The organism is Acidovorax sp. SRI_002 (genome assembly GCF_057586455.1).
The window spans coordinates 622,907-680,577 of the sequence record NZ_JBYCZW010000002.1 but is presented as its reverse complement, the minus strand read 5'-3'; the positions used below and the strand labels follow the sequence as shown (position 1 = coordinate 680,577).

Genomic DNA, 57,671 nt, shown 5'->3' with positions numbered 1-57,671 from the left:
AGTGGCCCGTGGCGGCCATCTTCAGAACGAAAGCGTTGAGAAGCTCGCAGGGCCAATAGTGGGCGTGGGACACGGCTGCCGGGCGCAATGCGCCGTGGTCCGAGGCCAAGTCGCCTGTGGCACCTGCAGGGTCATGTAGAGAAAGCGCAGCACCCCGGGCCTTGGCGGGTGTGGTCATCGCAGCAAAGGTCAGCATGGTGGACTCCGTGGCCACCGGAGGGCCCGGCGGCATGACACCATGCTAAGAACCTTACCTGCGCTTGCATTTCAGCCAATGGGCACTGGCGCTGTAGGACGCAACCCCTGCGAACAAGTTCCAGCGCATGCCGAAGGTCCGGCGGACGGGAGGTCAGGCCTTGGGCAGCGTCACGCCGACCTGCCCCTGGTACTTGCCGCCCCGGTCACGGTAGCTGACCTCACACACATCGTCCTTGTCGCTCTCGAAGAACAGCACCTGCGCGCAGCCCTCGCCCGCGTAGATGCGTGCGGGCAGCGGCGTGGTGTTGGAGAACTCCAGCGTCACATAGCCTTCCCACTCGGGCTCGAACGGGGTCACGTTGACGATGATGCCGCAGCGTGCATAAGTGCTTTTGCCCAGGCAGATGGTGAGCACGTTGCGTGGAATGCGGAAGTACTCCATCGTGCGGGCCAGCGCAAAGCTGTTGGGCGGGATGATGCAGCTGTCGCCCTCGAAATCCACAAAGCTCTTCTCGTCGAAATTCTTCGGGTCCACCACCGTGCTGTGGATGTTGGTGAACACCTTGAATTCGGGTGCGCAGCGGATGTCGTAGCCGTAGCTGCTGGTGCCGTAGCTGATGATCTTGCGGCCGTCCACCTCGCGCACCTGGCCCGGCTCGAAGGGTTCGATCATTCCGTGCTCGGCCGCCATGCGGCGGATCCACTTGTCGCTCTTGATGCTCATGGCTGAATTTCCTGCGCTGTGGCCCTGGCCGTCGGCAAACAGCCGGGCGCTATTAAATATGTAGCTATTAGCGCTTGATGATCAAGCGCTGGGGCCGTATTTTGCTTGAGAAATCACCGTTTGCTCCACCACACGGTCATCGCCGAGCACGATCAGCGCAAACAAAAGCTCGTCCAGGCTGCGCGCCTGGCAGGTCTTGCGCTCCAGCAGAGGCGTAGCCCGAGGGTTGAGCACCACAAAGTCGGCCTCGCAGCCCGGCTGCAAATTGCCCACCACACCCGCCAGACCCAGCGCCTTGGCGGCCCCGGCCGTGTGTTGCCACCACAGCTGCTGCGGCGACAGGCTCAGCCCCTGCTTGGTCTGGCCCTCGCGGCCCACGTAATACGCCGCCAGCATGGTGTGGAACGGGCTGAAGCTGGTACCCCCGCCCACATCGCTGGCCAGGCCGTAGCCAAAGCCCACGCGGTCGGCGCTGGCGTAGTCAAAAAAGCCACTGCCCAGAAAGAGGTTGCTGGTGGGGCTGACCGCCGCCACCGCACCGGTGTCGCGCATCAGCGCGCGGTCGTCGTCGTCAAAGTGGATGCAGTGCGCGTACACCGCGCGTTCGCGCATCAGGCCAAAGTCGTCGTACACGCCCAAGTAGCTGCGTGCGGCGGGGAACAGCTCGCGCGCCCAGCGGATCTCGTCGCGGTTCTCGGCCACGTGGGACTGAATCCACACATCGGGGTAGCGCGCAGCCAGCTCGCCCGCGCCGCGCAATTGTTCATGGGTACTGGTGGGCGCAAAACGCGGGGTGATGGCATAGCCCAGGCGGTCCACGCCGTGCCAGCGCTGGATCAGCGCCTCGGTGTCAATGAGGCTTTGTTCGGTATCGTCGCGCACGCCATCGGGCGAGTGGCGGTCCTGCAGCACCTTGCCGGTGATCAGGCGCATGTGCTGGCGTTGCCCCTCGGTGAACAAGGCATCCACTGAGGCGGGGTGCGAGGTGGCAAAAGCCAGCGCCGTGGTCACGCCATGGCGCAGCAGCTCGGCCACAAAGAACTCTGCCACCTGCGCGCTGTAGTCGGATGCGACAAAGCGCGATTCATGGGGAAAAGTGTAGTTCTCCAGCCAAGGCAGCAGACCATCCGCGGGCGAGCCAATCACGTCGGTCTGCGGAAAGTGGATGTGCATGTCCACAAACCCAGGGGCCAGGATGCGACCCGGCAGGTGCGTGACGGGCTCGTGGGCATACTGGTGCGACAGCGCCTGCCAGGCGCCGGCTGCCAGCACCCGCTGGCGGCCATGGGCATCCGGGCCAATGGCCAGCAGGCCATCTTCGTCATAGAGGGCGCGGCCATCGTCGGCAAATCGCAAAAGGGCGGAACGGTATACAGGCATGGTGCGCTAGCTTAGCGGCACCGCCTGGCGCCAGCATACGGCGCGCCCCATAGTGGCTATGGAAGGCAGTTGGCAGGGTACGGGAACGCTCAACGCGCCACTTTGCCCATCACCCCTTCCACCAGCCAGTTCATCTGCAGGATCTGTGCATCAGTCAGCGCCTGGCCCGCAGCGATTCGCTCTTGCCCGTCGTTGTCGCGCACCGGCGCCTTGCCCGCGCGGAAGGGCTGGAGCTTGCCAGCACCGATGGCCTTTTGCGCATTCAGGACCTCCTGCTGCACGGCGGCAGGCACCTTGGGGCCAAAGTCGCCAACGCGGATCATGCCCTCGCGCACACCGCCCCACAGGTTGGCACTCTTCCAGGTACCGTTCTGCACGGCGCGCACGCGCTCGGTGTAGTAACTGCCCCACTGGTGCGTCACGGCCACGATCTGGGCGTCAGGCCCGGTCTTGCGCATGTCGGAGTGGTAGGCCACGGCCATCTTGCCGCGCTCTTGCGCGGCGGCCATCACGGCGGTGGAACCCGTGTGGAACGCAATCACGTCCACGTCCTGGTTGAACAGCGCCATGGCCGCATCACGCTCCTTGGGTGGGTCGAACCACACATTGAGCCACACCACCTTCACCGCGGCCTGCGGGTTGACCGAGCGCATGCCCAATGTGAAGGCGTTGATGCCCTGGAGCACCTCCGGGATGGGGAAGCCCGCCACAAAACCGGCCACGCCGGTCTTGCTCATGCGGCCCGCTGCAATACCGGCGAGGTAACGCCCCTCGTAGTAGCGCGCGTTGGCAGCGGCCACATTGGGCGTGGTCTTGTAGCCCGTGATGGACTCGAACTTCACGTTTGGATAGTCCTGCGCCACCTTGAGCGTGGGCTCCATGTAGCCAAAGCTGGGGGTGAAGATGATCTGGTGGCCCGTGGCCGCCAGATCACGGATCACGCGTTCGGCATCGGCGCCTTCGGCCACGTTCTCGACAAAGGTGGTCTTCACCTGGTTGCCCAGCGCGGCCTCGACGGCCTTGCGGCCTTCGTCATGCTGGCGCGTCCAGCCTGCCTCGGTGATGGGCGAGACATAGACAAAACCGGCTCTGACAGGCTCGGCCGTACTGCCCTTGGCGGGCGTGGTCTGGGAAAAAACGGGAGAGAAAAAACAGGCGGCCACGAGCGTGGCTGCGAGGTTTTTGTACATGGTGTTCCTCTACATGGCCCTGATGGAATGGAACGGAAGCACCGCAGGACGACGGTGCTGCCGAGGGGAATCAAACTGCGCTGAAACTACGTTGGAACTGTATGGATTGAAGCCGGAGGGTAGGCTCTGCTGCAGTGCGCAAAGCCCTCCATAGGAACTCAGTTAAGCCGCAGCGCCTGCGGGCCCGCGCCCAGGCGGAAGGCACCCACCACTTCGGCCAGACGAGACGCCTGGTCTTTCAGGCTTTCGGCGGCGGCGGTGGACTCTTCCACCAAGGCTGCATTCTGCTGGGTCATCTGGTCCAGCTGGGTCACTGCCACATTCACCTGGCCAATGCCCTGGCTCTGTTCCGAAGCGGCTGCGCTGATCTCGCCAATGATGTCGGTCACGCGGCGCACGGAGCTTACGATCTCGCCCATGGTGGTGCCTGCGTTCTGCACCAGGGCAGCACCCGACTCGACCTTCTCCACCGACACGCCGATCAGTGTCTTGATCTCCTTGGCCGCCTGGGCCGAGCGCTGGGCCAGTGAGCGCACTTCGCTGGCCACCACGGCAAAGCCACGGCCCTGCTCGCCCGCACGGGCGGCTTCCACGGCGGCGTTGAGGGCCAGGATATTGGTCTGGAACGCAATGCCGTCGATGGTGCCGATGATGTCGGCGATCTTCTTGCTGCTGGTGTTGATTTCGTCCATGGTGGTCACCACCTGCGCCACCACTTCACCGCCGCGCTGGGCCACTTGTGCGGCCGACACCGCCAGCTGGTTGGCCTGCACGGCCGAATCGGCGCTCTGGCGCACGGTGCTCGTCAGCTCTTCCATCGAGCTGGCGGTCTCCTGCAGGCTGCTGGCCGTTTGCTCGGTGCGTGCGCTCAGGTCCTGGTTGCCGATGGCGATCTGGGTGCTGGCGGTGGAGATGCTGTCCACCACACCCCGCACTTGCTGCAGCGAACGGTGCAGAGCGCTGCGCATGGCATCCAGGGCGCGCAGCAGGTGGCCGGTTTCGTCATTGGCGTAGCTCGCCTGGGGGGCACCCGTCAGGTCCATGTTGGCGATGGTCTCTGCAATGGCCTCGGCCTGGCGCAGCGGGCGCGTGATGCTGGTGGTCAGCAGCCAGGCCAGCAAGGCGCCCAGCAGCAGCGACACCCCGGTGCAGATCTGCAGCAGCAGCGTGGTCTGGGCACGCAGCTCTTCGCTGCGCTTGCCGGCAGCATCGAGCTCGGCGCGCTGGCCATCCACCATCTGCTGCACGCCCGCCAGATAGCTGCGGGAGGTGGGCTCGAACCGCTCGGTGAAAACCTTGTTGGCGTTCTCGGCATCGCCCGCCTGCTTGAACTTGCTCACTTCCTCGCGGGCCGCCAGGTAGTCCTTGCGCAGGTCACCCACCTTGGCAAAATGCTGCTTCTTCTCCGGCGTGTCCATCTTGGACTCGATGAATTTCTGCAGCTCGTTGGTATCGCGGATCGACGCGGCCGTGGCGGGCGCAAAGTAGGGGATCAGGCTGGCATCACTGCTCTTGGCAATGGCTGCCGCGCGCTGCACGCCCGATGTGGTGTGGCGCAGCCAGTCCGAGCCAGCGCGCTCGGTCTTGATGTTGTCGTTGACCATGGCGTCGATCTCTTTGCCCAACTGGCTGAGCTTGACCACGGCCACCACGCTGCTGGCAAAAAACAGCGCCAGGATGAGGCCGAGCACCAGGGTCAGGCGCTTGCCAATGGAGATTTGACTGAGAAACATGGAAGGCTCCAAAAAAGGGGGCAACACGGCACCCGTGCACTCCGCAAGGGAGCGCTGGGTAAGGGCCATGGTGGTGGATCACCCCGTGGGCCTGGGCCGGACGCAATTCGAACGAATACTTACTATTTTAAGGGTTTACCCACGCCGCCGCCCTGCCGCGCGGGTGACAGCGCACCAACCCGCCGATTCGCACTGGCAATCCGCGCTATGCCCGCCGCACACAGCTCAGTAGTCGTGCTCCACGCACCGCTCAAAGGTTTCCTTGAGCTTGTGCTCCCACACACGCTTGTCGGCATTGCTGGCAAAACTCGCCTCAAAGCTGTTGAACGCCAATTGGTAGGCGTGTTTCGCCGTGAGGCCCGTGGCGGCAAAAACCTGGGTGAAGTTCTCGTTCATGTAGCCGCCAAAGTAAGCGGGATCATCCGAGTTGACCGTGGCGGCCAGCCCGGCGTCGAGCAGCTTGCCCAGGTTGTGGTCCGCCAGGTTGGGAAACACGCACAGCTTCTGGTTGGACAGGGGGCACACCGTGAGCGCAATACGGTCCTGCGCCAGGCGCTGCATCAGTGCCGCGTCGTGCACCGCCTGCACCCCGTGGTCGATGCGCTCGACCTTGAGCACATCGAGCGCGCTCCAGATGTAGGCAGGAGGGCCCTCCTCGCCTGCATGGGCCACCAAGTGCAGACCCAGTTCGCGACAGCGGGCGAACACGCGGGCAAACTTTTCGGGCGGGTGGCCCAGTTCGCTGGAATCCAGCCCTACGCCAACGATCTTGTCGAGCAGGGGCATCGCCTGCTCCAGGGTCTCGAAGGCGGACTCCTCACTGAGGTGCCGCAGGAAACACAGGATGAGCGTGGCACTGATGCCCAGCTCCCTGCGTGCATCTTCACAGGCCCGGTACAGGCCGTTGATGACCGTCTCCATGGCAACGCCGCGTGCGGTGTGGGTCTGCGGATCGAAGAAGATTTCGGCGTGCAGCACGTTGTCGCGCGCTGCTCGCCCCAGGTAGGCGCGCGCCATGTCATAAAAGTCCTGCTCGTGCAGCAGCACGCTGGCACCCGCGTAGTAGATGTCCAGAAAACTTTGCAGGTTGGTGAACGCGTAGGCGCTGCGCAGTGCCTCCACACTGGCATAGGGCAAGGTCAATTCGTTGCGCTGCGCCAGTGCAAAGATCAGCTCAGGCTCCAGGGAGCCCTCGATATGGATATGCAGCTCGGCCTTGGGCATGGCGCGCAGCAGCGTGGGCAGGCGCTCGGCGGAAATGGGGGGCACTTTAAACATCAGCAGACTCCAAAGGTGATGCCGCTCTGGCGCAAAAAGCGGCGGTAGGCAGATGATGCCTTGTCGGCGGCGGTATGCAACTCCGCCCGCAGGTCCAGCGGCAGACACTGTGGCGTCTGCGACTCCAGCACGGGCTGGTCTTGCGTGAAGATGGTGTGCTGAAAGGCCTGCAGCTTCTCATCGGGCGAATCGAAATCTGCCACGGCCAGGCGAAACCACACGCGGCTGCGCACCGGGGTGATCGGGCAGATGAACAGCGCTATGGACTCCCGCCAGCCATCCACGGCCGTGGTGCCCGCCTCGGGCACCTTGGTCAGCACGGCCGCGTAGGGTGCCGTGACTTCGTAGGTGTACTCCACCTGGGCCGGGGCGGTGGAGTGCAGGTTGGACTGGGGTTGCCAGGCCTTGCAGCCGGTGGCCAGCAAGCCAGTGGGTGTGGCCTCAACGCGGTAGTCATCAATGGCAGGGACGTCGCGGCTGCCCAGCCAGCCTTCGTGCACAAAACCAAAGTGCGACATATCGAGAAAATTCTCGATGATGCGCGGAGCACTGGCCGCCACATCGTACGGCCCGCAGTTGAGCTTACGCAACCGCGCGTCGCCTTCGGCCACAAACTCGGGGAGCGCTGCACTGCCCTGCTCCATGCGCACCCAAATCAGGCCATAGGCCTCCCGCGCCTCAAAGGTCCGTGCGCAGTGCCCGGGCGGCGGAACAAACGCGGGTAGCGCTGGCACGTGGGTGCAGCGGCCGCCCGCCGCAAACTGCCAGCCGTGGTACGGGCACTCCAGTTGTCCTTGCGGAGTCACGCGGCCCAGCGAAAGCCGGGCTCCACGGTGCGGACACCGATCGGCCAAGGCCTGCACCCCACCCAGGCCATCACGCCACAGCACCAGCGGCTGGTCCAGCAACTGCACGGCCAGTGGGGTGTTCGCCACATCACCCGCCAGTGCCACGGGGTGCCACAACGTCGATTCGACCATCGTCCCTGCTCCAAAAAAAGCACTCAACAATGAAAAAGGGCCACCCAGGAAGGTAGCCCTTTTAAACTGGCAGCCCCAAGAGGCTGCCTGATGACGGGTCAGAAGTGCTTACTTCTTCTCGCCGCCGGGGATCTTGCCTTCCACGCCCTTGACGTAGAAGTTCACACCGCCCAGAAACTTGTCATCGGCCACCGTGTCTTTGGCCAGCACTTCCTTGCCGTCCTGACCCACGATCGGGCCCTTCCAGATCTGGAACGACCCGTCGGCCAGGCCCTTCTTCACGGCTTCGACCTTGGCTTTGGTGTCGGCAGGCACGTCTTCGGCGATGGAGACGATGTCGATGGCGCCTTCCTTCACGCCCCACCAGCTCTGGCCCGTGGCCCACTGGCCTTCCAGCGCGTCCTTGGTGGCCTTGATGTAGTACGGGCCCCAGTTGATGACGGCCGAAGCCAGGTGGGCCTTGGGACCGTAGGCAGTCATGTCGCTGTCCCAACCGAAGGCGCGCTTGCCCTTCTCTTGTGCGGTCTTGAGCACAGCAGGCGAATCGGTGTTCTGGAACAACACGTCCGCGCCACCGTTGATCAGGCTGGTGGCGGCTTCGGTTTCCTTGGGTGGGCTGAACCATTCGTTCACCCAGACCACCTTGGTCTTGATCTTGGGGTTGACCGACTGCGCACCCAGCGTGAAGCTGTTGATGTTGCGGATCACTTCAGGAATCGGCACCGAGCCCACCACGCCCAGAGTGTTGGACTTGGTCATGGCACCGGCAATGATGCCCGCCATGTACGCGCCTTCGTAGGTGCGGCTGTCATAGGTGCGCATGTTTTCGGCCGTCTTGTAGCCGGTGGCATGCTCGAACTTCACGCCCTTGTTGTCTTCCGCGACCTTGAGCATGGACTCCATGTAGCCGAAGGTGGTGCCGAAGATCAGCTTGTTGCCCTGGCCGGCCAGGTCGCGCAGCACGCGCTCTGCGTCAGCAGACTCGGGCACGCTTTCCACAAAGCTCGTCACGACCTTGTCGCCGAATTCCTTCTCGATGGCCTTGCGGCCGTTGTCGTGGGCGAACGACCAGCCACCATCGCCCACCGGGCCGACGTAGGCAAACGCGATCTTCAGAGGCTCGGGCTTGGGCGCCGGTGCTTCTGCCACGGGAGCCGGTGCGGGCGCGGGGGCCGGTGCCGGTTCTTCCTTCTTGCCACAGCCCACGAGGGCGGCAGCGGCCACGGCGGAGAGCGCTGCCACCTTGAGCATGGAGCGTTTCTGCAGATCAGTCATGTCGGTTTCCTTATTGAAGAAGTAAGACTTGCAAAGGTTGAGGGACGAAAACACTAATTATGGGGCGATCTACCACCGGGTAACCAGCAATTCTTGGGACCAGTGCTTGTTCACGAACCCGGATAAAACGGCTTGCCGAGCGATGCCGGCATGTTGATGCGGATCCACGCCGGATTGCGCGAGATCAGCGCCAGCACCACGATGGTGGCCACATAAGGCAGCATGCTCAGCAACTGGCTGGCCACCTGCACGCCTGTGGCCTGCAAATGGAACTGCAGCATGGTCACGCCACCAAACAGGTAAGCACCAAGCAACACCCGTGCCGGGCGCCACGTGGCAAAGGTGGTCAGCGCCAGCGCGATCCAGCCGCGCCCGGCCACCATACCCTCCACCCACAGAGGGGTGTAAACGGTAGAGATGTACGCGCCGGCCAGCCCGCACAGCGAGCCACCGGCCACCACGGCGGCCAAGCGAATACGGCGCACGGGGTAGCCCAGCGCATGGGCCGACTCGGGCGACTCGCCCACCGAGCGCAGCACCAGCCCGGCGCGCGTGCGGTACAGGAACCAGATCAGCCCCGCCACCAGCAGCATGGTGAGATACACCAGCGGGTGCTGCCGGAACAGCGCAGGGCCGAGCAGCGGCACATCGCCCAGCACCGGGATCACGTATTTGGGCAGCTCTGGCAGCTTGGCCTGGACGTAGCTGATGCCCGCAAAGGCCGAAAAACCCACGCCGAACAGGCTGAGCGCCAGCCCCGTGGCGTACTGGTTGGTGTTGAGCCAGATCACCAGCACACCAAAGATGGCCGCCAGCAGCGCGCCAGCGCCCATGCCCGCCGCAAACCCCAGCCAGGTGTTGCCCGTGTGCACCACGGTGGCAAACCCTGCAATGGCGGCGCAGAGCATCATGCCCTCGGCCCCCAGGTTGACGATGCCGGCCTTTTCATTGATGAGCAGGCCCAGGGCCGCGATGGCCAGAACGGTGCCCGCGCTCAGCGTGGCGCCAATCAGGAGTGCATAGGATTCCATTACTTGCCTCCCTTCGCGGCCACCCAGCGGATGCGGTAGGCGATCAAGGTGTCACAGGCCAGCAGCGTGAACAGCAGCAGGCCCTGGAACACGCCCGTGAGCGACTTGGGCAGGCCCATGCGCGACTGCGCAAGCTCGCCGCCGATGTAGAACATGCTCATGAGAATGGCCGACAAAATCATGCCCACCGGGTGCAGCCGCCCCACAAACGCCACGATGATGGCCGCAAAGCCGTAGCCTGCGGGCACATACGGCGTGAGCTGGCCAATGGGCCCGGCCACCTCCAGCGCGCCCGCCAGGCCCGCCGCACCGCCTGAGATCAGCAGCGCCGTCCACAGTGCCTTGCGCGACGAGAAGCCCGCATAGCGCGCCGCTGCAGGGGCTAGCCCGCCCACCTGCTGGGCAAAACCGGCCCGGGTGCGGAACAGAAACACCCACAACGCCGCGGCCCCCGCCAGCGCCAGCAGCAGCCCGATGGACACGCGCGAGCCCTGCATCAGGCGCGGGATCTGCGTGACTTTCTCGAACGTCTTGGTCTGCGGAAAGTTGTAGCCCATCGGGTCCTTCCACGGGCCATAGACCAGATAGCCCAGCACCAGCGTGGCCACATAGACCAGCATCAGGCTCACCAGGATTTCATTGGCGTTGAACTTGTCGCGCAGCAGGGCCGTGAGCCCTGCCCACACCATGCCACCCAGCACCCCGGCGAGCAGGATGGCGGGCACGATCCACGGCCCGGTGGTCTTGTCGGCCAGCAGCGCCACGCCGCCCGCCACCACGGCACCGATCACGAACTGGCCCTCGGCACCGATGTTCCACACGTTGGAGCGAAAACACACGGCCAGCCCCAGCGCAATCAATAACAGCGGCGTGGCCTTGACCATGAGCTCACCCACGGCATAAGGCGTCTTGATCGGCTCCCAGAAGAAGACCTGCAACCCGCGCACCGGGTCTTTGCCCAGCGCCACGAACAAGGCCACACCAATCAACACCGTGACGGCCAGCGCCAGCAGCGGCGAGCCATAGGTCCACCAGCCAGAAGCCTGGGAGCGCGGTTCCAGCTTAAGCATGCTGCACCTCCGCGGCCTTGGCCTGATGTGCGAGGTGCGCTTGGACATCGGCATGCCACAGCCCGCTCATCCATTCGCCAATGCGCTCTACCGTGGCCTCGGCGCGCGGCACAGAAGGCGACAAATGCCCCTTGGCCACCACGTGCAGCCGGTCACAGATCTCAAACAATTCGTCCAGCTCCTCACTCACCACCAGCACGGCGCAGCCCGCATCACGCAGCGCCAGGATGGAGCCGCGAATCTGCGCCGCAGCCCCCACGTCCACACCCCAGGTGGGTTGCGAGACGATGAGCAGCTTCGGGTTGGCATCGATCTCGCGCCCCACGATGAACTTCTGCAGGTTGCCGCCCGACAGCGACTTGGCCGCCGCGTTGGGGCCACCCGCCTTCACATTGAATCGCCGGATGATGTCCTCGGCATGCTTTTGCAGCGCGCCCACCTTGATCCAGCCACTGCCGCTGACCGCATTGGTGCGCGTGAGCAGCAGGTTGTGCGCCAGCCCCATGGTGGGCACGGCGCCCCGGCCCAAACGCTCTTCGGGCACAAAGTGCAGGCCCAGCGCACGGCGCTGGCCGGGGCCCATGCGGCCTGCGTTCTGGCCCGAGACCTGGATGCTCGCAGGCTCGGCCCGTTGGTCTTCACCCGACAGCGCATACAGCAGCTCTTTTTGCCCATTGCCCGACACGCCAGCAATGCCCACCACTTCGCCCGCCTTGACCTCGAACTGCAGGTCGATCAAGTCCACGCCGAACTGGTCGGCACGCGGCAGCGACAGGCCCTTGACGCGCAGCACCGTGGCGCCGGTCTGCACCGCGCGGTGCTCCAGCGCGGGCGGCTCGGCGCCAATCATCAGGCGCGACAGGGAGGCATTGGATTCCTCCGCCGGGTTGCACACGCCCGTCACCTTGCCGCCGCGCAGCACGGTGCAGGCGGTGCACAGCGCGCGAATTTCGTGCAGCTTGTGGCTGATGTAGAGGATGCTGCAGCCTTCCGAAGCCAGCTTGCGCAGCACCACAAAAAGCTTTTCGACCGCCTGGGGCGTGAGCACCGAGGTGGGCTCGTCCAGGATCAGCACCTTGGGGTTGGTGAGCAGCGCACGGATGATCTCCACCCGCTGCATCTCGCCCACGCTCAGGGTGTGCACGGGGCGCAGGGGGTCGATGTCAAGGCCGTATTCGGTGGCCTTGGCGGTGATGCGGCCGGTCACTTCGGCCAGCGTCAGGCTCTTGTCCAGGCCCAACCACACGTTCTCGGCCACCGTGAGGGTGTCGAACAGGCTGAAATGCTGGAACACCATGGCGATGCCCAGGGCCCGCGCTTCTTGCGGGTTGCGCACCTGCACGGCCTGGCCGTTGAAGAACACGCTGCCTTCATCGGGCTTGACCGAGCCGTAGATGATTTTCATCAGCGTGGACTTGCCCGCGCCGTTTTCGCCCAGCACGGCGTGGATTTCACCCGGCAGCACCGTGAGCGACACGCCGCTGTTGGCCACCACGGCCGGGTAGCGCTTGGTGATGCCCACCAGCTGCAGCCGTGGCGGCGCCGCACCAGGCGCTGAAGGATTGGGGGGAGAACTCATGCGGGGATTGTCTCTCAGTTTTACAACTTGTTATAAGAATGAAAATACCTCATGGCGCTTGTTCAGCATGCTCAAGCAGCTATTCTTTTCGTAGCGAAGCAGCCACGGTTTTCACGCAATCTCGCAGCCATGCGGCCGCCGCCGAGTGGTGCGTGCGGGCGTGCCACAGCTGGTAGTACATGAGCCGAGGAAACGGCACCGGGCACGGCAATATAGCCAGCGGAAGTTGCTCCACATACCGCTCGCAGTACTGGCGGCCGGTGGTCAGCACAAGCAAGCTCGATGCCACGATGCTGGGGATGAGGCTGAAATGTGCGCAGCGCGCCGTGATGTGGCGCTGCATGCCCAGGCTGTCCAGGTGGGTGTCGATCACGCCGCGCGCGCCGGGGTGGGTGGGCGTGGGCGCGATGTGTTCGGCGGCCAGCCAGTTTTCCACGTCCCAGCCGCGCCGCACGGCGGGGTGGTCTTTGCCGACCAGGCAGACCACTTCGTCACCAAACAGGCGGCCCATGTGCAGGTCGTCCGGCGGCTGGGGCCAGTTGCCGATCACCACGTCCACCTCGCCCTGCGCCAGGTGCGCGTGATAGTGCGTGTCGGCCGACAGGGGCAGGATCTCGATGGGGCACAAAGGGGCCTCGACCTTGATGCGGGCCACGAGCTGGGGTAGAAAAAGGGGGTCGAGGTAATCGCTGGCGGCCACGCGGAAGGTGCGGGTGGCTGTGCGCGGGTCAAACCCGCGTGCGTCTGAAAACAGCGCCTCGGCCGAGCGCAGGATCGCGCCCGCAGGCTCCACCATGCGCAGCGCAGCATCGGTGGGCATCATGCTGGCGCCCGAGCGCACGAGCAGCGGGTCGCCCGCCAGGTCGCGCAGCCTTTTCAACGCAGCCGACACCGCCGGCTGGTGCATGCCCAGGCGGACGGCGGCCCTCGATACGCTGCGTTCTGTGAGCACGGTGTGCAAGACCCTTATGAGATGGAGGTCTATCTTGTCGAAAAGGGCGTGGTCTCTCATAGCGGTGTGGGCATGGGTGCCATAAGCTTGCGCATATGCCGGTAACGGTACTGCGTTCTACCCTCTGCTGAACCTTTCCATCCAAGATCGAAGTGGCGTTTGTCATGACAACAAGACCCTTGCAATTCCTGCGCCGAGGCCAGCCCGTGGCGCTGGGCAATGTACCACCCGACCGAACCTTGCTGGAGGTGCTGCGCGAAGACCTGGGCTGCACCGGCACCAAGGAAGGCTGCGGCGAAGGCGACTGCGGCGCCTGCACCGTCGTGCTGGGCGAGGCGCGGGACGGCAAGCTGCACTACAGCGCGGTGAACAGCTGCATCCGCCTGGCGCATTCGGTGGATGGCATGGCGCTGTGGACGGTGGAGGACCTGGCGGAAGACCCACTGATCCAGCCAGTGGGCGATGCCGCAACGGCTCCTGGTCAAACCATCACGCTCCATCCAGCACAAGAAGCCATGGTGCAGTGCCACGGCTCGCAATGCGGCTTTTGTACCCCCGGCTTCGTGATGAGCCTCTTTGGCATGTACCAAAACCATGTGTGCCATGGCCAACCCATCACCCGCGAGCTGGCGCAGGAAGAACTCTCGGGCAACCTGTGCCGCTGCACCGGCTACCGCCCCATCCTGGACGCCGCACAGCAGATGGCCGCCCTGCCAGCGATGGCGGTGAACGAGCCGCTTTTGCTACAAAAATTAGAGCTGCTCGCGCTTGACCATCAAGCGCCAGATGCCAATTCTTCTTATATTTCACCCACCACGCTGCCCGACCTGCTGGCCTCACGCGCCGCGCACCCTGCGGCGCAGGTCGTGGCAGGCTGCACCGATGTGGGCCTGTGGGTGACCAAGCAGCACAAACAGTACGCGCAGATTCTGGATGTGACTCGCGCGGCAGAGCTGCGGCAGATCCAGCAGGACGCACACCACATCACCATCGGCGCCGCCGTCACGCTGACCGACGCCTTTGCGGCACTGACCGCGCAGTGGCCACAGCTGCACAGCTTTGCCACGCGCTTTGCGGGCCTGCCCGTGCGCAACTCGGGCACGCTGGGGGGCAACGTGGCCAACGGCTCGCCCATTGGCGACTCGATGCCGCTCTTGATTGCACTGCGCGCCCAGGTGGTGCTGGCCAGCGTGCGCGGCGAACGCGCCATGGCGCTGGAAGACCTGTACACCGGCTACCGGCAGAACGTGATGGCGCCCGACGAACTGCTGGCACGCATCGTGGTGCCCAGGCCGGGTGTCACGGAAGTGCTTCGGGCCTACAAGATTTCCAAGCGCTTCGACGACGATATTTCTGCCGTCTGCCTTGTCATCAACCTGGACATCGAAGCCGACGTGGTGCGCCGCGCCAGCATCGGCGCGGGCGGTGTGGCTGCCACACCAGCCCGCGCGCGCCAGACCGAAGCCGCGCTGACCGGCCAGCCCTGGAATGCCGACACCATCGCCCGCGCTGCGCAAGCGCTGCAAGGCGAGTTCAACCCCATCTCTGACATGCGCGCCAGCGGCACCTACCGCCGCACGGTGCTGGCCAGCCTGCTGCAGCGCTTCTGGCTGGAGAGCCAGGGCGAAGAGGCCGTGAGCGTGGAGAACTTCCGACTGGAGGCTGCGGTATGAACCAGCGCGAATCTCTCCCCACGGGCCTCCCGGTGAGCCGCGACGCCGTGGACGACCCGGTGGCTGCCACCGCCGACGCCCACGCCGCCGAGCCCCAAGCCCCGCAGCAGACCAGCGCACCCGCCAGTCCCCGCGCCATGGGCCAGTCGCACATCCATGAAAGCGCGCGCGCCCAGGTGGCCGGTGCCGCCCACTACATCGACGACCTGCCGGAGGTGAAGGGCACGTTGTACGCAGCGCCCATCCTCTCCACGGTGGCGCATGGCACCTTGAACGGCGTGGATGCCAGCGCCGCCCTGGCCCTGCCCGGCGTGCGCGGCGTGGTGCTGGCGCAAGACGTTCCCGGCGACAAGTTGCTGGCCGCCTTTGCGCACGACGAGCCCGTTTTTGCAGTCGACACCGTGCAGCACATCGGCCAGGTCATCGGCCTGGTGGTGGCCGACTCGGTCATGCAGGCGCGGCGTGCGGTGCGTGCCGTGAAGCTCGACATCGCCCCACTGCCCGCCGTGCTTTCCGTGCACGAGGCACTGAAAGCCGAAAGCTACGTGCTGCCCCCCGTGTTCGTGCGCCGGGGCGACGCTGCGACAGGCCTGGCCCAAGCCGCCCACCGCCTCAGCGGCGCCTTTGAAGTGGGCGGGCAAGAGCATTTTTATCTGGAAGGCCAAATCGCTTACGCGCTGCCGCTGGAGCAAAAGCAGTGGTGGATCTACTCCAGCACCCAGCACCCCGGCGAGGTGCAGCACTGGGTGGCACACGCGCTGGGCATCGACAACCACGCGGTCAAGGTGGAATGCCGCCGCATGGGCGGCGGCTTTGGCGGCAAGGAGACCCAGGCGGGTCACCTGGCCGTGTGGGCCGCCGTGGCTGCCAATAAGTTCGGCCGCGCCGTCAAGCTGCGGCTGGACCGCGACGAGGACTTCATGGTCACCGGCAAGCGCCACCCGTTTGCGTACGAGTACGACGTGGGTTTTGACGACACCGGCCGCATCACGGGCCTGAAGCTTCAGATGGCCGCCAACTGCGGTTTCAGCGCCGACCTGTCCGGCCCCGTGGCCGACCGGGCCGTGTTCCATGCCGACAACGCGTACTACCTGAGCGATGTGGAAATCGCCTCCTACCGCTGCAAGACGAATACGCAGAGCCACACGGCGTTTCGCGGCTTCGGCGGACCGCAGGGCGTGATCGTGATCGAGGCCATCCTGGGCGACATCGCCCGCGCGCTGGGTCGCGATGCGCAGGACGTGCGGATGGTCAATCTGTACGGCAAGGATGCAGCGGATGGCCGCAACGTCACGCACTACCAGATGACGGTGGAGGACAACATCCTCCACGCGCTGATGCCCCAGCTGGAGCGCGATGCCAACTACCGCCAGCGCCAGGCCGCCATCGCTGCGTGGAACGCCACAAGCCCGGTGCTCAAGCGCGGCCTGGCCATCACGCCCGTCAAGTTCGGCATCAGCTTCACCGCCACGCTGTTCAACCAGGCGGGCGCGCTGGTGCATGTGTACACCGACGGCAGCGTGCAGGTGAACCACGGCGGCACCGAAATGGGCCAGGGCCTGCACACCAAGGTGGCGCAGATCGTGGCCGACGAGCTGGGTGTGCCGCTGCACCGCGTGCTGGTCACGGCCAGCGACACCAGCAAGGTGCCCAACGCCAGCGCCACCGCCGCCAGCAGCGGCACCGACCTGAACGGCCGCGCGGCGCAGTTCGCAGCCCGCAATGTGCGGGACAACCTGGCCTCGTTCGTGTGCGGGCTCGATGGCTGCGGTGCGGGTGCCATCCGCTTCGAGGGCGGCCAGGTGATCTCGCCCAAGAAGGTGCGCGCGTTCGACGATGTGGTGAAGGAGGCGTACGCCAACCGCATCCAGCTGTGGAGCGATGGCTTTTACCGCACGCCAAAGATCCACTACGACAAGGCCACGCTCACGGGCCGGCCCTTCTACTACTTCAGCTACGGCGCTGCCTGTTCCGAGGTGGTCATCGACACGCTGACCGGCGAAAGCCGCGTGGCGCGCGTGGACATCCTGCACGACGTGGGCCACAGCATCAACCCGGCCATCGACATCGGGCAGATCGAAGGCGGTTTTGTACAGGGCATGGGCTGGCTGACCACGGAGCAGTTGGTGTGGAACGACAAAGGGTATCTGGCCACGCACGCGCCTAGCACCTACAAGATCCCGGCCACGGGGGACATCCCCGAGCACTTCAAGGTGGCGCTGTGGCCGGAGGCCAACCGGGAGGACAACGTGGGCGGCAGCAAGGCGGTGGGGGAGCCTCCGTTCATGCTGGCGATCAGTGTGTACGAGGCACTGCGCAATGCGGTGGCTGCAGGACGTGAGGGGCAGGACGCTACGGAGCCGGTGATGCTGATGGCACCGGCGACTGCGGAGAATGTGTTGCGCGCCTTGGGTAAATTGGGCGCGTGAAGGGCCTGCCTCCCGACCGTTTCACCGCACGATCCGTTCGGGCTGAGTTGGTCGAAGCCAGGGCAGGCACGCTCGCTAATCTGGCAGCATGCCTGGTTGAAGGGCGGAGGCCGGGGTGTGCGTCCGGCGGCGCAGTAACTTTCTCTTGCCTCGCCAAGAGAAAGTCACCAAAGAGAAGGCGACCCTACACGCTGCGTCCCTTCGCTTCGCTGCGGGCAACCTGCGGTGCTCGCGTCCAGCGGGGTCTCGCTCGAACTCGCTCCACTTCGTTGCGCTCAGACAATCGCGAGCCCTGATCCGCTGGCCGCTGCGCTCCTCGGCGCATCCTGAAGGGAACCCGGGGAGCGGGCTTCCACGCGGGCCATTGCTTCGCTGCGCAGCGCTCGGCCCCATCTCGCGGGCGCAAGCGCCTCGCGCTGCGCACACGCGGCCGAGCGAAGCAAAGGCCCGTGTGGATGTTTGGATGTTCGGCTGTCCCACCCCTGCTGGCTGCGCCTGCGACGGGGCGGTTGCGGGGTGAGCATGGGCGTCGAAGCGCCCATGCTTCGTGAACTGACTCGCCGTGGTTGTCCGAGCGGCGCGCGCCAGCGCAAAGCGAGTTCCACGGCGCACCCCGCAACCGCCCCGCCGCAGGTTGCCCCTTCGCACCGCGAAGGGGTCGCAGACTGGGGGTCGCCCTTTCTTTGGTGACTTTCTTTCGGCGACGCGAAAGAAAGTTACTCGCCCGCCGGGGCGACATCCCGGCCCCCGCCCTCAAAACAGGCACGCCGCCCAACCAGCGCAAAAGCCCAGGCTTCGACAAGCTCAGCCCCAACGGACTGGAGGGCACCACAAAACCACAAAAACAATAGCACCCAGCGCGCTCCAGAAAAGCGCCAGGGTCCAAAATCACCCCAAAACCCCAGACACCAGCCGCAAGACGCGATCACACCGCGCCGCCAGCGACTCATCGTGAGTCACCATCACAAACGCCGTGCCTTGGTCGCGCGCCAGCTGCAGCATCAGGTCAAACACGCCGTCGGCGGTGCTGCGATCCAGGTTACCCGTGGGCTCATCCGCCAGCACACACGCGGGCCGCGTCACCAAGGCACGCGCAATCGCCACACGCTGGCGCTCGCCGCCCGATAGCTCGGCGGGCCGGTGCATCAGACGCTCTTTCAAACCGACGGAGGTGAGCACCCGCTCAGCCTCGGCATGGCACTGCGCCAGCGGCAGGCGGCGGATGCGCAGCGGCATGGCCACGTTGTCCAGCGCGCTGAACTCGGGCAGCAGGTGGTGGAACTGGTAGATAAAACCCAGGTGCTGGTTGCGCAGCTGGCCCTGGCGCTCTGCTGACAGCGAAGACATCTCTTCACCCTTGAGGCGCACGGTGCCTGCCGTGGGCGCATCCAGCCCGCCCAGCAGGTGCAGCAGCGTGCTCTTGCCCGAGCCCGATGCGCCGACGATGGCCAGCGTTTCGCCCGCGCGGATCTGAAGATCCACGCCCTTGAGCACCGTCACATCAAGGCGGCCTTCGGTGAATCGCTTGGTGAGGCCCTTGGCCTCCAGCACCACCATTCCAACTTTCTGATCACTCATAGCGCAGCGCCTCGGCGGGGTTCACACGGCTGGCGCGCCAGCTGGGGTACAGGGTGGCCACAAAAGCCAACACCAGCGAGATGATGCCGATGGGCATGATGTCGCTGCTCTGGGGTTCACTCGGCATCTTGCTGATGAGGTAGATGTCCTTGGGCAAGAAGCTCGCGTTGAGCGCCTTCTCGATGGCGGGCACGATCACATCGATGTTGAACGCGATGCCCAGGCCCAGCAGCAGGCCCACGGCCGTGCCGATCACGCCGACCATGGCGCCCTGCACCACAAAGATGCCCATGATGCTCTTGGGGCTGGCGCCCAGGGTGCGCAGGATGGCGATGTCGGCGCGCTTGTCGGTCACCGTCATCACGAGGGTCGATACGAGGTTGAACGCCGCCACCGCCACGATGAGGGTGAGGATGATGAACATCATGCGTTTTTCGAGCTGCACGGCCGCAAACCAGGTGCGGTTCTGCTGCGTCCAGTCGCGGATGAGCAACTGGCCGCTCAGACTGCCCGCCAGTTGCTGGGCCACCTCGCGCGCCTGGTGCAGGTCCTTGAGCTTCAGGCGCACGCCCGTGGGGCCTTCCAGGCGAAAGATGCGCTGCGCATCCTCGTGGTGCAGCAGCACCAGGGCCGAGTCGTATTCGTAGTGGCCCGAATCAAACGTGCCCGCCACGGTCATCTGCTTGAGGCGCGGCACCACGCCCGCCGGCGTGACCTGCCCTGCGGGCGCGATCAGGGTGACCACATCACCAGCGCGCACGCCCAGCATGCGGGCCAGCTCGCCCCCCAGCACAACGCGGAATTCGCCGGGCACCAGCAGATTCAGTGTCTTTTCGTTGGTGGCGGCCAGGTCCGTCACGGCGCCTTCCAGCGCCGGGTCGATGCCGCGCACCAGCGCACCCTTCATGTCCTCGCCGCGCGCCAGCAGCGCCTGCGCGGCCACGAACGGTGCGGCGCCCACCACGTTGGGGTTTTGCTTCGCCTCGGCCAGCGTGCGCGCAGGGTCGGGCAACGCAGCGCCCTGGGGCGCAAAAATCTCGATGTGCGAGACCACGCTCAGCATGCGGTCGCGCACCTCTTTCTGAAAGCCGTTCATCACCGACAACACAATGATGAGCGCCGCCACCCCAAGCGCAATGCCCAGCATGGACACGCCCGAGATGAACGAGATGAAGCCATTGCGCCGCGTGGCGCGGCCCGCGCGCGTGTAGCGCCAGCCCAGGGCCAGTTCGTAGGGGATTTGCATGGATAAGGAAAGAAGGCACTGCAGAGTGCGGAATGCACGCCACAGGCCGGCCAGATTGTGGCATCCCGGACAATAGGCCCATGTCGGACACCAACCATTTGCTCGTTCCCTACGCCGCCAGCGCAGCCACCGGATGCCAGCAAGCCCTGCAGGGCCTGACCCTGCCCCACCTGGACCGGCTTCTGGCCCGGCTCAGCCCCCATCCCACCCACAGTGACAGCGGCGAGGAGACCAGCTTCTCCGCCCCCCACGAACGCGCCCTGGCGCGCGCGCTGGGACTGCCAGCGCAGGACGGGCGCATCCCCTGGGCCGCGTGGCACCGCCACCAGCAAGGCCAGTCACCCAACGGTGACGCCTGGGCGTTTGTCACGCCCTGCCAGTGGCAGGTCAGCACCGACCATGTCACGCTGCGCAACCCCGAGCACCTCGCGCTGGATGAAGCCGCGTCGCGCGCGCTGCTGGCCATCGTCTCGCCCTGGTTTGCCGAAGACGGCATCACGCTGCACTACGATCAGCCCACACGCTGGCTGGCCTCCAGCCCCCTGTTTGCCGACCTGGCCACCGCCTCGCTGGAGCGCGTGCTGCAGCGCGACGTGCGCGCCTGGATGCCGGACGCAAAGGCGGCCCGGACCCTGCACCGTTTGCACAGCGAGATGCAGATGCTGCTCTACACCCACGCCTTCAACGACGAGCGCTCGGAGCGCGGGCTGCCGGTGATCAACTCGTTCTGGGTGCATGGTACCGGCCCAATTCCCACCCCTGCCCCGTCTGCCCTCCCCACGCCGACGGTGCTCACCACCTTGCGCGATGCGGCACTGAACGAGGACTGGCGCGCCTGGGCCGCCGCGTGGACCGCATTGGACGCAGGCCCGGTGGCCGATCTGCTGCGCAAGTCCGAAGGCGGCGTGCCGGTGCAGCTGACCCTGTGCGGCGAGCGCAATACGCTGGCCTTCCACACCGCCCCCCGCACCCTGGCCCAGCGTTTTCAAAGCCTTTTCAGGCCCCAGCGCTTTACAGACATGTGCGATAAGCTATGAAAATAGTAGCAAGAGACATTCCCCCCCGTGCCGCCTGGGCGCTGGAACAGGCCGGTGTGCACCCGCTGCTGGCGCGCCTGTATGCCGCGCGCGGTGTGCGTGCCAAGGACGAGCTGGACGACGGCCTGGGCAGGTTGTTGCCCCCCGCGGGCCTCAAAGGCATTGACACCGCCGCGCGCCTGCTGGCCGACGCCATGGCGCAGAACAAGCGCCTCGTCATCGTGGCCGACTACGACTGCGACGGCGCCACCGCCTGCGCCGTGGGCGTGCGCGGGCTGCGGCTGCTGGGCGCTCAACAGGTGGATTACCTCGTGCCCGACCGCGTGACGGACGGTTATGGCCTCACCGCATCCATCGCCCGCCGCGTGGCCGAGCGCGGCGCCGACGTACTCATCACCGTGGACAACGGCATCGCCAGCGTGGACGGCGTGGCCGAGGCCAAGGCGCTGGGCCTCACGGTCGTCGTCACCGACCACCACCTGCCCGGCCCCGAGCTGCCCGCGGCCGATGCCATCGTCAACCCCAACCAGCCCGGCTGCACGTTCGAGAGCAAGTCCATGGCCGGTGTGGGCGTGATGTTCTACGTGCTGCTGGCCCTGCGCGCCGAGCTGCGGGCGCGCGGCATTTTTAACGCGGCCACCCAACCCAAGCTCGACCCGCTGCTCACCCTGGTGGCGCTGGGCACGGTGGCCGACGTGGTCAAGCTCGACGCCAACAACCGCCGCCTGGTCGCCCAGGGCCTGAAGCGCATCCGCGCAGGCCAGATGCCCGCCGGGGTAGCCGCGCTGTTCACCGCTGCCGGCCGCAAGGCGCCCGTGGCCACCACCTTCGACTTTGGCTTCGCCTTAGGACCGCGCATCAACGCCGCAGGGCGCCTGGCCGACATGACGCTGGGCATTGAATGCCTGCTCACCGACGACGCAGGCCGCGCCGCCGAGCTGGCGGGCACGCTCGACGGCATCAACCGCGAGCGCCGCGAGATCGAAGGCGGCATGCGCGACCAGGCCATGCTGATGGCCGAAAGCCTGTTCCAGGAAGACGAAGAACCGCCCCCGGCCATCAGCGTGTTCGACCCGGACTTTCACGAAGGCGTGGTGGGCATCGTGGCCAGCCGCATCAAGGACAAACTGCACCGCCCCACCTTTGTGTTCGCGGCCAGCAGCGCGCCGGGCAAAGAGCACGAGCTGAAGGGCTCCGGCCGCTCCATCCCCGGCTTTCACCTGCGCGACGCGCTCGACCTGGTGGCCAAACGCCACCCGGGCGTGTTGCTGAAATTTGGCGGCCACGCCATGGCGGCCGGCTGCACGGTGGACGCAGACTCGTTCGATACCTTCGAGCAGGCGCTGGCCCAGGTCGCCCAGGAATGGCTGGACGCCGCCACCCTCACCCGCCGCATCGAGACCGACGGACCTCTATCGCCCGAATACTGCCGCGCCGACATGGTGGACACCCTGCACCACGAGGTGTGGGGCCAGGGCTTTGCGCCCCCCACCTTCAGCGAGGAAGTGCAGATCGTGAGCCAGCGCCTGGTGGGCGAGGCCAAAAACCACCTGTCGATCAAGCTCATGCACCAGGGCAACCCGGTGGACGCCATCTGGTTCGGCCACACCGAGCAACTGCCCGCGCGCGTGCTGCTGGCCTTTCGCCTCGATGTGAACGAGTGGAAAGGCGAGCGGAAGGTGCAGTTTTTGGTCGAGGGGGCTCAGATCTAGGAGTCTGTCGGACTTGGAGCGTCGAAGCGAAAATTGGCCCCAGCGAGGACAGTTTTTGCCGGATTTGCAGCCCCATAGCCGAGCTATGGGGCAAAAAGACGGTGGAAAATGGACCGCTGAGGTCAATTTGCAGCCGACGATTTCCAAGTCCGACAGACTCCTAGGGATGACCTGCATAACCCTCGCGAGGCGGTGGTAGTGCGGATCGGGATGGGGCACAAGGCATCTTTTTGCAGTCAATAGCCGCGCTATTGGCAAGAAAAGCAACGCAGTGGACCACCCGAGACCGCGCTATCACAGACCGCAGGGAGTTGTGCAGGTCATCCCTAGGGCAAGGCCCCACCCCGCTCAGGCCTGCGCAGGGCCCTTGCTGCGCTGGCGGATCACCGTCACCGGCTCGCCGCCCTGGCCCCAGTTCTCAGGGTCCACCTCATCGATGATGACGGTGACACTGTCAGGGCGCTTGTCCAGCACCTGCTGCATGAGTTGGGTGACACCGGCGATCAGGGCTGCCTTTTGGGCTGCGGTGGTGGGCAGTTCGCGCCGCGCGAGGCGGATGTTGACCAGGGGCATGGGCAGATCCTTTCGTCCATCGCAAAAAACAAAGACAAAGGCAGCCGGGGCTGCCTCGGGGGTGCGGTGCAAAAACTTAAAGGCCTTTTTGGCCGCCAGCGCTTGATAGAAAAGCGCAGATAGCTATCATTTGAATAGCAAAAACCACCACACCCAGCGGCCTTTAGAAGCTTTCCCAGTCGTCATCCCCGCCTTGGGCTGCAGCCCGGGGCGCAGGTGCAGCGGGCGCGGCCGATGGGCCAGGGGTGGCAGCGGGGCGTGCAGCGGCGGGGGCCGGTGGTGCCAAGCGAGCGGCAGCGGGTGCCTTGGTCGGCTTGGTTGCCTTGGGTACTGCGGGTTGGTTGCCGAGGGCGGTTCTGGCCGCTGGCGCCGGCCGAGGCGCCGCAGACGGAGCCGGGCGGGGCGCTGCCGGTGCGCGAACCGCCATCGCGCCCACATTGAACACCGCCACCACCTCGGCCAGGCGCTGGGCCTGGTCGCGCATCGAGGCTGCGGCGGCGGTGGACTCCTCCACCAGCGCCGCGTTCTGTTGCGTCATCTGGTCGAGGTGCGTCACGGCCTGGTTGACCTGGGCAATCCCGTCGCGCTGCTCGGAGGAAGATGCCGTGATTTCTCCGATCAGGTCGCTCACGCGCTGCACGCTGGCCACGATCTCGCCCATGGTCTGGCCCGCCTGGGCCACCTGGGCAGAGCCCGACTCGACGTTTTCCACCGAGGCACTGATCAGGTTCTTGATCTCCTTGGCGGCCTCGGCGCTGCGCCCAGCCAGGCTGCGCACTTCGCTGGCCACCACCGCAAAGCCCCGGCCCTGCTCGCCCGCGCGGGCGGCTTCCACAGCAGCGTTGAGCGCCAGGATGTTGGTCTGGAAGGCAATACCGTCGATCACGCCGATGATGTCGCTGATCTTGCGGCTGCTGTCGGTGATCTGCTGCATGCTGGTGACCACCTGGCCCACCACTTCGCCGCCGCGCGCCGCCGCCTGGGCCGCCGTGCCCGCGAGCTGGTTGGCCTGGCGCGCGGTGTCGGCCGACTGGCTCACCGTGGCCGTAAGTTCTTCCATGCTGGCGGCGGTTTCTTCCAGGTTCGAGGCAGTCTGCTCGGTGCGGGCCGACAGGTCGTGGTTGCCGTTGGCGATCTGGATCGAGGCCGACGAGACGGAATCCACACCCACCCGCACCTCGCTCACCACCCCCCGCAAGCGGGTGGACATGGCCGACAGGGACCTCAGCATGTGGCCGAACTCGTCCTTGCGGGTGGATTGCAGCTCGCGCGTGAGGTCGCCAGCGGCGATGGCGTCAATGGTTTCCACCGCCTCGTCCAATGGCACGGTGATGGAGCGCACCAGCTTCCAGGCCAGCAGCAGCACCACCACAACCAGCACGGCCGACACCACCAGGCCCTGGATGGCGTAGGCAACCCGCCGTTGCGTGGTCTCGGCCCGGATCTCCTCGCGGCGCTTTTGCAGGACAGCAACAAAATCATCCTGCGCCTTGAGGTAGCGCGCCACCATGGGGGTGAGTTCATTGTCGGCAAACTGCTGGGTGGCCACGCCATCGCCCGCGCCCTTGAGCTCCCAGGTCTTGGCGGTGGCGGCCAGCACCAGCTTGCGTTCGGCCAGCACCTTGTCGAGCGCCGCTTTTTCCTCGGGCGCCGTGGCACCGGCAACGATCCCCTCTTGAATCTTGTTGATGCCGCCAATGATTTCCTTGACCTTGGCGTCGTACTGCTGGGCCAGCACCGCGTCGGTGGTGACGGCTCCTCCCATCACCATATTGACGGCGGTTTCTGTGGCACCCCGCCAGCGTATGGCCGCAGAGATGCGCTCTTCGATCTCGACCACCTGGTCCATCGCAGCCGACATGGAGCTGTTGGCCCGGTACTGCTGGAAGCCGGAGATCAACAGCATGGCCAGCATCAGCAGGATGAATGCTCCCCACAGCTTGCGCGAAACGCGGATATTGTCGATTTGCATGGTTCTTTTTCCTCGTGGACCTGGAAATGTAAGTGTGCGGCCAACGCGCGGCACGCAACATCCGATTGCGTCAACAGCAGGCCACAAGCCTACGCCAGCCCAGGCACTGCCCTGCCCTCTTTTTCCCGGGAAAAACCCGCACCCAGGGTGCTGAAGGTGACAGGACGGCCCACCCGGGGGTCAGCGGCACCTGGCAGGACTCCGGAGAACCCGTCCACGACGGCACAGGGGTTGCGCGGTGGCGCGCGATATCGGTACAAGCCCTAAAATGGCACGGTGACATCCATACTGAACGCCGACCTGCATTGCCATTCCGTGGTATCCGACGGAACCCTGACCCCGGAGGATCTGGCCGCCCGCGCGAAAGCCAACGGTGTCGAGCTGTGGGCGCTCACCGACCATGACGAAATCGGCGGCCAGCACCGCGCCGCGGCCGCTGCCCATGCACAGGGCATGGCCTACCTCACGGGCGTCGAAATCTCGGTCACCTTTGCCGACACCACCGTCCACATCGTCGGCCTGGGTTTCGACCCCCACGACACCCGACTGGCCGAGGGCCTGGCCGCTACACGCGGTGGGCGCGGCGAACGCGCCAAGGACATGGCCGAACAACTGGCCCAGGCGGGTATTCCGGGCGCTTACGAGGGCGCGCTGCAGTTCGTAGGCAACCCGGCATTGATTTCACGCACCCATTTCGCCCGCTTTCTGGTGGAGACCGGGGTCTGCAAGGACACCTCCGAGGTATTTCGCAAATACCTCATCGAAGGCAAGCCTGGTTATGTGCCGCACCGTTGGGCGTCGCTGGGCAACGCCGTGCGCTGGATCACCGAGGCAGGCGGCATGGCCATCATTGCCCACCCGGCGCGCTACAAGTTCAGTGCCAACGAAGAATTTGCGCTGTTTTCCGAGTTCAAGGCCCACGGCGGGCGCGGGGTGGAAGTCGTCACCGGAAGCCACAGCGCAGCTGAATATGTCACCTACGCCGCGATGGCGAAGGAGTTTGGGCTGGCCGCCTCGCGCGGCAGCGACTTCCACAGCCCGGACGAGTCCCACACCGACCTGGGGACCTTGCCGCTGCTGCCCGGCCAGCTCACCCCGGTCTGGGAACTGCTGGCTGAACGCATCCGGCACCCCGCTACCGTTTGAGACGAGACGCACCATTTCATGGCCCAGTATTTCGAAGTCCACCCCGACAACCCCCAGCCGCGCCTGCTCAAGCAGGGCGCCATGCTGCTGCAAAAGGGCGGCATTCTGGCCGTACCCACCGATTCCAGCTATGCGCTGGTCTGCCACCTGGACGACAAGGATGCCGTCGATCGCATGCGCCGCATCCGCCAGGTGGACGATAAGCACCACCTCACCCTGTTGTGCCGTGACCTGTCGGAACTGGCCAACTATGCCCGCGTGGACAACCGCCAGTACCGCCTGCTCAAGCTGGGCACGCCCGGGTCCTACACCTTTATCCTCGAAGCGACCAAGGAAGTGCCGCGCCGCGTGAGCCACCCTTCGCGCAAGACCATCGGTCTGCGCGTACCCGACCGCAAGGGCCTGCAGCTGCTGCTGGAGCTGCACGGCGCCCCGCTGCTGGCCACCACGCTGATCCCGGCCGGCGAGACCGAGCCCCTGAACGACCCGCAGGAAATCCGCGAACGCTACGAAAAGCTGGTGGACGCCATCGTGGACGCAGGCGCCTGCCCGCTGGAGCCCACCACCGTGGTGGACCTGACGCCCATGGGCAATGGTGGCGAGCCCGAAGTGGTGCGCGAAGGCCGGGGCAGCCTGCAGGCGCTGGGGTTGTAGCCGCAGCTCCTCACCTCGACTGCCATAGCGCTTGCCCGGGGCCTCCACAACTGGCGCGGCCCCATCCCAGCGCCACCGTGGAACTGGCTTTGCCAGGCCACCGGTGGCGTCCCCCTGAGGGGGAAGCGGCGCAGCCGCTCAGGGGGCTATAACTTGAACGCACCCACAGCCTGCTCCAGATCGCGCGCCTGCGCCGTGAGCGAGGTGGCGGTGGAAACCGCGTTCTGAACCAGCGCAGCCGTTTCCTGGGTGGTGCCGTCCATGTGCGAAACGGCGCCGTTCACATGGCTGATGGCATCGCTCTGCTCGCGCAGGGCGTGGGAGATTTCGCCAAGCAGTGCGCTGACCTGCCCGACGGCCGCCACGATCTCCTGCATGGTCTTGCCCGCCTTGCCCACCTGGCCAGCACCGTTTTCCACCTGCTCGACCGACGCGCTGATCAGCGCCTTGATCTCGCGGGCGGCCACCGCGCTGCGCTGGGCCAGATTGCGCACCTCGCTGGCCACCACGGCAAAGCCCCGGCCCTGCTCGCCCGCGCGGGCGGCTTCCACCGCCGCGTTGAGCGCCAGGATGTTGGTCTGGAAGGCAATGCCTTCGATGACCTGGATGATGTCCACAATCTTGCGTGAGCTGCCACTGATGGCCTGCATGGTCAACACCACATCGCCCACCACCGCGCCCCCTTGCTCTGCAATGCCCGAGGCCTTCACCGCGAGGTCGCTGGCGGAATGGGCGCGCTCGGCGTTCTGGCGCACGGTGGCGGTCAGCTGCTCCATGCTGGCAGCAGTTTCGGTGAGTGAAGAGACCTGGTCTTCCGCATGGCGGGAAAGGTCGGCGTTGCCATGGTCGATGTCTGCGGCAGAGGCGCTGATGGCATCGGCGTCCTGCTTGATGCGCGACACCAGGTCGGTCAGCGTGTCCTCCATGGTGCCCAGGGCGTTCAGGAGCCGGCCAAAGTCGCCCTGCAAATCGGAGCTGAATTCCTGGCTCAGGTCGCCCGAAGCCACGGTTTCTGCAATCAGGATGGCCTGGTTGAGCGGCGCCACGATGCTCATGCGCAGGCTGAACACAGCCAGCAGCGCCAGCACAAACGCCACACAGCTGCAGCCGATGATCCATGCCCGGGCGCTTTGCAGGTGCGCCTGTGCTGCCTGGGCCTGGGGCGCCGTCACAGGCGCGCCCTGCAGTGCCTGCTCGGCCCCGCCGATGCCAGCCAGCGCCATGACCATTAACAGCAGCACCAGCAGTGCCATACCGCCAAACGCCAGGGCCAGGCGCGTTCCAATTTTCAGGTTGTTCCACATGATGTTGTGCCTCTCCAGGGCTGTTGTTTTGGTTTTTTGGGTCGCCCCGGGGGCAACTGTCAGATGCTAGCAATGATCACGGCGCTGCGGGCGCCCTCGGCATACGTACATCCCACATAGAACTTGCGCGAATCGGGATGCAACAACCGCCTTGCCTGGGGGTGAGCCACTTGCCCGAGTCCTGTTGTGCGCCAGTCATCCCACCACCGGCATACCGTGTACTCCGCGCGGGTCGCCCCGGCAACGGCTGGGGTGGCGGGCGTCTGAGACAATCACCGGGTGGACATCTCCAATCTCATCCAAACCGTTCTGATCTACGCCCTGCCGGTGCTGTTTGCCATCACCGTGCACGAGGCAGCCCACGGCTACGCCGCGCGCCACTTTGGCGACAACACCGCGTACATGATGGGCCGGATCACCCTCAACCCGATCAAACACATCGACCCGGTGGGCACCATCCTGATGCCGCTGCTGCTGTACTTTGCGACCTCGGGAGCCTTCCTGTTTGGCTATGCCAAGCCGGTGCCGGTCAATTTCGGCAACCTGCGCAATCCCAAGAAACACATGGTCTGGGTGGCGCTGGCGGGCCCGGCGTCCAACTTCATCCAGGCCATTGGCTGGGCCGTGCTGCTGGTGGCACTGGTGGGCTCTGGCGTGGAGGAGCGCTTTTTCATCGAGATGGCCCGCGCTGGCGTGCTGGTCAACCTCGTGATGTGGGCGTTCAACCTGTTTCCGCTGCCGCCGCTGGATGGCGGGCGCATCCTGGTGGGCCTGCTGCCCTGGAAACAGGCGCACATGGTCTCTCGCATCGAACCCTGGGGCTTTTTCATTGTGATGGGCCTGGTGATCGCTGGGGTGGTGGGGACGCTGTGGCTACGCCCGCTGATGTCGCTGGGCTACGGCGTCATCCAGTTTCTGCTCACCCCGCTCACAGCACTGTTGCGTTAATTCTTCTCCCCCCGTTTCTTGCTGACATCCTTCCCATGAGCATCACGCGTTTTCTCACCGGCATTACCACCACGGGCACACCCCACCTGGGCAACTTCGTGGGCTCCATCCGCCCCTCGGTGGCCGCCAGCCTCACGCCCGGCGTGCAGAGCTTTTACTTTCTGGCCGACTACCACGCGCTCATCAAGTGCGAAGACCCGGTGCGCATCCAGCGCTCCACGCTGGAGATCGCCGCCAGCTGGCTGGCCGCAGGGCTGAACCCCGAGAAGGTCACGTTCTACCGCCAGTCCGACATCCCCGAGATCCCCGAACTGACCTGGCTGCTGACCTGCGTGACGGGCAAGGGCGTGCTCAACCGCGCCCACGCCTACAAGGCCAGCGTGGACAAGAACACTGCCGCCGACCGCGATGCCGACGACGGTGTGACGGCCGGCCTGTTCATGTACCCCGTGCTGATGGGCGCCGACATCCTGATGTTCAAGGCGCACAAGGTGCCCGTGGGCCGCGACCAGATCCAGCACATCGAAATGGCGCGTGACATGGCTGCGAGCTTCAACCACCTGTATGGCGAACACTTTGTGCTGCCCGAGGCCGCCATTGACGACCATGTGGCCACGCTTCCCGGCCTTGACGGGCGCAAGATGAGCAAGAGCTACGACAACACCATCCCGCTGTTCAGCTCGCGCGAGCAGCTCAAGAAGCTGATCGGTGGAATCCTGACCGATTCGCGCGCACCCGGCGAGCCCAAGGACACCGAGGGATCGGCGCTGTTCCAGATCTACCAGGCGTTTGCCACGCCCGACGAAACCGCCGCCCTGCGCCAGGCCTACGCCGATGGCATCGCCTGGGGTGATGCCAAGAACACCCTGTTCGAACGTGTGGACCAGGTGATCGCACCCATGCGTGCGCAGTACGAAGAACTCATCCACAACCCCGCCCGCATCGAGCAGACCCTGCTGGCCGGTGCCGAACGCGCCCGTGCGCTGGCCACGCCGTTCATGCGCGAGCTGCGCGCCGCGGTGGGACTGCGCAGTCTGGCCCAGGCCACTGCGGCGCCCAAGCCCGTCAAGGCCGCGAAGACAGCGCTGCCTTCGTTCAAGCAATACCGCGAAGCCGACGGCAAGTTCTACTTCAAGCTGGTGGATGCCGATGGCCGCCTGCTGCTGCAAAGCACCGGTTTTGACGCGCCCAAGGAAGCAGGCCAGGCCATTGCCCAGTTGCAAAAAGACCCGGACGCACTGCAGACACTGGCACCGCGCCTGGCACCGGTGGAGGGCGTGAGCGCCGACGATGTGGCCGCCGCGCTGCAGGCGTTGGCAGAGGCTGCAGCCGCCGCGTAAACCGCTCTGTCCCTGTCCAACGCGGGATCCGAGGTCGGAATGCGCTGGGGGAAGCGGTCACTTTTTGATAGCTGCTCGCACTTTACCAATAAGCGCTAGCGGCCAAAATTATTCAAATATTCATCTCCAGGGTGAATCCGCAGGATACCCGCCTGGCTGCGACAGAAGATGGTGGTGTGTGCGCAATGCGCCTACGCTGTCGGCGTGGGCCTTGTGCGTAAACTGTCCGTTCTGTTCTTGGAGACTCCCATGAAACTGCCAGTTGCCACCCTCTCCGTGCTCGCCGTGCTGGCGGGCTGCAACGCTACCAGCCCCCACCACCCCTCGGGGCCCATGGCATCGGGCCGTGACCGCACCTTCAGCGTGCCCGTGTACGGCACCGACACGTCGCCCGCCTATGCAGCGGCCACGCGCGAATGCCAGCGGCTGGCGCTGTTCCCCAAGCTGCTGCGCAACGATGGCTCGCGCCTGATTTTTGAATGCGTGAGCGAAGCCCCCGACCGCCAACCCTGATCCCCGGCATGGCCTGGTTTCTGCGGCGCCCCCTCAGGGCGCATGGGGTGGCCCTGACAGCCGTGCTGGTCTGCGCCTGCGCCCATGCGGGGCCTGCGCAAAACACCGCCCCCGCCACCTGGACCAACAGCCTGGGCATGGTCTTCCAGCAGGTCCCGGCGGGCCGCTTCACGATGGGGGGCGTGGAGCCGCCCGATACCCTGGCACGCGCGTACCCGGCGCTGGAGGCCAGGCGCTTTACCGAGTTGACCGATGAAGGCCCCGCGCACACGGTGCACATCCGGCGGGCGTTCTACCTGGGTCGGCACGAGGTCACCGTGGGGCAGTTCCAGCGCTTTCTGGAGGCCTCGGGCTACCAGCCCGAATCGGAAGCCGATGGCACGGGCGGCTACGGCTACAACGCGCAGTACGACCCCTCCACCACCCAGCGCGGCGATGCCTTTGAGGGCCGGGACCCTCGCTATTCGTGGCGCAACCCGGGTTTTGCGCAGGGGCAAGACCATCCCGTCGTGAACGTCACCTGGAACGACGCCCAGGCCTTGGCCCAATGGCTGAGCCGCACCGAAGGCCACCACTACCGCCTGCCCACCGAAGCCGAATGGGAATACGCCTGCCGCGCTGGCACCCGCACCCGCTATCCGCATGGCGACGACCCGCAGGGCCTGCTGCACACCGCCAACACCTTTGACCAGGAGGTCGCCCCCCTGTGGCCCCGCTGGCAGCAGCACGCCTTGGCGGGCAGCGACGGCCATGTTTTCACCGCCCCGGTGGGCAGCTATGCGCCCAATGCCTTTGGCCTGCACGACATGCTGGGCAATGCCTGGGAGTGGGTGTCGGACTGGCACGGGGACACCTACTATGCGCACTCCCCGCGCAACGATCCACAAGGCCCCGCAGACGGCACAGTGCGCGTGCGCCGGGGGGGCTCGTGGCACACTTGGTCGTTTTATGCCCGCTGCGGCTACCGCAACTGGAACAGCCCGCAAACCCGGTACACCCTGGTCGGCATGCGGCTGGTGCGCGAAATCTCTCCCCAGCCCCTTCCCCGGTCGCGGCGAACGACAGAGCGTTAACAAATGTCAACTGCCGGGCGGTAGGCCGGTGCGCAGCAGCGCAGACAGCGGTTATCGCGAATAATCCGCAATTGCATTTTCGACAGGGGAGAAAACCATGCGCATAGCCGCGTTGGACGACGATGCGCTCCAGCTGGATCTGATCAAACAGGCCACGGAGGCAATGGGCCATGTCTGCCACACCCACCTCAACGGTGCCGACTTCCTGCGCGAGATGCGCCGCGAGACCTTTGACCTGTTGATCGTGGACTGGCACCTGCCAGACACGACGGGGCCTGAAGTGGTGCGCTGGGTGCGCAAAAATGTGGGCACCCAGTTGCCCATCCTGTTCGTCACGCACCGCCAGGAAGAGCGCGACATCGTCGAAGGCCTGGGTAGTGGCGCCGACGACTTCATGGTCAAGCCGGTGCGCATTGGCGAGCTCAATGCCCGCGTGTCGGCCCTGCTGCGGCGGGCCTACCCAGCCAATGTGGGGGGCGTGGTGGAGTTCGGGCGCTACCGCTTCCTGTCCGAAACCCGGTCCATCGAAATTGACGGCGTGCCCGTGGAGCTCAAGAACCGCGAGTACGATCTCGCCCTGTTTCTGTTTCAGAACATGGGCCGACTGTTGTCGCGTGACCACCTCAAGGACATCGTCTGGGGCCAGGTGGCGGATGTCATGTCGCGCTCGCTGGACACCCACATCTCGCGCCTGCGCACCCTGCTGGACCTGCGGCCCGCCAACGGCTTCATCGTCTCGGCGGTCTACGGTGTGGGTTACCGTTTTGAAGCTGTTGAGGCCCAGCGAAGGGCCTGACCCCCAACTATCAACGGCGGCATCCTCACAGGATGCCATCGCCAGCCCGCCTGCACCGAGCGGCACGAAGGAGATTTCACGTGGCAACGAACACCGGCCGCCCCCGCTGGGCCCTGCGCGCCAGCGCGGCATTGACCCTGGGTTTCCTCGGCAGCCTGGTGGGCACCAGTGCCCAGGCGGCTCCCCCTGCCGCCACCACGCCGCAGGGCGATGAAATTGCCCACACCGTGCAGGAGGGTGACACGCTCGAAGGCCTGGCCAAGGCCTATCTGGCCGCGCCCCGGCAGTGGCCGCTGCTGCAGGCCCGCAACAAGGTGGCCAACCCCCGGCGCCTGGTGCCGGGTTCGGTTGTGTGGATTCCGGTGCGCCTGCAACCCGCCGAGTCGGCCACGGTGGAGTTCGTGCACGGCACGGTCACCGCCCAAGCCCGCGCGGGCGACGCCCCGGCGCCCGTCACCCAGGGCGGCAAGCTTGAAGAGGGCACCGCGCTGCAGGTGGGGCCGGATGCTTTTGTCTCCGTCAAGCTGGCCGACGGCACCGTTGTGCGGGTCCAGGCGCAGTCCGAGCTGTTGCTGCGGCAGCTGCGCCGCCGGGGGCGTGCGGGCAGCCTGCAGTCGGTGCTGGAGATGCGCAGCGGTGCGGTGGAATCCAGCGTGCCACCCAATGCCGAGGCTTTTCGCCGCTTTGAGCTGCGCACGCCCCTGGCCGTGACCAGTGTGCGCGGCACCCACTTTGGCGTTGCGATGGGCGAATCGGGCCAGACCACCGCATCGGTGCTTAGCGGCTCGGTGGCCGTACAGTCCCGCCAACAAGAAACCACTGGCCCATCCAATTCGTCTGCGGCAGCGGCCTCGATGCTGGCTCCGGGGCAAGGGCTGGCAGTGGCGGCCGATGGCAGCGTGGGCGCACCCCGCCCGCTGCTGGTGGCGCCCGACACATCGGGCGTCCCTGCCATGCTCAGCGATGCGAGCATTCTGGCCATCAACGTGCCACCACTGCCGGGCGCCGCGCGCTACCAGGCCCAGGTGGCGCAGGACGCCGACTTCACCCAGGTGCTGCGCCACGGCAGTTTTGCCGACGGCCAGCTGCGCTGGAAAGCCGTGGAAGACGGGCGCTACTACCTGTCGGTGCGCGCCCTGGACGACGCGGGCATCCCCGGTGTGCCTGCCGTGCAGCCTTTTGTGGTCAAGACGCGCCCCGTGGCCCCGCTGTACCAGCAACCTGCGCCCGGCGCGGTGCTGGCCAGCGGCACGGGCGAGCTGCGGTGCACGCAGGTGCCCGGTGTGGCCTGGTACCGCCTGCAGGTGGCCCGCGATGCACAGTTCACCCAGCCCGTGCTGGACGAGCAACGCCTCACCGAATGCCGCCTGCCGCTGAACACGCTGCCGGTAGGCAACTATTTCTGGCGTGCGGCCAGCCTGCTGCAGCTGCCAAACAGTCCGAGCAGTCAGGCCGACCAAGGTCCGTTTGCCCCGCCCCAGCCCTTCTCGGTGGCAGACCGCCCCGCCACGCTGTCGCCCCAGTCATTGCAAGCGCAGGATGGCGACACCACGGTGCGGGTGCACTGGCCCGCGCAGCCTGGCCAGCGGTTCCGCCTGCAACTGGCCCCAGCCAACGACCTGGCGTTTGACAAGGTCGTGCTCGACACCCAGCTCGACACCCCTGCATGGACCGCCAGCAACCTGCCTGCAGGCGACTACCTCGTGCGCATCCAGGTGCTGGATCCCACGGGGCTGCAGAGCGACTTTTCGCCGCCGCGCCAGATCCGGGTCGGCTCGGGCATCAGCACGGGTTCGGGTCTGCCGGTCTCCACCTCGAACGGCCAGCCCGTGGCACGCCCTTGAGCCGCGCACGCCGTTTGCCCTGGGCCCGAGGGTTCTGAGCCCATGATGACCGCCGGACGCACCCGGGGCCAGCAGCGGCGCCTGGAATGGAGCCTTCTGGCCGCCGCCTTGCTAGGGCTGGTGGCCTGGCTCAGCACCGCCGACAGCCTGAGCCGGATGAGCCACCTGGTGCAGGACGCTGGCCTGCGCCTGCTCTCGCGCCCCGCGCACCCCGACATCGTCATCGTTGCCATCGACGACCCTAGCATCGCGGCCATTGGCCGCTGGCCCTGGCGCCGGGCGCTACACGCAGAGTTGATCGCGCGCGTATCGGCACAGCAGCCCCGCGCCATCGGCATGGACGTGCTGTTCAACGAAGAAGACTTGGACTACCCCGAGGACGATGTGCTGCTGGCCGACGCCATGCGGCGCAGTGGGCGGGTGGTGCTTCCGGTGCTGCGGCGCGGTCATGGCCCGGCAGCCAACATGGCCGACCTGCCCTGGCCCGCATTTGCAGACGCCGCAGCCGGCCTGGGCCATGTGCATGTGGCGCCCGACAACGACGGCGTGGTGCGCAGCCTGTACCTGCAGGAAGGGCCCGCCGCCGCGCCCTGGCAGCACTTCAGTATGGCGCTGCAGTGCGTGGCCGCTTCCACATCCGCATCACACAAATCGCCCCAGTGCAATGCAGCGCGCGCCGCACCGGGGGCCGGCGGCGCTGCAGCCACAGAGCCTCCAGGCAGTGGCCCCTGGCAACGCGCTGACCGCACGCTGATTGCCTATGCCGGCGGCCCGGGCCACTTCACCACGTACTCCTACATCGACGTGCTGCGCGGCCAGGTGCCGGCAGATGCGTTTCGCGGCAAGTACGTGATCGTGGGCGCTGCGGCCTCGGGCCTGGGCGACATGTTTGCCACACCCGTGAGCGAGCAATCGCGGCTGATGCCCGGCGTGGAGGTGGTGGCCCAGGTGCTGGACGGCCGCCTGTCGGGCGTGCGGATCGAGCCTGCCGCCACCGCCCTCAACACCCTGTTCAACCTGGCGCCCGTGGTGTGCGCGCTGCTGGCTCTGCTGTTGCTGGGCCCCTTCGTGGCCTTGCTCACCAGCGCAGCGCTGGGCGTGGTCACCCTGCTGCTCAGCGTGGCCCTGCCTTCGTGGATAGGCCTGCAGTTCGCACCCGCTGCGGCTCTGACCGGGCTGGTGCTGGCCTATCCGCTGTGGAGCTGGCGGCGCCTGAGCGCAGCCGCACACTTCCTGCGACTGGAGATGGAGCGCCTGCAACGCGACGGCCTGTCGATGCGACTGCTGCACCGCCCCGGGGATTCCGGTGACTTTCTGGAAAAACGCATCAATGCTGTGGAACGCGCATCGCGCCAGTTGCGCGACCTGCACCACTTCGTAAGCGAAAGCCTGCAGCAGCTGCCCTCCCCCACCATCGTCTGCGACCCGCAGGGGCGCATCCTGCTCACCAACATGGCGGCACGCCGGCACGTGGGCGGAGACCCCCAGGTGCCGCTGCAGGGCCAGTCCGTGGTCGAACTGCTGCACGACCTGGTGCACACCGGCACCGGCCAGCCCCTGGTCACGCAGGACAAACTGCACAACCACCACATGCCCGAACAGAGCGAAGGCCGCGATGCCCAAGGCCGCAACCTGCTGGTGCTGTGCAAGCCCTTCACCGACTTGGCCAAGGCCGGCTGGCTGCTGACCCTGGTGGACCTGACGGACATGCGCCGCGCCCAGCTGCAGCGCGACCAGGCAATGAACTTCATCTCGCACGACATCCGTGCACCCAATGCATCCATCCTCACGCTGCTGGAGATGCAGCGAGCCTACCCTGGCCGCATGCCGGATGACGAGCTGATGCTGCGCATCGAGCGCTATGCACGCGCGTCGCTGGGCATGGCCGAAAACTTCGTCAAGCTCGCCAGCGCCGAGTCGCAGGAATACCGCATGGCGCCCCTGGACCTGGTGGCCGTGCTGGCCGAAACCGTGGACGACATCTGGGCCTTGGCCCGCGACCGGGGCGTGGAGGTAACCATCGCCACCGCGCCGGAAACCGCCCCCACCGTGGGCGACCGCGCCCTGCTGTCCCGCGCGCTGGCCAACGTGCTGAACAACGCCGTCAAGTTCAGCCCCGAAGAAGGCACGGTGCAGTGCTCCATCGTGCAACGGGGGGCCCACTGGATCGTGTCAGTGCGCGACGAAGGCCCCGGCATCGCACCGGAACTGCAGGGCCAGCTGTTCGCACCGTTCCAGCGACTGCACGACCGCAGCCACCCCGCCATCGGCGGTGTCGGCCTGGGGCTGGCCCTGGTGCACACCGTGATCCACCGGCACGGCGGAACGCTGGAAGTGGACAGCGATGTGGGACGGGGAGCGGAGTTCAGGCTGGTATTGCCCCTGGGCGCCTGACTCCAGGAGGCAAAACTCGCAAACCCCAGAATTGCTACGATTTTTATAGCAATTAATTCATGACCATAAAGCGCTAGAGCCAATTTTTATCCGAGATCAATCGGTAAATCGACCACTCCCGTGCATGAATTCGCACAGAAAATCACCCCACCTACAGGCCGCACCGATCCAGACCAAGACGGCGCTGCGCTCGCAATGACGGGCACGGGCCACTTTCATTGGCAGCGACCGTGCGAAGCCCCCCCCCCTTGCGGTGGGTTCGGCCTTGCCATCTCCCTACCAGGGGCCGAGCGTGATCGCGACGGTCGAGCCCGGCGCCACATTGCCCTGTGTCTTGCAGGGCACATTGGGACCGCTGTACGACCCGTTGGGATTTTCATCGGCGCTGAATCCATACGCCGCCCCGCCGAGGAAGATGGGGGGACCATTGCCTGCGATGCGTGCATCCTCGCCCTGCGCATTCGCGCAATGAAGGAATTTGGCATAGTAGTTGCAGGTTGAACCTGCCCCGTACCACTGTGCCGAATCATTCCAGGCGGTGGTGGAGAAGCCGCTAGGGGGACTCTGGGTCGCAACTCCCGCCACCGCAACGCCCCTGCACAACGCTTCCCAGATGTTCATCTGCAGCAGCCCGGCATCGCCGCCGGATCCTCCCTCCTGGTACTGGCTGAACGCCTGCTGGAAAACATAGAGCGCACTCTGAAGGCCCTGCGGCGGTTGGTAGAACGTGTAGGTGTTCGTGCCATTCGAGAGCGTATAGGCCGCTGTGCTGACGGTGTTGAGGCTCTGCATCGTGCACTGCCCGGTATAGACATTCGTGCCGTCGCCACTGAGATCAATGCTGAGGTAACTGTTCACCGCAAAGAAAGCGTTCAGCGTTGCGTCCCAGTAACTTGCGAGGGAATCGGAGTCGAGCACCCCTGCCGCCTGTTTCGCGATCAGCATGTCGCTGGGATCAGAGATAGCGAAGAACTCGCCCTTCACCGTGGGCGGCGTGTAGCTGGAGCCAAGCGCACCGACCGTCAGCAGTTCGCCATAGGCTGCTGCGCTCGCGCCCTCTTTGGCAATGAAGTCCGTGTACGCACTTGCCATGGTCGCGCGGCTGATGCGGGGGTCCACGCCGAAACTCTCGCCTGCGGAGCTGAATGACAGGTTGAGGCCAAAGCCATTCACGGCGCTGACATCGGCTGCTGCGTTGTAACCGAACTCGAAGAAATCGAACGGTCCGGGAGGTGAAGGCTGTGGCTGATTGCCGTAGGGCGGCGGCGGATACTGCATCACGGCAAATGCCGGGACCGCTTGCGTGGGGGCAACGGGCGGTGGAGTCGCTATCGGTGGAGTCGCTATCGGTGGTGAGGCTGCGTAAATTGGCAAAGGTGCCGGCTGAGTCGGAGCGACAGCGAAGACCAGCCGTTCGTTGCCATTGGTTGCCGTCGTAAGCGCAATGCTCGGAACCGAGGACATCTCAAGGAAAGCAAGCCCCTGGTTGAAGACCGCAACACTCACGCTGCCGCTGTTGTCTTTCAAGCCAGGACCATATGCACCCGTCAAATCATCGTTGATGCAGAGTTGGAGCTCGCCACTGGGAAAGGTCGATGGCATCAAATACGGCCCCCTGCCAATGAAAAACGGTGAACCTGTACTGCCAATCCTGCCGATGAGTCCGCCCATCGGCACACCGACAATGGGGTACTGCGTCTGATCGGTCGGAACATTGAGATCAGGACAACCGGCCGCATCGTAGAGCTGTCCGCTATTCGTGTCGGGGTCCGCACTCCAACCACCGCCCACATACGCAATCGTCACCGGAGTAGCGGATGGATTGACGTCGATACCGGTACTCTGCCAGGCCTGTATCGCGAGCACGGCAATCGGCAGCACCGAGGGCGCCGCGACGAATGCTCCACCGCTCCCGAGAAATTGAAACTGAAACGCCCCGCTCGGCGCTGCGTTGATCCAGCCTGCCACATAGGCTGTTCCATCGGTCGCCTGAAGACCCGTGTTATCGGACAACATGATCGTGATTGATTCGGTGTTCATGGCTACTCCTTCTGTTGGAAAAATTGGGCCGTTGCCCTTCTTGGCAAACAAACGACATCAGCCCAGCGTGGCAAGCTGCGCCTCCGAGCCTGCAAACCAGTTCTGGTCCACGGCACCCATCACACCCGCCACCGGGCTGCCGCCATTGGAGGAGCCATCGCTGTACTGCCAGAACGTCCAGGACGACCAGGGCGGTGGCACGTGCGGGTAGGCCGAATACGCGGCCAGCCACAGCGGGCGGGAGGCCAGCACCTGGCAACCGGCCAGCGCCTGAAGCGCCTGCCAGAAGCCCGTGTCGGTGTAGACCATGGTCTGGCGCCCGAACAGCGCATCGGCCTCGGACAGGAATGCCAGGGCCCACTGCAGGACTTCGGCGGGGCTTTGCCCATCCAGGGTTTCCAGATCCAGCACCGGCGGCAAGTCCCCGGGCCCGAGCGTTCCATCGGCGCTGACCGTGTTGTAGAAAAACTGTGCCTGGGCGACGGCATCGCTGCCAGCATGGCCGAAGTGGTAGGCGCCTCTGCGCAATCCTGCGGCGGCGCTGCCGGACCAATTGGCACGGAAAAGCGGGTCCACATAGGCGATGCCTTCGGTGGCCTTGATGAAGGAAAAGGCCACGTTGCTGCCAGCCACGCTGGGCCAGTTGACGTTGCCTTGGTAGTGACTGACGTCGATGCCACGGGTTTGGACTGTCATGGCGTCACACCACGCGGTTGAGCATGTCGACCTGGGTCTGCAACAGACCATCAATGCGGATCGTCGTGGTCAGCGGCTGGCCTTCATCCCACATCACGCCGCAGTTGTATTGCAGGGTGTTGGGGTTCAGGACGCTGCCGTTGACCTTTTGCTGGTAGGTAGTGTCCCCACCGCCTGCCCCCTGAATGCCAATTCCCCAATGGCACCAGCCGTACCAGCTCGGCGACTTCATGACCATGGTGTAGACCGCTGAGCCGTTGTCGGGCAACACCGTATGCCCATTGAGTTCTGCCGTGAGCTTCATCAGGGCAAAACGGCAGGCGTCCTGCGCTGCCACATTGCCACCCAGTGCGTTGGCGAAATTGGCGGCCAGTGTGGTGTGGTAAGGCACCGTCTGCGGAAAGATCACATCGGTGACCGCAAAAAACGCCGCATTCAGACCGGTGGGAACACGCTCGGCATTGAACACGAAGGCGCCGTTGTCCGAGGTATAGATGGTGGTGGCTGCGTAGGGGTCATCAGCATTCACGTATTCGCCATTCAACGCCCAACCCCAGCAGGCGGCGTTCACAAAGGGCGCCTGCTGCGAGGTTGGCACCGTGGCACCGTTGCGAGGATGTGGCTGGCCCGCAGGAGCCAGCAAATTGCGTTGAGTGTCAGACAGGTAAGGCATGGTTTTCTCCGTCAATGGATCGGTGCGGATGGCAAGCGCATCTCGCTCGATACATTGTGGAGACCCTTTTCTCGCTTGGCGATTACAGCCCATTACACGCCATCACAGGTACTGACCCACCGCTCTGCACACCAGTCCGCAGCCGGCCTGGGAGCGGATTCTTTGCACCGTCGTGCCGCTGCAGTCAAACCCCAAACTGCCCGGCCCTGCAAACAGCGGGGTCAAAAATCTGGCTGGGCTGCGCGATGCCTTGCAACGGGGCGTCACGCCGTTGATATCTCGCGCAATTGCAAGCAGAACGTTAACTACCAGATTTGGTAGTTGCGTGGGGAGGACAGCGCCAACACACTCATTGGGCTGCATCGGGAATTCTTGGCGAACGCCCGGACAGGAAACCCGCGTCCGCTGCACAGCGGCATGCCACGGGCTGCGAGGCATCACATTCAGCCATGCGCGGGGCCAAAGGAAACCGCGCCGCAAGGTGTGACGAAGAAAAAATGAGGGACTGACTGATGGCAATCCTGAAAAACCGCGCAACACAGCGCAAGATCCATTTGCGAACACTTCACGTGTTTGGGCGAGGCCGTTCCTCGGACACCTTGCTGGAAAACCCGGATGCTTCGCAACTGCATGCATCGATCCGCTGGACAGGCAGCACCTGGGAACTGCACGACCACAGCCGCAACGGAACCCTGCTCGATGGCGAGCTGCTGTCCCATAGCGGAGCCTTTGCACTCCGCGTGGGAAGCACCATCGGCTTCGGGCGTGACGACGGCTCTGGCTGGGTTGTGGAAGACCTTGCAGCCCCCGCCAATCTGCTCTGGCCGCTGGGACACGACAGCGCTCCCGTGCCGCTGGAGCGGTCCAACCTGCTGCCCCAGGGCCAGCATGCCGAAGTGTCCATCCACTGCGCCGAGCAAGGCCGGTGGATATGTACCACGCCCCAGGGCAGCTGGGTGCTGGAAGACGGCGACGAGGTCCGATTTTCCAACCAGGCGTGGTGCTTCCTTGCGGCGCAGGAGGTCACATCGACCATGGAGGCCATGGTTGGCGCAGCGCCGTGTATTCGTCCACGCACGAGCCTGCATTTCAACGTCAGCCTGGATGAGGAACATGTGCGCCTGCAAGTGCAGGAGGGAGACCGGCAGTTCGACCTGGGCGAGCGCACCCACCACTACGCACTGCTGACGCTGGCACGTTTGCGATGGGCCGATGCGCAGCGCCACCGGGACAGCCAGGCCCATGGCTGGGTCGAGTTGGAGCGCTTGGCGAAGATGCTGGGTGTGGAGCCCGGGCACCTCAACATCCAGATCTTCCGCATGCGCAAGCAACTTGCACTGGCCATGCCCGGCGACTCCCATGTCCCCGAGCTGATCGAAAGGCGCCGTGGCTCCTTGCGCTTTGGTTGCCTGCGTTTCAGCATCACACGGGGTACCCAGCGGGAAGCCGATTTCGACCCCTTGGCCCTGATCAGCCCCATCCACGCTGAAGAGTCGCTTGCGGCCTGAGCCTGCCCCCCATCGCAATGACACGAGTGCCCACGCACGGTTTTCCCGTGGGTGTGCCGGGCTATCAATCGTTGGGTTTGCTGGGCCAGGGCGCATCGGGCCAGGTTTTCAAGGCCCGGCAGCGCAGCACCGGCCAGTTCGTGGCCATCAAGATTCCAAGCACCCCAGCCGCGCGCGATCCCGCCAACCGGCGGCGTGTGCAGCAGCGGCTGCACCAGGAAACCCGGGTGCTGTCTTTGTTGCACCACATCCATGTGGTCCGGCTCATCGATAAAGGCCTGGCCCAGGAGGGCGTGCCGTTTGCAGTGCTGGAGTACGTGACTGGCGAAACGCTGCGCGAATTCCTGCAGCGCCAGGGCCGGCTCTCATTGCCGGACACGGTGGGGCTGATGGCGCAGCTGCTCGATGCCCTGGCTTTCCTGCATGCCCACCATATCGTGCACCGCGACCTGAAGCCAGAGAACGTGATGGTGATCTCCAGCGGCACCACCTTGCACGCCAAGGTGCTGGACTTTGGGCTTGCCAGCCACCACGGAGAACCCCAGTTCACCGCGGGAGCCGAGGGCACGCCCGCCTACTGCGCACCCGAACAGCTGCGCGGCGAGGTGTGCGGGCCCGCCACCGACATCTATGCCTGGGCCTTGATGTTCGTGGAGTGCCTGAGCGCACGACCAAGCATCCAGGGCTCCAGCCTGACCGAGGTGCTGCAGCGCCAGCTGAGCACAGATATCGTCGCCTTGCCAGAGGAACTAGAGGGCAGTCCGCTGGCCGCGCTGCTCCAGCGGGCCTTGCAAAAAGACGTGCGCCGGCGTACCGCCGATGCCGCGCAACTGTACGGTGACCTTGCCCAGTGCGCAGCGCAGGTGCGCCAACTTCGCCCACCCAGCCACGCGGCAGGGCCGAGCCCTGCAGGTCCGTCCACATCCGGCCAGGCGCAGCACGCCACCATGGATTCGCTGGAACGTGCCAGGTCGCAGAACCTCGGGGCTGCTTCGCGCGCCATCCTGTGCCTGACCCTGCGCCTGTACCCCGCCCGCGATGCGTCACTTGCCCTGTCCGACCTGCAGGAGATTCGCGAACAGCAGTTGCGCTGGTGCGCCAACGCCGTGCAGTCGGGCCAGGGCCATGGCGCGGGGACGCTGGGAGACTGCATGCTGTTCCACTTCGAGCAGGGCCCCAGCAGCGCACAGAACCTGCAGCAGGCAGCAGCCTTGGCACAGGACCTGTGCATCCGGGTGCAACGAAGAAGCCGCATGCTGGAGGTGCAGCATGGCGTGCGCCTGGAAATATCAGGGAGCATGCACACGGCCACCCTGCAAGCCCACGGTGAGCCGTTGGACAGCCACCACGCGGCCAACGTGACGCTGCACCTGAACAGCCTAGCAGGCCCCGGAACCGTTCTGCTGAGCCACCGCGCGCACCATGAGCTGGCTGGCAGCGTGAAAATGGAGGCCTACGCCAGCACCAGCAAGACCCACCCGCCGGAACCCGAGCCGGTGTACCGGCTGGCACCCGTCACCCTCCAGTAGGCCTGAACAGAGTCAGCGAATGAGCCTCTCGACATGCTCCACCGGGTAACTGTGCCAGCGCCGGTTCCATGTGTCTTTGGGGCTGGTGTTGCGGTCGTGGACGCGGGCCACATACAGGTGCTGGTCCGGGTTGGTGGCAATGCGCTTGTCCCGCACCGACCAGACAAAAGCGTTGTCCTCCCCCACATCGATATCGGCGAACGGCGCACTGCGCCAGAACTCGCGCAGGTAACACAGCGTGCCCCCACACACCCAGGGTGTGCGCCCGTCATACACATACTGCCAGGCCCGGCGCGCGTCTGGCGCATAGAAGAACACCTTGTCCAGGCCGCAGATGTCGGCCCCCTGGCCGCGCAAGGCCTTGACCTGCGAACTGAGCCAGGTGGGCGCCATCCAGTCGTCGTCGTCCCAGTGTGCAATCACCTCGCCGCGCGCCAACTCGCAGGCCATGTTGCGCTTGGCACCAAGGGTGGATTTGCGGTCCAGGCGCAGGTATCGGATGCTGCCGTGCGATGGGATCAGATCGGCGACGCTGTCGCGCCCGTCGTCCAGCACGATCAGTTCGCGGGGCTCATAGTCCTGCGCCAGAAAGTTCCGAATGGCCTGGGGCACAAACTCACGCCGGTCTGCGGTGGGCATGATGCACGACACCAGCGGCATCGCGGGCGTCGGCGAGCCCTCTGTGCCAACTGCGCCAACAGCGCCAACAGCGCCAACAGCGCCAACAGTGTCGCCTGTGCCACCGGGGGCGGCAGGAAAGTAGAAATCGCGATCATCGTCCGACAGGCATTCCGGGGCAGGCACCAGGGTCCAGGCGGCCTGCTGCAGGTAATGGCCTTCCTTGAACTTCCAGGTGTTCCCATCGTGGCGCACATAGATGCACAGCGAACGCCCCGAGATGCGGCACAGCCGCGCACCGCCCCGCAGGGTCTTCAGCAGGAAATCCGCATCCTCCCGCAGCGAGGTATCGGGATACCGCCCATGATGCTCCCACAGGCTGCGCCTGAAAACCAAAGTGCCGCCGCTCACGTTTTCTACAAACAACCGGCGAAACAGTGCCCGGCTGCTGGCCCAGAACTCCGCCAGCGGCCGGGCCATGAACAGCATGTCGTTGAGCCCGGCGACATCCGCCAGGTTGTGCAAAATGGGCGCGGCCTGGCGGCTCAGGCGCTGCGCGCCATACCAGTCGTCATCGTCCCAATGCGCGATCAGTTCGCCCCACGCCACGCGGACCGCTTCATTGCGCTTGGCGCCGATGCTGGTGCGGGCCGGCATTCGGATGCAGCGGATGCGCGGGTCATCAATGCCAGCAGGGAGGTCGGACTGCTCCTCGTAGACGATGATGAGTTCCAGCGCGGGATAGTCTTGCCGCTGGAAGTAGCGGATCGACTGCGCAACAAAGGCCGCTCGCCCCCGCGTGGGCATGACACAGCTCAGCAAGGGTGATGCGGTGGCCGCAGGCACCAGTGGTGCGGGATCCACATTGCCAGGCAGTGGCACGAAGATACGCATCTGCTCGGGCACGGCAAAGTAGCGGCAATCGTCTCCCACGCAGTGGTCGTGGTAGGGAGGCGCCTGCGGGTGGCTCTCGCGGCGCCAGGCACAGAACCGATCCTGGTACAGCCGTTTGTTCGCCTCCAGCAGTCCATCGTGGACAGGTGCCAGCACCGCGCAGCGGGGCGCACGGTGCACAAAGGCGCCCTGCACCCAGACACCCAGGAAGCCGGCGCGGGCGGCGCGCACGTTGTAGTCCATCTCCCAGCAAGGACCCTGCGTGTACGCCGTGTCCGCTGCGCCAATGGCGGCCACCACCTCGTTCTTCACCACGTAGCAGAAGTCCGCCAGGCTGTGCAGAGGTGACAGGGGTACCCAGGCATTGCCATAGCGCGCCAGCAAGGCATCCGCTTGGTCCCACAGCGCTTCCTGGGTGCTGCCACAGTTTGGTGCCACGGCCTGTTCATTCCACCCCCGGTTGGTGGAGGGGCCCGCCAGGCCATGGCTGGCGTCGCTGTCCAGCGCGGCCAAGAGCAGCTCCAGCCAGCCGGGGCAGACCCGCACGCCGTTTTCCAGAAACACATAGATGTCGGCAGGCTCGCTCACCAGCTGGTTGAAGCAGGCAGCGGCCCCCGGCTGCGCCGGGCCGGGCCGCTGCACCATAGACACAGGGGCAAGCCGCAACTGCAGCAAACCCGGGGCCCGGGATGCGGCGGCACTGTCCGGCAATATCCGCAGCCCGAAGGGCAGCGGCGTGTTCTCGAAAACACTGGACAGCGTGGCGGCCAGGCCTTCGCCCGCCCCTGTCACATGCACCCCAATCAGGATCTGGCGATCTGGTGCAGCAGTCATTCACCACTCCTCACTGGTCGCCACCACGCCCGCTCCCAGCAGCGCTTCCAGCTTGCGCCAGGGGCTGCCAGGGGCTTCGTCGGCCCAGTCATGCACCGCGTCCGCCAGTTCTTCGAGCGCAACGGCCTTGGTGTCGGCAGCCGCATAAAAGCGCGGGTAACACAGCAGCAGCTCTTCGATGCAGGCCCGCACCAAGGACTCGCGCCGGGCGATTTCCGGAGCATGGAAAGACACACAAAGGGTGGGCGGGCCCCAACGCCACAGGCGGCGCCAGAGGCCGGGAATCACAGCGTATTCACCACCCTCTATGTCCATCTTGATGAAGTTGCAGTTCTTCCCGGCATACATGTCCAGAAAGCGCTCCATGTCCACACTACGCGCCTCGTGGCAAGGCTGGCCAGGCACATCCGGCGCGGCCAACATGCCCGACATACTGTCCCCGAACTCGCTGTGCCCTGCGTAGTAAAGGCCACCGGCATAGAGTTGCAGCGGACCAGACTCGGCGCCAATGCCGAAGGAGTACAGATGGATTTTTTTGCACAGCCCAGGGTTGGCTTGCACGTTGCGGTCCAGCTCTGCAAAGGCGACCGGGTCAGGCTCCAGGGCATGCACGCTGCGCGACAGCGTCGCGCCATAGAGCACCGTAGGGCCGATCCAGGCACCCAGGTCAATGTAGGAGCGGTCTGGTTGCAGAAAACGCCGGAAGACCTCGAAGGTTTGCGGCTCCCACGCGCCGGCCTGCACCCGGTGCCAGAACGCGCACCGGGCCGCATTGGCGCGCACCAGGAAGGCCTGCGGGCCCACCGACACGCTCAGTGCTTGCAGTGCGCTCTCGGCGCCAGGGTCACAGGTTGTCATCGCCCGCGCCATCCGTAGACTGCCAGATGGTGAACGGCGCGGGGCCGCCATACGTGGCGCTGAACTCAAAGGCATTGCCTTCAAAGATGAATCCGGGCACGTTGATCTTGCACCACACGGCACCAGCGTAGGGGCTGCTGCCCGCCGCCAATGTCATCTGGATGCGCACGTCCTGTTTCCAGGAGTCCTGCGTCTGCAGCGAAAGCGGCAGGAAATAGTTGTTCCCGTAGAAGTTGGCCTTCTTGCTGCGTATCTCGCACACCAGCGTCACGAAGCTGCCACTGCTGTTGTAGACCAGCTGGAAGATGAAACGGTAGTCGGGGCTGGCGGGCCAGTCGAGGCATACGGTGTTGCCCACCACCACCTGCTGTGCAGGCAAGGCCTGTGCCGGATAGATATTGACCACGCCCGGTCCCCTGGCGTACAGGGCACTGAGAGCAACATCCTCCACCGGCGAGGTGCTTTGCAGCGCGACATCGGCATCGCTGACCGGCGCACTGCAAAGCATGGGCACATTGGCTAGCGGTGGCACCTGCTGCACCAGGGTGGAGTGGCTTGCCGCGCCCGAGCCATCGCAATTGAAGACATAGCCGCCCGCCTGCGTGATCACGCTCGGCGTCTGGATGCCCATGCCACACGATGGCACCACCTGCAGCTGAATCAGCTTCTGGCCCGGCAATTGCGGCGACCTCTGTAGTCGGCGCACCGTGCCGCTGTGGTCCAGGCAGACCTCCAGCCCCCAGGTGATGCCTGCCAACTCGAACACGCCGGCACCGTCATAGTTGACCTCTTGCTGCTCACGTCCCAGCCCACCGCCGGTCGATGCAGGCCAGTATTCCACGTCGCCCAGCAACAGGCCGCCCGGATTCACGGCAGTGGCGATGAAATCAACCCCCGACATCAACTCCTTCATCACCATCCGCGCCCCCGCATCGCCCTGCGCCGCCACGCCCCCTTGCTGCACCAGCGCAAAGCTGTAGATCTCGGTGCTCGCGAGTGGGTCGATGTCGTAGGGCGGCGTCTGCTGGGTGGCCGACGACGCGCCCAAAATGGTGCCGAACACAAACACCCAGTCCACCCACTGGTCATCGGCCGCCATGCGCTGCAGCGCGGTGATGGCGAGCTGGACATCATCCATCTGGTAAGCCCCCGAGGCACCTCGAAAAAAGAACTCGGGGGCCATGAAGACCTTCAGGGTTTCCCCCTCGGGTGTCGGTGGAGACGCCTGCGGCAGCACATCCCGGGCCGTCTGCATGGCGCGCAACATCACATCGCAGCGCGCTTCAATGTCGAGCTTGGGATCGTTCAACCCCAGATAGGTCTTGGATCCATCGGGGTTCACCTGGGGCGCCGTGTCGAGCACGTAGCCGATGAATTGGACGTTGGTGTATGCCATGCAATTTTCTCCTTGGAAAGGGTTCTGGGGACACGTGCGCGGTCATCTCAAAAGCGGGAGCAGTCCGTAGGTGAACTTGATGAGGTAGTTGACGTACACATTGAGGGGGCGCGTCTCGTTCGGACTCACCTGCACCGCCTGCGCCTGGCCCGTGCCCGCAACCGGACCACCCGTGGTCAGCGTGCTGGCGACGCTGGGCGCGCCTGCTGCAGTTCCACTGGGGGACGTGGCCGAAGGGGCTGGTGCGCTGCTGTAGGTGTGCTCATGCGTCTGTACGGCAAACGGCTGGATGGAACCCACACCATCGCTCGCACCCTGGCCCCCAGGCGGCTGGCTGCGTTGGCCGATGTCGGGGTCGTTGCGGGTGCCCGTGCCAATACCGCGAAGGAAGTAACCACGGTAGTCGGGGATGTTGAAGCTGTCGTCGGCACCGCCATACACGTAACCCAGCACGGCAAACAGTTCGGGGTAGTCCACACAGGGCAACGATCGGCCATCGCAAACCATCCATCCCCACGCCTCCAGGGGGTTGGTGGTGTAAGCGGCTGGGCTCACCGCAGCAGCAGGGCTCGCGCTGTCGGGCGGCCCCAACGTGCCAGCAAACGCCGTCACCGAACCCACGGGGAGGTCGCCAAAAGCTGGCCGACAGAAGAAGGGGCTGGCTGCCCCCGGTACCACGATCATGGTGCAGCCCCCCCAAGGGCGGGCAGGTCCGCCCCCCCTTCGTCGCCCGGCGCATCCAGCACCTGCATGGAGGTAGGCACCACCACCTGCCAGCACGGCCCCAGGCGGTGCGCAGGACTCTGTTGCCGGGGCCCTGCATGCTTGAGGTCGTTGACCAGTGCGATGTCGTCCGCATTGACGGGGGCAAGCCGATCCGGGGCGCTCCAGAGCATGCCCGCCGAATAAAAATACAGAAAGGCTAGGACATGCGCAGGCTGCACGGGCAGCAGCACGCGCGCCTGACCAGCCTGCAAGAAACTGGCGAACAAGGCATCGTCGTCGGCCGCAAGGCTCCCCAGCTCCAGCACCCCGCCCGCAGCGCCCAGGCCAGGGCTGGCATAGAAGCTATAGGCCATTTCATTCCACTCCAGCACTTCGTCGAAGAACTGCAGATAGCGGGGCTCATTGACCATGAATTGCGATGGCGGAGACCCCCACGTGGCACCTGCGGACATGCCAGTCAGGGTCAGCAGGCGTTCCAGCAACAGGCGCAGACAGGCATTCTTCAACTCACGCTGCTCGATCTGCCGACGGGCCAGCGGCGAACAGGCCGGTGCGGGAGACGATGGCGCGCCGCCTTGGGCGCGGCCATGGTATGCCGCCATCCGCTCCTGATAGCCACGCACGATGCTGGCATAGGTACGGATGCGCCACTGGTCCATGCATCGACTGGAAGGCGCGCAGCCGATCTCCACATTGACCTGCAACGGTTGGTCGCCGGGTGGCGAGAAACCGGGTGGATAGTCCATCACGGACACCGGTACGGTCTCGTCCTCCCCATGAAGCGCCACGGGGCTGGCCGCAGCGCCAGGGGTCACGGTTTGCCGCCCCACCAGCACGACAGGCGCCTGTTGGCCAGGGGACGCTCCTACCCAGCTGACAAAGGCCTGGGTAGCGCCGTACCCTGCCGGAACGGCAATCTGCTTTTCTTCACCGTTGCGCAAGGTGGCCGAGGCGCAGCGCTCTGCCAGCGGGGGCGGATCCAGATCCAGCACGCCGTAGTAGGCCCCGAGCTGTGCGTAGTTGCGCGGGCCGCCCACCTTGATGTCCTCGAAGGTGGCCACTCCCATTTGCAGCGGTGACAGCGGCTTGGCGAAGTCCTGCCCCGCCAGCGCCTGCTCCTGCGCAATGAAGCCCGCTGCGGGCTGGCACACCATGAACTCCATCATCAACCGCTGGCCGTAGTTCACAACGCACGCCTCGTACACCTTGTTCACCCAGCGGAACACGGCGCGCATGTTCCGGATGCCCGAGGTGTTGTCGATCAGGCTGACCACCGCATCTTCGGTCTGGCTCATCGTGCTGCTGGAGCGCGTGTGGCTGACACTGCGGCTGATGCGGTTGACCGTCTTGTTCAGAATGTCGCGTGCAAAGCGGGTGGTGTCGTCCAGCCCCGGGGTGGCGCCTTGCTGCACGGCCTTGGTCCAGGAACCATCCAGGGTGGCCTGCGTGGGAGGGCCGTAGCTGCTGGTGAACTTGTTGTACTGGTGGGTCTCGGTCGCCTCGGCCACGGTCTTGCGCGACTCTTCCTGCAGATTGCTGCGTTCGTCCGCCGCATCGTTCTGCAGGACATGCATCTCGGCCAGCGTCTGCTTTTGCTCATCCTTTTGCCGGTGGGTGCGTTTGTGCGTGACCTCCCGGCGCTCACCGCGCATCACGTTTTCTATGCGTGCGATCTCTCCGCTTTGGTAGCGCAGAAGGCGCTGGCGCACCATCTGCAAGTCGCCAATGGCATAGGGCTCGATCCAACCGTCGGGGGCCACGGGCGGAGATCTGTCTGCCGAGCGGGCCGGTGGCAAAGGAAAAACCTGGGCCGGCAGCACCACAGTGGCCTCGCGCAGCAATGCAATTTGGGCGGCACTGATGGGGGCCGGCTGCAAGGGCGCTGGCGTCTCTGATGCGGCGCCGACTGCAGCTATGTCCTGGGCTTTGGGCTGCAATGCCACCGCGATCAGATGGGCCATCTGCAAGGTGCGGGTCAACCCGTCCAGCAAGGCAGCGTCATACCCCAGGGTGATGACCAGGGCGAAGTAACTCTGCCAGACCCTATCCATGGTCTGCAGGTAGTTTCCAGACTCCAAACAGCTCCAGGTCAGGGCGTACCGCTGCAGCAACTGCACGACTTCTGCACGGGCGGTCGCCAGCCACTCAAGCGGCTTGTCATGGGGCGAGGGCAGTTGCTCCAGCAAGGACGCAAACTGGCCCACGGGCCCGGGAAGGCGGTCCAGGTCTCCGATGAAGAGCCCCTGGTAAGGGGCATCTCCGTCAATGAACCGAAGCGCCAGTGACTGCACGGCTTCGCGGCCTGGGGCGCGTGCCGCTACCAGGTCCTCAAAGAAACTGCAGCAAGGAGGGCTGGCACTGGCGTACTGGACAAAGCCATGCAAAAGATCCGAGGCCGAGATCTTGGGCCAGCGGCGCACGTACACGTAAGGAAACAGCTCCTCCGGATGGCTGTTGAGGACAGGCAGCGGCTCGACGGGATCGACCGGTGGGGCTGGCGGCACCGGCGTGGGAACAGGCGGCAATGGACTGGGAGGCTGAGGGGGCGGAAGGGGCCCACGCATGGGGCACGCTGCCATGAGGCCTTCAAAGTGGTGGTCATCCGCCTGCCCCCGCATTCCATAGTGGATGTCGGCAAAGATGGCCGTATTGGGGACGCCGTCGATGTGCACCGGCGTTTTTTGCTGCAGGTAGCCCGACACATAGCAGCCCGAGGAGAATCTGAATTCAAACGGCTGTGCGGGCCAGTGTCTGGTCACGGTGACCCGCTGGCGCTCCGACTCCCCCGAACTGCAGGACACGCTGACACAGGAAGGGGCATCGTCGTGGGGTGCACGGTTGATGGTGATGTCGAAGATCAGGCAGCCATCCATGGCGCTCCATCTTCTTTGGACCATTTCGTTCACGGCATGCTTCCTGGGTGGACGGCGAGGGCTGCGAAGCATCGGCGCAGGGGCGCTCAACAGCCCCCCGCACCGACGCACCGCTTCAGCACATCACAATGTTTTCGAGGTTGAACGCGAACGGCGTCGAGTTGGCGCCAGGGCCGCCACCCGTCATCACAATGTCCGCGCTAGCAATGCCCAGGAGGGACAGCTCGGTGTTGATGTTGGAGATGATGGCCGAATTCATGACCTGGCCCTGCACGACCTGGGAGGCCACACCAATCCAGATGGTGGGTTTGAACTCAAACACCGCTTTTTGCTGGGGCGCGATCGAGGTCTTGATGGCCAGGAGCTTCCCGTCCTTGTAGCAACTGGCGTTGATGGCCCCCTTGGGCAGCGCGTTGAGCACCTGCACTTCCTTCGAACTGGTGCCGCTGCCTGCGCGCACGAGCCGGTCGCCAGACGTGGTCAAGGACATCTGGAACAGTTCGCCGTTCTGGGCATCCAGCTGGGGCGTGTAGTTGCCGTAGCTGTCACTGGCCCCCACCTGCATGCCCATGGGAAACGTGAACGGATGGTTGTCGCCCTGGCCACAGTACTTGATGACCTGCCAGGCCACCGACAGCTCGTCGAAATTGGTGGCGACATTCTTCTGGAATATCACGACCTCCGAGTTGTTCGTGTCGTTGGAGTTATTGATGAAATTGAGTTGAACGCCCATGAGTTTCTCCTGTTGGTGAAAGTGGTGGCAACACGCCATGCGTTGCCCGTTTGCCCCCCGGCCTTGAAGCCCGAAAAGCGAACTCTGTGGATGCGGACCTGCCCGGATGGTCAGATCTGCACGATGTTTTCAAGATTGAATTCGTAGGGGGTGGAGCCCTCGCCTGGCCCACCGCCCGACATCACGATGTCTGCGCTGGCGATGCCCAACAGCGACAGTTCCGTGTTCGCATTGCTCATGACGGCAGAGCTGATCGCCACGCCCTGCGCCACCTGGGATGCAACGCCAATCCACAGCACCGGCTGGTACTGGAACACGGCCTTCTGGCCAGGTGTGACGGCAGTCTTCATGCCCACCATCCGGCCATCCCTGAAGACGCAGATATTGACCGCGCCCTGGCCCAAGTCGTTGAGCACATCGAGCTCATTGGAGGCACTGGCCAGCCCCGCACGCCGCAGGCGCCGCCCCCCCGATGCGGTGGACTCCAGCCTGAGCATCTGGCCGTTTTCTGCGGCCATGCGGGGTGAAAAATTGCCGTACTCATCGGCAACGCCCACTTCGAAACCCGCTGGGAAAACAAAGGGGTGGTAACAGTCACGTCCGCAGAACCGGATCACCTTCCAGGCCATTGCCAGCGAGGCCATGCCGGTGAGCTGGTTCTTCTGATACATCACCACCTCCGACTTATTGCCGTCGCGGGACTGGTTCACAAATCGCAGCTTGATATCCATGGGGACTCCTACCTGATGTCCTGTCGCTGGGTTGCTTGGCACTGCGTTTTTGAAGCAGTGATGCGACTGTAGGCAGGCCCGCAAAGCAAAGCGATTACAGGCAATTACAGGCAGGAGCTCCACCAGACGGCGCGCGCTGGCCCCACGGCAGGCGACCGCATTTGGCGTGGAAGATAGAGAGAGGCGCTGGTGTCCCTGAAAATCTGGCTATAATCGCAGGCTTCGACACACAGGAGAGGTGGCAGAGTGGTCGAATGTACCTGACTCGAAATCAGGCGTAGTGGCAACACTACCGTGGGTTCGAATCCCACCCTCTCCGCCACTGACAAAGCCCTGATGCTATTTAATCGATAGCGCAGGGCTTTTTCTTTGGCGCATCGTGAACGGACAAGGGCGACACCACCGCCGTCCCTTGCAATCCATCCCTCAGCTTCTCTGGCGCGCGATGTGCTGGGGTCCCAGTTCGCTGCAACCCGTGGCGCCGAGCATGGCGAGGTTGCGATCGACCTCGTCGCGCAGCAGGGTGATTGCGTGGAGCACCCCCGCTTCACCGGCAACGGCGGCGGCATAGTTGAAGGGTCGGCCCACCAGAACTAGGCGCGCACCCAGCGCGATGGCCTTGAGCACGTCGGAGCCGCGCCGAAAGCCCCCATCCACCAGCACCGGGTAGCTCGGGCCCACGGCCGCGACCACGTCTTCCAGCACGTGCATGGGCGATATGGCCCCGTCGAGCTGGCGCCCCCCGTGGTTGGACAGCACCACGCCATCGGCCCCGGCATGCTGCGCCTGCAACGCGTCCTCCACGCTGAGCAGGCCCTTCACGACCAAGGGCCCCTTCCAGCGGCGGCGAATGGCCTCAATGTGGCGCCAGCTCAAATGGTCGCGCGCCGAGAAGTCGCGCAGGACCGTGGAAGAAACAATGGGCGCACCGCGCGTGGCGAACGAATTTTCAAAGTGCGGCATGCCGTGGCGCAGCAGCGTGCGCAAAAAGGTTCCCGCCACCCAACGCGGCCGAACGAGGCCATCCCATGCCAGACGGAGGCTGGGGCGCAAGGGTGTGGAGAAACCCGTGCGGATGTTGTTCTCACGGTTGGCGGAGATGGGGATATCCACCGTGACGACGAGGGTGCGAAAACCCGCACGCTCCACGCGGTCGATGAGCGCATCAATGCGTGCCTGATCGCCAGGTAGGTAGGCCTGGAACCAGGTGCCCGGGCTGTCGCGGGCCACGTCTTCCATCGGAATCAGCGACGTACCGCTCATCACAGACGCAATGCCCATGCGCCGTGCAGCACGCGCCAGCACAAGATCGCCCCGGTAGGTGGACAGCGCATTGATGCCCATGGGCGCTATCCCGAAAGGGCTGCTGTAGCGTTCGCCAAACAGCTCGACGGATTGCGACCGTTGCGATACGTCTCGCAGGACCCGCGTCACGAAGGCAAAGTCTCCAAACGCCGCGCGGTTGTCGCGTAGCGAGGCGTTGTCCTCCGCCGCACCGGCGATGTACCCGAAGATGGGCCGGGGCAGACGCCTGCGCGCGGCGTCCTCAAAGTCGTGCAGCGACAGCATGCGGCGCAATACAGCAGGCGAGCGCGGCGCGGTGGTAGACGGCGTAGCAGTGGAGACGGGCATGGCAGATGGTCATTGCGTTGAGGGATCAGCGCCACTGTAGATTTCCGTATCAGTGAATAAAAGCGGAATATTTAGAATGACTTTGTTCGCTTTTTGCCAATATCTCTGCACATGCCCCATCCCTCGGTCAAACAACTTGAAGCCTTCTGGTGGGCGGCCACCTGCGCCAATTTCGCCACGGCAGCGGAGCGGGTGCACCTGTCGGTCTCGTCGCTGTCCAAACGCATCAGCGAACTGGAGTCCACGCTGGGCCAGTCGCTGTTCGACCGCAGCGGGCACCGTGCCGTGCTCACCGAGGCGGGGGAGCGTCTGCTGCCGGCCGCACTGGAAGTACTCAACGCCATGGCGGCGCTGGGCCATACGCTGGGCTCCCGCGAGGAGCTTGCGGGCCGCTGCCGTTTTGGCGTGGGCGACCTCTCTGCGCTCACGTGGCTGCCCACCTTGGTGGCGGCAGTGCGGCGAACGCACCCACGCCTGGCTCTGGAACCTTGCGTGGATGTGGGCGGGGCGCTGGAGCGCCGCCTGGACGACGGCGAACTGGACTTCGCCGTGATCGCAGGACGCTCGTCGCGCAGCACACTGCTATCTCAGCCCGTGGGCGCCGCGCGCTTCGCCTGGGCCCTGTCACCCAGGCTGGCGGGCGCCAGCCGCCTGGGCATCAAAGCGTTGCTGCAGCAGTATCCCCTCGTCACGCTGCCGCCAGGCGCTGGCACCACGCGGCTGCTGGACGACTGGTTGCTGGCGCAAGGTGTCACCGTCCGCGAGCACATCCTGTGCAACAGCCTGGGGGCCGTGGCGGGCATGCTGCGCGCAGGAGTGGGTGTGGGGTTTCTGCCCTCGGGGTGGGTGGGCCCGCTGGGTTTACGCGCCCCGGGCGCACGCACGCCACTAGCGCCGCTGCAATACAGCTTCCAGTGGCGCCGAGGTGATGCGCGGGCACTGATCCCCGCCATGCAACGCCTGGCGCAGGCAGAGGTGGACTTTTCGGTGTCGCCTGCGCTAGGGATGTCCTGCATAACCCTCGCGAGTCGGTGGTAGTGCGGATCGGGTGGGGCCGCAAGGCGTCTTTTGGCAGCCAATAGCCGGGCTATTGGCAAGAAAAGCAACGCAGCGGACTGCCCGAGACCGCGCTATCACAGACCGCAGGGAGTTATGCAGGACATCCCTAGGGATCCTCTGCACGAATTGAACGGCAAGTGGGCGCTGCGGAGCGGGATGGGCTGCAAGGCGCAAAAACGCAGCAATAGCCGTAGCTAGCGCGAGTATTTGCAACGCCACAGACCGCCCGAGGCCGCAGATGCACACGGCGCGGTGATTCGTGCAGAGGGTCCCTACGACTGGCAGCTTGAGGGCCCGGCGCGTTCCCGCAAATACGCCAGGACTTCACCGTATGCCCCTTGAAACTCAATGCGGTCAGCCCGGCTCTCGCGCTGGTAGGCGTACATGGGGTCGTAGTAACACCGCAGCAGCGCCGTGATCCAGTCGCGGTGCTGCGCAGCATCGCCCTGCGCCTTCTGCTGGGCCAGGGCGCGGAGCATCGTCGCCCGCAGCATCTGGTGACGATCTCCCCCCAGGCGCTTGTGCAGTTTGTCCAGGCTTTCCAGCAGGCGGGCAGAGAAGGCGTCAAACCCCTGCACCTCGCCCTGCGCAGCACAAAACTCGGCGCACTGCGCGACCACGTAGTCCCGCAGGATGCGCTCGACCCTGGCTTCAAAGGGCTCCTCGACATACACCATCGGGGCCTGCTCCAGGCACAGCCTCAGCTCCAGCGGCACAGCGCAGCGCCCCACATGCCGGCCCTCGTCCTCGACGACGAACAGCCGCCGCCCTGCCGCGCGCTTCTTGAGGATGTCGATGGCCAGCTGGTTCTCGAAATCAATCTGCGCGGGCTGGCCGCTCACACGCTGGCCAAAGCTGGATCCCCGGTGGTTCGCGTGCCGCTCCAGGTCAAGTCCGCTGGCCAGCTGTTCAATCAACTCGGTCTTGCCGGTGCCCGTGAGCCCGCCAAGCACCACAAACCGGCATTCCTGGGCAGCAGCCTGCGTGGTCTGCAGCAGGAAGGTGCGCATGGCCTTGTAACCACCAATCACGCGGGGGTAGTCGATGCCCGCTTCGCTCTGCAGCCACTGCTGGACGATCTGGGAGCGCAAGCCGCCGCGAAAACAATAGAGCACGCCCTGCGGATGTGCCCGCGCAAACTCGGCCCAGGCCTGGATGCGCGCCCGCTTGATGTCGCGGGATACCAGCGAGTGCCCCAGCGCAATGGCCGCCTGCTGGCCCCGCTGCTTGTAGCAGGTTCCCACCTGCT

Annotated in this window: 45 protein-coding genes and 1 tRNA gene (2 of these 46 running past the window's edge); 17 read left to right on the top strand and 29 right to left on the bottom strand. The window is 65.2% G+C overall.

Going from position 1 to position 57,671, the window contains the following annotated elements; all coding sequences use genetic code 11:
• The 12 genes from AC2YJX_RS08035 to AC2YJX_RS07980 all read right to left on the bottom strand — a co-directional run.
• Window positions 1–196, bottom strand: the 5' portion of a protein-coding gene (locus AC2YJX_RS08035) for a hypothetical protein (protein WP_487255732.1). Its footprint begins 173 nt before the window's first position; 196 of the gene's 369 nt are visible here — the first part of the coding sequence; the start codon lies at window positions 194–196; the stop codon falls past the left edge of the window.
• Window positions 197–349: 153 nt separating this feature from the next.
• Entirely contained in the window at window positions 350–922 is a 573-nt protein-coding gene (gene dcd / locus AC2YJX_RS08030; RefSeq protein WP_487255731.1) for a dCTP deaminase, read from the bottom strand.
• An 81-nt stretch (window positions 923–1,003) separates the two neighbouring features.
• The gene (gene guaD, locus AC2YJX_RS08025; RefSeq protein ID WP_487255730.1) at window positions 1,004–2,302 is read right to left on the bottom strand and encodes a guanine deaminase; all 1,299 of its coding nucleotides are present in this window, start codon (window positions 2,300–2,302) and stop codon (window positions 1,004–1,006) included.
• An 89-nt stretch (window positions 2,303–2,391) separates the two neighbouring features.
• Entirely contained in the window at window positions 2,392–3,492 is a 1,101-nt protein-coding gene (locus AC2YJX_RS08020) for a BMP family ABC transporter substrate-binding protein (RefSeq protein WP_487255729.1), read from the bottom strand.
• 158 nt (window positions 3,493–3,650) lie between these two features.
• Window positions 3,651–5,225 carry a methyl-accepting chemotaxis protein gene (locus AC2YJX_RS08015; RefSeq protein WP_431152152.1) on the bottom strand — a complete coding sequence of 525 codons (1,575 nt, stop codon included), beginning with the start codon at window positions 5,223–5,225 and terminating at the stop codon, window positions 3,651–3,653.
• 225 nt (window positions 5,226–5,450) lie between these two features.
• Entirely contained in the window at window positions 5,451–6,503 is a 1,053-nt protein-coding gene (locus AC2YJX_RS08010; protein WP_121507273.1) for an adenosine deaminase, read from the bottom strand.
• Window positions 6,503–7,483 (bottom strand): aromatic ring-hydroxylating dioxygenase subunit alpha, encoded by a 981-nt coding sequence (locus AC2YJX_RS08005; RefSeq protein WP_487255728.1) that lies wholly within the window; start codon window positions 7,481–7,483, stop codon window positions 6,503–6,505. Before AC2YJX_RS08005 ends, AC2YJX_RS08010 begins: the two co-directional genes overlap by 1 nt.
• Window positions 7,484–7,591: 108 nt before the next feature.
• Window positions 7,592–8,758, bottom strand: a complete 1,167-nt coding sequence (locus AC2YJX_RS08000; RefSeq protein ID WP_055401936.1) for a BMP family ABC transporter substrate-binding protein — start codon at window positions 8,756–8,758, stop codon at window positions 7,592–7,594.
• 110 nt (window positions 8,759–8,868) lie between these two features.
• The gene (locus AC2YJX_RS07995) at window positions 8,869–9,789 is read right to left on the bottom strand and encodes an ABC transporter permease (RefSeq protein WP_487255727.1); all 921 of its coding nucleotides are present in this window, start codon (window positions 9,787–9,789) and stop codon (window positions 8,869–8,871) included.
• Window positions 9,789–10,859, bottom strand: coding sequence for an ABC transporter permease (locus AC2YJX_RS07990; protein WP_487255726.1), 1,071 nt, complete (start codon window positions 10,857–10,859; stop codon window positions 9,789–9,791). Before AC2YJX_RS07990 ends, AC2YJX_RS07995 begins: the two co-directional genes overlap by 1 nt.
• Window positions 10,852–12,438, bottom strand: a complete 1,587-nt coding sequence (locus tag AC2YJX_RS07985; RefSeq protein WP_487255725.1) for an ABC transporter ATP-binding protein — start codon at window positions 12,436–12,438, stop codon at window positions 10,852–10,854. The genes AC2YJX_RS07990 and AC2YJX_RS07985 overlap by 8 nt, the downstream gene beginning before the upstream one ends.
• A gap of 79 nt (window positions 12,439–12,517) precedes the next feature.
• Window positions 12,518–13,450, bottom strand: coding sequence for a LysR family transcriptional regulator (locus AC2YJX_RS07980; protein ID WP_487255724.1), 933 nt, complete (start codon window positions 13,448–13,450; stop codon window positions 12,518–12,520).
• Between the two features lie 104 nt (window positions 13,451–13,554).
• Here AC2YJX_RS07980 and xdhA point away from each other — a divergent pair, with 104 nt between their 5' ends.
• Window positions 13,555–15,063 carry a xanthine dehydrogenase small subunit gene (gene xdhA, locus AC2YJX_RS07975; protein WP_487255723.1) on the top strand — a complete coding sequence of 503 codons (1,509 nt, stop codon included), beginning with the start codon at window positions 13,555–13,557 and terminating at the stop codon, window positions 15,061–15,063.
• Window positions 15,060–17,492 carry a xanthine dehydrogenase molybdopterin binding subunit gene (gene xdhB / locus AC2YJX_RS07970; protein WP_487255722.1) on the top strand — a complete coding sequence of 811 codons (2,433 nt, stop codon included), beginning with the start codon at window positions 15,060–15,062 and terminating at the stop codon, window positions 17,490–17,492. The genes xdhA and xdhB overlap by 4 nt, the downstream gene beginning before the upstream one ends.
• Window positions 17,493–18,380: 888 nt before the next feature.
• On the opposite strand, the gene lolD is transcribed toward xdhB, so the two are convergent.
• Both lolD and AC2YJX_RS07960 read right to left on the bottom strand, forming a co-directional pair.
• Window positions 18,381–19,070, bottom strand: a complete 690-nt coding sequence (lolD, locus tag AC2YJX_RS07965; RefSeq protein ID WP_228898498.1) for a lipoprotein-releasing ABC transporter ATP-binding protein LolD — start codon at window positions 19,068–19,070, stop codon at window positions 18,381–18,383.
• Window positions 19,063–20,316 (bottom strand): lipoprotein-releasing ABC transporter permease subunit, encoded by a 1,254-nt coding sequence (locus AC2YJX_RS07960; RefSeq protein WP_121422572.1) that lies wholly within the window; start codon window positions 20,314–20,316, stop codon window positions 19,063–19,065. Before AC2YJX_RS07960 ends, lolD begins: the two co-directional genes overlap by 8 nt.
• 80 nt (window positions 20,317–20,396) lie before the next feature.
• On the opposite strand from AC2YJX_RS07960, the gene AC2YJX_RS07955 reads away from it, so the two are divergent.
• A complete protein-coding gene (locus AC2YJX_RS07955) occupies window positions 20,397–21,353 on the top strand; it encodes a phosphoglycerate mutase (RefSeq protein WP_487255721.1) in 957 nt (318 codons plus the stop codon).
• On the top strand, window positions 21,350–23,065 hold the full coding sequence (gene recJ, locus AC2YJX_RS07950; RefSeq protein ID WP_207402113.1) for a single-stranded-DNA-specific exonuclease RecJ: 1,716 nt from the start codon (window positions 21,350–21,352) through the stop codon (window positions 23,063–23,065). Before AC2YJX_RS07955 ends, recJ begins: the two co-directional genes overlap by 4 nt.
• Before the next feature lie 348 nt (window positions 23,066–23,413).
• On the opposite strand, the gene AC2YJX_RS07945 is transcribed toward recJ, so the two are convergent.
• Together AC2YJX_RS07945 and AC2YJX_RS07940 are read right to left on the bottom strand one after the other, a co-directional pair.
• On the bottom strand, window positions 23,414–23,638 hold the full coding sequence (locus AC2YJX_RS07945) for a tautomerase family protein (RefSeq protein ID WP_055393469.1): 225 nt from the start codon (window positions 23,636–23,638) through the stop codon (window positions 23,414–23,416).
• 163 nt (window positions 23,639–23,801) lie between these two features.
• Window positions 23,802–25,610 carry a methyl-accepting chemotaxis protein gene (locus tag AC2YJX_RS07940; RefSeq protein ID WP_487255720.1) on the bottom strand — a complete coding sequence of 603 codons (1,809 nt, stop codon included), beginning with the start codon at window positions 25,608–25,610 and terminating at the stop codon, window positions 23,802–23,804.
• A 276-nt stretch (window positions 25,611–25,886) separates the two neighbouring features.
• On the opposite strand from AC2YJX_RS07940, the gene AC2YJX_RS07935 reads away from it, so the two are divergent.
• Together AC2YJX_RS07935 and AC2YJX_RS07930 are read left to right on the top strand one after the other, a co-directional pair.
• On the top strand, window positions 25,887–26,756 hold the full coding sequence (locus tag AC2YJX_RS07935; protein ID WP_487255719.1) for a 3',5'-nucleoside bisphosphate phosphatase: 870 nt from the start codon (window positions 25,887–25,889) through the stop codon (window positions 26,754–26,756).
• An 18-nt stretch (window positions 26,757–26,774) separates the two neighbouring features.
• Window positions 26,775–27,410, top strand: a complete 636-nt coding sequence (locus AC2YJX_RS07930) for an L-threonylcarbamoyladenylate synthase (protein WP_487255718.1) — start codon at window positions 26,775–26,777, stop codon at window positions 27,408–27,410.
• A 146-nt stretch (window positions 27,411–27,556) separates the two neighbouring features.
• Here AC2YJX_RS07930 and AC2YJX_RS07925 read toward each other — a convergent pair whose 3' ends face one another.
• Window positions 27,557–28,714, bottom strand: a complete 1,158-nt coding sequence (locus AC2YJX_RS07925; protein WP_487255717.1) for a methyl-accepting chemotaxis protein — start codon at window positions 28,712–28,714, stop codon at window positions 27,557–27,559.
• 279 nt (window positions 28,715–28,993) lie between these two features.
• Between AC2YJX_RS07925 and AC2YJX_RS07920 the strand changes: the two genes are divergently transcribed.
• From AC2YJX_RS07920 to AC2YJX_RS07890, 7 genes are all read left to right on the top strand, one after another.
• Complete coding sequence (locus AC2YJX_RS07920; protein WP_055393480.1) at window positions 28,994–29,662, top strand: site-2 protease family protein; 669 nt, start codon at window positions 28,994–28,996, stop codon at window positions 29,660–29,662.
• A gap of 35 nt (window positions 29,663–29,697) precedes the next feature.
• Window positions 29,698–31,002: a tryptophan--tRNA ligase gene (locus AC2YJX_RS07915; RefSeq protein WP_487255716.1), complete on the top strand. Its 1,305-nt coding sequence runs from the start codon at window positions 29,698–29,700 to the stop codon at window positions 31,000–31,002.
• 249 nt (window positions 31,003–31,251) lie between these two features.
• On the top strand, window positions 31,252–31,515 hold the full coding sequence (locus AC2YJX_RS07910) for a hypothetical protein (RefSeq protein ID WP_055393485.1): 264 nt from the start codon (window positions 31,252–31,254) through the stop codon (window positions 31,513–31,515).
• An 8-nt stretch (window positions 31,516–31,523) separates the two neighbouring features.
• Entirely contained in the window at window positions 31,524–32,588 is a 1,065-nt protein-coding gene (locus AC2YJX_RS07905) for a formylglycine-generating enzyme family protein (RefSeq protein WP_487255715.1), read from the top strand.
• Window positions 32,589–32,685: 97 nt separating this feature from the next.
• The gene (locus AC2YJX_RS07900; protein WP_121507291.1) at window positions 32,686–33,384 is read left to right on the top strand and encodes a response regulator transcription factor; all 699 of its coding nucleotides are present in this window, start codon (window positions 32,686–32,688) and stop codon (window positions 33,382–33,384) included.
• An 80-nt stretch (window positions 33,385–33,464) separates the two neighbouring features.
• Window positions 33,465–35,228, top strand: coding sequence for a FecR family protein (locus tag AC2YJX_RS07895; protein ID WP_082437245.1), 1,764 nt, complete (start codon window positions 33,465–33,467; stop codon window positions 35,226–35,228).
• Window positions 35,229–35,270: 42 nt separating this feature from the next.
• Window positions 35,271–37,622, top strand: coding sequence for a CHASE2 domain-containing protein (locus tag AC2YJX_RS07890; RefSeq protein ID WP_487255714.1), 2,352 nt, complete (start codon window positions 35,271–35,273; stop codon window positions 37,620–37,622).
• Between the two features lie 276 nt (window positions 37,623–37,898).
• Here AC2YJX_RS07890 and AC2YJX_RS07885 read toward each other — a convergent pair whose 3' ends face one another.
• From AC2YJX_RS07885 to AC2YJX_RS07875, 3 genes are read right to left on the bottom strand one after another with little or no spacing between them, the layout of a single operon-like run.
• The gene (locus AC2YJX_RS07885) at window positions 37,899–39,662 is read right to left on the bottom strand and encodes a hypothetical protein (protein ID WP_487255713.1); all 1,764 of its coding nucleotides are present in this window, start codon (window positions 39,660–39,662) and stop codon (window positions 37,899–37,901) included.
• A 57-nt stretch (window positions 39,663–39,719) separates the two neighbouring features.
• Window positions 39,720–40,358 carry a glycoside hydrolase family 25 protein gene (locus AC2YJX_RS07880; protein WP_121420999.1) on the bottom strand — a complete coding sequence of 213 codons (639 nt, stop codon included), beginning with the start codon at window positions 40,356–40,358 and terminating at the stop codon, window positions 39,720–39,722.
• Between the two features lie 4 nt (window positions 40,359–40,362).
• Window positions 40,363–41,031: a hypothetical protein gene (locus AC2YJX_RS07875; protein ID WP_431152129.1), complete on the bottom strand. Its 669-nt coding sequence runs from the start codon at window positions 41,029–41,031 to the stop codon at window positions 40,363–40,365.
• Window positions 41,032–41,543: 512 nt separating this feature from the next.
• Between AC2YJX_RS07875 and AC2YJX_RS07870 the strand changes: the two genes are divergently transcribed.
• A complete protein-coding gene (locus AC2YJX_RS07870) occupies window positions 41,544–42,539 on the top strand; it encodes an FHA domain-containing protein (protein ID WP_176888670.1) in 996 nt (331 codons plus the stop codon).
• A 17-nt stretch (window positions 42,540–42,556) separates the two neighbouring features.
• Window positions 42,557–44,068, top strand: a complete 1,512-nt coding sequence (locus AC2YJX_RS07865; RefSeq protein ID WP_487255712.1) for a protein kinase domain-containing protein — start codon at window positions 42,557–42,559, stop codon at window positions 44,066–44,068.
• Window positions 44,069–44,080: 12 nt separating this feature from the next.
• Here AC2YJX_RS07865 and AC2YJX_RS07860 read toward each other — a convergent pair whose 3' ends face one another.
• The 7 genes from AC2YJX_RS07860 to AC2YJX_RS07830 all read right to left on the bottom strand — a co-directional run bounded on the left by AC2YJX_RS07860 (window position 44,081) and on the right by AC2YJX_RS07830 (window position 53,731).
• Entirely contained in the window at window positions 44,081–46,414 is a 2,334-nt protein-coding gene (locus tag AC2YJX_RS07860; RefSeq protein ID WP_487255711.1) for a glycosyltransferase, read from the bottom strand.
• The gene (locus tag AC2YJX_RS07855; protein WP_487255710.1) at window positions 46,415–47,272 is read right to left on the bottom strand and encodes an FkbM family methyltransferase; all 858 of its coding nucleotides are present in this window, start codon (window positions 47,270–47,272) and stop codon (window positions 46,415–46,417) included.
• Window positions 47,259–48,668: a hypothetical protein gene (locus AC2YJX_RS07850; protein ID WP_487255709.1), complete on the bottom strand. Its 1,410-nt coding sequence runs from the start codon at window positions 48,666–48,668 to the stop codon at window positions 47,259–47,261. Before AC2YJX_RS07850 ends, AC2YJX_RS07855 begins: the two co-directional genes overlap by 14 nt.
• Window positions 48,669–48,710: 42 nt before the next feature.
• The gene (locus AC2YJX_RS07845) at window positions 48,711–49,352 is read right to left on the bottom strand and encodes a tail fiber protein (protein WP_487255708.1); all 642 of its coding nucleotides are present in this window, start codon (window positions 49,350–49,352) and stop codon (window positions 48,711–48,713) included.
• Complete coding sequence (locus tag AC2YJX_RS07840) at window positions 49,349–52,291, bottom strand: hypothetical protein (protein ID WP_487255760.1); 2,943 nt, start codon at window positions 52,289–52,291, stop codon at window positions 49,349–49,351. The genes AC2YJX_RS07845 and AC2YJX_RS07840 overlap by 4 nt, the downstream gene beginning before the upstream one ends.
• Window positions 52,292–52,382: 91 nt before the next feature.
• Window positions 52,383–53,000, bottom strand: a complete 618-nt coding sequence (locus tag AC2YJX_RS07835) for a hypothetical protein (RefSeq protein WP_121421007.1) — start codon at window positions 52,998–53,000, stop codon at window positions 52,383–52,385.
• A 110-nt stretch (window positions 53,001–53,110) separates the two neighbouring features.
• Window positions 53,111–53,731: a hypothetical protein gene (locus AC2YJX_RS07830; protein WP_218298593.1), complete on the bottom strand. Its 621-nt coding sequence runs from the start codon at window positions 53,729–53,731 to the stop codon at window positions 53,111–53,113.
• A 232-nt stretch (window positions 53,732–53,963) separates the two neighbouring features.
• Between AC2YJX_RS07830 and AC2YJX_RS07825 the strand changes: the two genes are divergently transcribed.
• Window positions 53,964–54,053, top strand: a tRNA-Ser gene (locus tag AC2YJX_RS07825).
• A gap of 104 nt (window positions 54,054–54,157) precedes the next feature.
• Here the strand turns inward: AC2YJX_RS07825 and AC2YJX_RS07820 are convergent.
• Window positions 54,158–55,363 (bottom strand): alpha-hydroxy acid oxidase, encoded by a 1,206-nt coding sequence (locus AC2YJX_RS07820; protein WP_487255707.1) that lies wholly within the window; start codon window positions 55,361–55,363, stop codon window positions 54,158–54,160.
• A gap of 111 nt (window positions 55,364–55,474) precedes the next feature.
• Between AC2YJX_RS07820 and AC2YJX_RS07815 the strand changes: the two genes are divergently transcribed.
• Window positions 55,475–56,401 carry a LysR family transcriptional regulator gene (locus tag AC2YJX_RS07815; protein ID WP_176888661.1) on the top strand — a complete coding sequence of 309 codons (927 nt, stop codon included), beginning with the start codon at window positions 55,475–55,477 and terminating at the stop codon, window positions 56,399–56,401.
• A 293-nt stretch (window positions 56,402–56,694) separates the two neighbouring features.
• On the opposite strand, the gene mnmH is transcribed toward AC2YJX_RS07815, so the two are convergent.
• Window positions 56,695–57,671: the 3' portion of a tRNA 2-selenouridine(34) synthase MnmH gene (mnmH, locus tag AC2YJX_RS07810; RefSeq protein ID WP_487255706.1), read on the bottom strand. It continues 136 nt past the right edge of the window; only the last 977 of its 1,113 coding nucleotides appear in the window; its start codon lies off the right edge, out of view — the gene reads right to left on this strand; its stop codon occupies window positions 56,695–56,697.

What these genes read in the sequence shown, in the direction of transcription:
- AC2YJX_RS07910 (WP_055393485.1), top strand. Translation starts at nt 31,252, where the DNA reads ATGAAACTGCCAGTTGCCACCCTCTCCGTGCTCGCCGTGCTGGCGGGC.
- xdhA (WP_487255723.1), top strand. Translation starts at nt 13,555, where the DNA reads ATGACAACAAGACCCTTGCAATTCCTGCGCCGAGGCCAGCCCGTGGCG.
- guaD (WP_487255730.1), bottom strand. Translation starts at nt 2,302, where the DNA reads ATGCCTGTATACCGTTCCGCCCTTTTGCGATTTGCCGACGATGGCCGC.
- AC2YJX_RS07980 (WP_487255724.1), bottom strand. Translation starts at nt 13,450, where the DNA reads ATGAGAGACCACGCCCTTTTCGACAAGATAGACCTCCATCTCATAAGG.
- AC2YJX_RS07860 (WP_487255711.1), bottom strand. Translation starts at nt 46,414, where the DNA reads ATGACTGCTGCACCAGATCGCCAGATCCTGATTGGGGTGCATGTGACA.
- AC2YJX_RS07815 (WP_176888661.1), top strand. Translation starts at nt 55,475, where the DNA reads ATGCCCCATCCCTCGGTCAAACAACTTGAAGCCTTCTGGTGGGCGGCC.
- AC2YJX_RS07955 (WP_487255721.1), top strand. Translation starts at nt 20,397, where the DNA reads ATGTCGGACACCAACCATTTGCTCGTTCCCTACGCCGCCAGCGCAGCC.
- lolD (WP_228898498.1), bottom strand. Translation starts at nt 19,070, where the DNA reads ATGAGTGATCAGAAAGTTGGAATGGTGGTGCTGGAGGCCAAGGGCCTC.
- AC2YJX_RS07925 (WP_487255717.1), bottom strand. Translation starts at nt 28,714, where the DNA reads ATGTGGAACAACCTGAAAATTGGAACGCGCCTGGCCCTGGCGTTTGGC.
- AC2YJX_RS07930 (WP_487255718.1), top strand. Translation starts at nt 26,775, where the DNA reads ATGGCCCAGTATTTCGAAGTCCACCCCGACAACCCCCAGCCGCGCCTG.
- AC2YJX_RS07820 (WP_487255707.1), bottom strand. Translation starts at nt 55,363, where the DNA reads ATGCCCGTCTCCACTGCTACGCCGTCTACCACCGCGCCGCGCTCGCCT.
- AC2YJX_RS07885 (WP_487255713.1), bottom strand. Translation starts at nt 39,662, where the DNA reads ATGAACACCGAATCAATCACGATCATGTTGTCCGATAACACGGGTCTT.
- AC2YJX_RS07995 (WP_487255727.1), bottom strand. Translation starts at nt 9,789, where the DNA reads ATGGAATCCTATGCACTCCTGATTGGCGCCACGCTGAGCGCGGGCACC.
- AC2YJX_RS07870 (WP_176888670.1), top strand. Translation starts at nt 41,544, where the DNA reads ATGGCAATCCTGAAAAACCGCGCAACACAGCGCAAGATCCATTTGCGA.
- AC2YJX_RS07875 (WP_431152129.1), bottom strand. Translation starts at nt 41,031, where the DNA reads ATGCCTTACCTGTCTGACACTCAACGCAATTTGCTGGCTCCTGCGGGC.
- AC2YJX_RS08005 (WP_487255728.1), bottom strand. Translation starts at nt 7,483, where the DNA reads ATGGTCGAATCGACGTTGTGGCACCCCGTGGCACTGGCGGGTGATGTG.
- AC2YJX_RS08000 (WP_055401936.1), bottom strand. Translation starts at nt 8,758, where the DNA reads ATGACTGATCTGCAGAAACGCTCCATGCTCAAGGTGGCAGCGCTCTCC.
- AC2YJX_RS08020 (WP_487255729.1), bottom strand. Translation starts at nt 3,492, where the DNA reads ATGTACAAAAACCTCGCAGCCACGCTCGTGGCCGCCTGTTTTTTCTCT.
- AC2YJX_RS07845 (WP_487255708.1), bottom strand. Translation starts at nt 49,352, where the DNA reads ATGATCGTGGTACCGGGGGCAGCCAGCCCCTTCTTCTGTCGGCCAGCT.
- AC2YJX_RS07900 (WP_121507291.1), top strand. Translation starts at nt 32,686, where the DNA reads ATGCGCATAGCCGCGTTGGACGACGATGCGCTCCAGCTGGATCTGATC.
- AC2YJX_RS07840 (WP_487255760.1), bottom strand. Translation starts at nt 52,291, where the DNA reads ATGGTCCAAAGAAGATGGAGCGCCATGGATGGCTGCCTGATCTTCGAC.
- AC2YJX_RS07830 (WP_218298593.1), bottom strand. Translation starts at nt 53,731, where the DNA reads ATGGATATCAAGCTGCGATTTGTGAACCAGTCCCGCGACGGCAATAAG.
- AC2YJX_RS07855 (WP_487255710.1), bottom strand. Translation starts at nt 47,272, where the DNA reads ATGACAACCTGTGACCCTGGCGCCGAGAGCGCACTGCAAGCACTGAGC.
- AC2YJX_RS07915 (WP_487255716.1), top strand. Translation starts at nt 29,698, where the DNA reads ATGAGCATCACGCGTTTTCTCACCGGCATTACCACCACGGGCACACCC.
- recJ (WP_207402113.1), top strand. Translation starts at nt 21,350, where the DNA reads ATGAAAATAGTAGCAAGAGACATTCCCCCCCGTGCCGCCTGGGCGCTG.
- AC2YJX_RS07990 (WP_487255726.1), bottom strand. Translation starts at nt 10,859, where the DNA reads ATGCTTAAGCTGGAACCGCGCTCCCAGGCTTCTGGCTGGTGGACCTAT.
- xdhB (WP_487255722.1), top strand. Translation starts at nt 15,060, where the DNA reads ATGAACCAGCGCGAATCTCTCCCCACGGGCCTCCCGGTGAGCCGCGAC.
- AC2YJX_RS07905 (WP_487255715.1), top strand. Translation starts at nt 31,524, where the DNA reads ATGGCCTGGTTTCTGCGGCGCCCCCTCAGGGCGCATGGGGTGGCCCTG.
- AC2YJX_RS08010 (WP_121507273.1), bottom strand. Translation starts at nt 6,503, where the DNA reads ATGTTTAAAGTGCCCCCCATTTCCGCCGAGCGCCTGCCCACGCTGCTG.
- AC2YJX_RS07985 (WP_487255725.1), bottom strand. Translation starts at nt 12,438, where the DNA reads ATGAGTTCTCCCCCCAATCCTTCAGCGCCTGGTGCGGCGCCGCCACGG.
- AC2YJX_RS07835 (WP_121421007.1), bottom strand. Translation starts at nt 53,000, where the DNA reads ATGGGCGTTCAACTCAATTTCATCAATAACTCCAACGACACGAACAAC.
- AC2YJX_RS07850 (WP_487255709.1), bottom strand. Translation starts at nt 48,668, where the DNA reads ATGGCATACACCAACGTCCAATTCATCGGCTACGTGCTCGACACGGCG.
- AC2YJX_RS07865 (WP_487255712.1), top strand. Translation starts at nt 42,557, where the DNA reads ATGACACGAGTGCCCACGCACGGTTTTCCCGTGGGTGTGCCGGGCTAT.
- AC2YJX_RS07945 (WP_055393469.1), bottom strand. Translation starts at nt 23,638, where the DNA reads ATGCCCCTGGTCAACATCCGCCTCGCGCGGCGCGAACTGCCCACCACC.
- AC2YJX_RS07880 (WP_121420999.1), bottom strand. Translation starts at nt 40,358, where the DNA reads ATGACAGTCCAAACCCGTGGCATCGACGTCAGTCACTACCAAGGCAAC.
- AC2YJX_RS07960 (WP_121422572.1), bottom strand. Translation starts at nt 20,316, where the DNA reads ATGCAAATCCCCTACGAACTGGCCCTGGGCTGGCGCTACACGCGCGCG.
- AC2YJX_RS07890 (WP_487255714.1), top strand. Translation starts at nt 35,271, where the DNA reads ATGATGACCGCCGGACGCACCCGGGGCCAGCAGCGGCGCCTGGAATGG.
- dcd (WP_487255731.1), bottom strand. Translation starts at nt 922, where the DNA reads ATGAGCATCAAGAGCGACAAGTGGATCCGCCGCATGGCGGCCGAGCAC.
- AC2YJX_RS07940 (WP_487255720.1), bottom strand. Translation starts at nt 25,610, where the DNA reads ATGCAAATCGACAATATCCGCGTTTCGCGCAAGCTGTGGGGAGCATTC.
- AC2YJX_RS08015 (WP_431152152.1), bottom strand. Translation starts at nt 5,225, where the DNA reads ATGTTTCTCAGTCAAATCTCCATTGGCAAGCGCCTGACCCTGGTGCTC.